The organism is Campylobacter sp. RM6914, from assembly GCF_004803835.1.
GTDB classification, from domain to species: Bacteria; Campylobacterota; Campylobacteria; order Campylobacterales; family Campylobacteraceae; genus Campylobacter_A; species Campylobacter_A californiensis.
In genome coordinates, this window is sequence record NZ_CP012545.1 from 345658 (window position 1) to 402811 (window position 57154).

The window sequence follows — 57154 nt, forward strand, 5'->3', positions numbered from 1 at the left end:
AGCATTAACAAAAGCAGGAGCGATAAGCGCCTCTTTTAAGTCGATAAAATTTGCATTTTTATATCTTTTTATCAGCTCATTAGCATCGGCTATGGCTAAAATTTTATCATCAAAAGCTATGGCTTTATCTTGCAAAATAGTGAAATTTTCATCGCTTGTTACGATGTATTTTGCTTTTAAAATTTGCATCTTTAACCTTTAAAATTTTTATAATTGTATCAAAAAAGATATAAAAGGCTTTAAATTTTGAAATTTAATCAACGCAAAGGGCATTTTAGGGCTTCTTGTAGCAAAAATTTAGGAACAAAAATGTATAATCAAATGACATTTTAACAAAAGGCAAAAATATGGACAAAAAACTAAAAATCATGGTTATCCAAGGACCAAATATCAATATGCTAGGAGCTAGAGAGCCTGGAATTTACGGTGCTATGAAGATGGAAGACATCCATGGGCAAATGAAAATCGTAGCCGATCAAAATGATATTGATATTGAATTTTTTCAAAGTAACCTAGAGGGCGAGATCGTAGATAAAATTCAAGAGTGCCTAGGTGATGCTGACGGTATCATCATAAATCCAGCCGCATACACTCATACTTCTATAGCGATTAGAGATGCGTTAAGTGCAGTTAGTTTGCCTGTTATCGAAGTGCATATCAGCAATATCCACAGACGTGAAGACTTCCGTCATAAAAGCCTTATCGCTCCGGTAAGTGCGGGTCAGATCGTAGGTTTTGGACCTGTTGGATACCATCTTGCTATGATAGGCATGCTTCAAATTTTCGAACAAGTAAAAGCTATAAGAGCGGCAAATCAGCAACAACAATGAACTACATACTAAAAGACGAAAACGCCGTATTTTTTGAGTGCGGATACAGTTGTGATAATGAAATTTTACTTTGCATTGATGGAGTGAAGTATTTTTTAAGTGACGCGAGGTATTATTTTGAAGCAAAAAAACTCGTAAATCACGGCGTTATCGTTGTTTTAGCACAAAGAAATTTAATACAAGAAGCAAGGATGCTTCTTAGAAAATTAAAACCAAAAAGCTTGGTTTATAATCCCGACGAACTTAGCGTAAGTACTTTTACCGTTTTGTCAAAAGGGCTTGGTATAAATTTCAAGCCAAAGGCAAATTTCTCTCAGATAAAGCGCATGATAAAAAGCGAAGAAGAGATAGAAATTTTATCTCGTGCGGCGAAATTTGGCGCTGAATGTTTTGATGAATTTGCCGAGTTTGTAAGGAAAAATGGCGAGGGAATGAGCGAACGAGAACTTCACTTTAACGCTCAAAGTATTTTTAAACGTAAAAACGAACTTGGGCTAAGTTTTGACCCTATCGTTGCTATAAATGAAAATGCAGCTAAAGCCCATGCCTTACCAGGTGATAAAATTTTGCGTTACGGGGATTTGCTCTTGCTTGACGCGGGAGTAAAATTTAACAGATACTGCTCGGACAGGACAAGAACGGCGTGTTTTGATGAGAATTTTAATTTTAGCAAAGAGCAAAAATTTAAAAATCCAAAACACCAAGAAATTTATGAGATCGTTAAAGAGGCTCAAAAAGTCGCGTTAGATACCGTAAAGGTTGGTATAAAAGCTGGCCAGATAGATAAAGCCGCAAGAGATGTGATAGTAAAAGCCGGATATGAAAAGGCGTTTTTCCACTCAACGGGACACGGGGTTGGAGTTGATATACATGAGCTGCCTGTTATCGGCGCAAGAAGCGAAGCGGTTATAAAAGAAGGCATGGTTTTTAGCATAGAGCCGGGGATATATCTTGAAAACGAATTTGGAGTTCGTATAGAAGATGTTGTTGTGGCAACCAAGGACGGAGCAAGAATTTTATGAAAATACTCGGGGCTAGGGGGCTTGTTCGTAGCCGATTTTGCCCGTGTTATTTTGGTTTTAAAGATGGGTTTAGGCATATCGCTGTTGTTGGTCTTGGCGGCAATATCGGTAGAAGCGATAAAAGGTTTGATAAATTTATAAGAGTTTTGCTTGATGACAGGAGATTTCATGTTGTTGAGGTTTCGCCGATACTTGTAAATGCGGCGTTTGGATATGAAGATCAGGCTGATTTTAGCAATGCTGTTATAAATTTACAAACAAGTGTATCTGTGTATGCTTTACTTAAAATTTTACAAAGATACGAACTGAAATTTAAACGAACTAGAAGCTTTAAAAATGCGCCTAGAACGCTTGATCTGGATATTTTATACTTTGGAGCAAAAGTACTTAAAAGTCCTAAACTAACCATACCACATCCCGGAGTAACAACTAGGATGAGCGTGATAGTGCCGATGGGTTTGATGAGAAGCTAAAGAGGGAAATATATGGCAACTAAATTTTATACATTTACAGGCGAAAGTAGCATAGAAGCGTTAAAAAAAGCGCAAGAAACATGTGGTGAGAGAGCGATACTTGTTACCACAAAACAAATTCAGGCTAAGACCATAAACAAAAAGCCTCTTTATGAAATTTTAGTTAGCGTTGAAGAAGAGGATGTGCCTCAAAAGCCAAAACCAAACCCAAAAGCTGTTAATTACGAGAATGCATACTCTAAATTTAACTCTAGTTATGAGCCAATAAAGCCTAAATTTAATATCACAGAAGAGCCCGCAAAAGAAAAACCTCAGATAAAAACAACTCCGGCACGTCCTTATGATGTCGATGAAAGCGTGCTTTTAAATATATCTGAAGCTGCAAAAGAGATAAGTCAGATCGCAAATGTCGATATGAGCAAGATAAAAGCGGTAGATGAGCAAGCTCACGGTGTTAATAAAAAAATCGACGACGTAGCAAAACAAGTAAGCGTCTTAAACGAAAAACTTGGTCTGATAACTGACATGATATGGGACGAGCGTGCCCCAAGTCGTAATAATCTAGCCATACCACCGGAGTTTGCAAGTATCTACAAAGCCGCAAAACAAAGCGGGATGAAACAAGAGCACTTAGAAGCGATAATAAACGCTACGATAGAAAACATGCCGACATCAATGAAGGCAAATCCAACCGCAGTTAAGCGGTATTTTTACTCTCTTTTGCGCAATATGCTTCCTTGCAGAAAAGAGATAAACGACAGAAAACAGCGCATAATGATGCTTGTAGGCCCAACTGGAGTTGGTAAAACTACGACTCTAGCCAAGCTTGCGGCAAGGTTTGCTTACGGAAGTGAAAAGCGCTATAAAACAGGCATTATCACGCTTGATACTTATCGTATAGGCGCGGTCGAGCAGCTCTTTCAGTATGCTAAGATGATGAAGCTTCCTATCCTTGATGTGATAGAGGTTGAGGACTTTAAAAATGCGTTAAAAACGCTAAATTACTGCGATATCATACTGATAGATACTACCGGAAATTCGCAGTATGATAAAGAAAAACTTGACAAGCTTGATAAATTTTTAAAATACAGCGATGTGCAAATAGACGTAAATTTGGTCTTGTCTGCCGGCTCTAAAGTAGAAGACTTGATAGAAATTTATAACGGTTTTAGCTTTTTAGATATCGACACCTTGATCATAACAAAATTTGACGAAACCAAAATTTTCGGCAATGTTTTTTCGCTCATTTATGAGACAAATACCCCTGTTAGTTATTTTTGCGTCGGGCAAGAGGTGCCTGATGATTTACTTGAGGCAAAAAGCGAATTTTTAGTTGAATGCGTGCTTGAAGGCTACTCTAAAAATTCAGAAGATAAGGACGAAAAATGATAAATCAAGCTCAAAAGCTTCAAACTCTCGTCTCTTCTAAAACAAACAAAAAAAACACACACTTTATCGCTATAACAAGCGGCAAGGGTGGTGTTGGCAAAAGCACGATAAGTGCAAATTTGGCAAATGTGCTATCTAAAAACGGATACAAAGTAGGGCTACTAGACGCTGACATCGGACTTGCAAATTTAGATGTCATCCTAAATGTAAAGATGGGTAAAAATTTGCTTCATGTCCTAAAAGGCGAGTGCTCTTTAAAAGAAATTTTAATACCTATTAATAAAAATTTAACTCTCATCCCAGGTGAAAGCGGAGATGAGATCTTAAAATTTAATAACCAATTTTTATACGAGCGATTTTTAAACGAGGCTAGCGAGCTTGACGAGCTTGATTTTATGATCATAGACACGGGAGCCGGCATAGGCGGTAATACTCAGCAATTTTTAGAGGCCGCAGATGAGATAATCGTCGTTACCGTGCCTGATCCTGCAGCTATAACCGATGCGTATGCTGTTATAAAGATAGTTTCAAGGTTTAAAAACAACCAGCTTTTACTTATGAATATGGTGAAAAACGAAAATGAAGCTGTTAGAATTTTTGAAAATATCAAGCGAGTTGCCGCGGCAAACATAGGACCTGAGCTGAAACTTGATCTTATCGGTCATCTTGAGGCTGACAAAGAAGTTTCAAGAAGTATAAAGCAACGCACGCTATTTACGGACGATACTTCTTATGGTTCGTCAAGTATGCAGATAAAACAGATAGTTTCAAATTTGCTTTATAGGTTGGAACGAAAAGTGCTTACAGACGACACAAACAGAAGTTTTGGTGCTTTTTTAAAACGCCTGATAGAACAATTTTGACGGGGAGTGAGCGTGAAGGCTGAAAATTTTATAGCATTTTTTACGGTGTGTGGGTTTTTTATCGGCATGGTTTTTACGTTGATAAAGCTAAACGATCCTATTGAAATGCTAGTTTATACTATGCTTATTACATTTTTCTTCTATCTTGTGATCCATATTATTATCATGAACTACATTGATGTAGGGCGAACGGTTAAGAGATTTTTTGATAGAGATAGACATGAAGAGGTGGCTGATTATCTCATTTCCGAGCTTGCCATTAGGGAAAAGCGTATGGATAATGTGATGTCAAAGCTTACAAATTCGGATAAAATTTCAGGCAAGCAGAATGCAAGAATTAAAGCAAAAGCAGCTTAACGCATATCAAAATACAATCAAAAAAGAGCAAGATGAGATAGTTTTACAGTATATGCCGGCTCTTCGTGCGATGGCTTACAAACTAAAAGAGAGGCTTCCGCCAAGTATAGATGTGAACGACCTTATAGGTATCGGCGTCGAAGAGATGATAAAACTTAGCAGAAGATACGACAAGGATCAGAATGATTCATTCTGGGGATATGGAAGAAAACGAATTTATGGTGCTATGCTTGACTTTTTGCGTGAGCTTGACGTGATAAGTAGGGCTGATAGAAAACTGGTAAAGAGTATAAATTTAGAGATTGATATATATTTTAACGAGCATGAAGAAGAGCCAAGCGATGAGTATCTAGCTCAAAAACTTGGCGAAGATGTAGAAAAGATACGTGAAGCAAGAGGTGTTAGTTCTATCATTACGATACTTCCTATCGACGAGCAAATAGAACTTTACGGCGAGAGCGATGTTGAGTATAATGTCGAAAAAGAGGACTTGATAGAAAAGATCGAAGAGGTGCTTAAAGGTTTTGATAAGCGCGATCAGCTGATAGTTCAGCTTTATTATTACGAAGAGTTAAATTTAAAAGAGATAAGCGAGATAATGCAAATAAGCGAGAGTAGAATTTCACAAATTCATAAACGCCTTTTAGGCAAAATTCGCAGTAGTTTGGGGGCTTAATGGCTGATATTTTAAGTCAAGAAGAGATAGACGCACTACTTGAAGTCGTTGACGAGGGTGGCGATACTAGCAGTATAGGCGAGCAAGAAGTCAGCCAAACCGAACAAAAACAGATAATTATATACGATTTTAAGCGCCCTAACCGTGTCAGTAAAGAGCAACTTCGTGCGATAAAAGGCATACATGATAAACTAGCACGTAACTTGGCTAGTCAAATTTCAAGCGTGATGAGAAGTATAGTAGAAATTCGCTTGCACAGTGTAGATCAGATGACTTACGGTGAATTTTTAATGAGTCTTCCAAGTCCAACAAGCTTTAACGTCTTTTCGATAAAGCCGCTTGATGGCAACTGCGTTTTGGAGATAAATCCAAGCATAGCTTTTCCTATGATAGACCGTTTATTGGGCGGTAACGGTGAGAATTTCGAAACCAGTAGAGAGCTAACTGATATAGAGATAAATTTACTTGATGCTGTGCTTAGGATGATAATGCAACGCCTAAAAGAGAGCTGGGCGATGATAACTGATATGTATCCAAACGTCGAGGCAAAAGAGAGTAGCCCAAACGTCGTTCAGATAGTAAGCCAAAATGAGATCGTTATCATGGTTGTTATGGAGATAATAGTCGGCAACTCAAGTGGCATGATAAATTTATGCTATCCGGTTATCTACCTTGAGCCGATCCTTGGACGTCTAGCAAACCGTGATATAATGCTTGGAGAAACGAGCGCTAAAAAAAGTAGAAATAAAGAGCTAAAAACATTGATCGGGCGTGCCGAGGTGCTTTATGAAGCGATCCTTGGTCAAACCGTAGTTAGTGTAAATGAATTTTTAAATTTAAAAGAGGGTGACATCTTGCGTCTCGATAGAGGTGCGGACGATAAGGCTATCGTTTGCATAGATAAAAAAGAGGTATTTTTAGCTGAAGTAGGACTTCATAGGTTTAGAAAATCTATCAAGATCGAAAAACTTATACGCTCCGATAAGGATGAGATCAAGTCTATCCTCGAACACTACGAAGAGGAGCGTAAGGCTAAGCTTATGGAGTATGACCACGCAGAAAATTTAGAAGAAGAAGAGAACTACGAAGATGATGAATAATTTTTTTAATTTATTTACAAATGAGCTAAAAGCGACCATCGAGGGGCTTACAGGACGCATGCTTGAAGTTGGTGAGAGAAACGATTTTGACGCATCTAGTCAAAACGGCATAAAACCTCCGGTCGCCATTGCAAACATCATGACAAAAGGCGATATAAGTGCCAAGATCGCCATAGTTTGCACTCCTGTTTTAATAAGTGCCGTTGGCGAATGGATGATGGGTGAGGAGGAAATTTCTCGTAATGAAAATTTAGGCGTAGATGAGCTTGATGCGGCAAAGGAAATTTTTTCAAATTTACTAGGAGCGTTTAGCACCTCACTAGGCGCTCAAAAAGAGTTGCCAAAGCTTGGTTTTGATATATCAAGCGTTAGTTTTCTGGATGAAAATTCAAATTTGGACCTAAGCGGCTATGAGAAGCTGTTTTTATTTAATGTAAACATAGACGAGATAAGCGAAGGCATAGGGATCGCTTGTGATCAATCTTTAATGAATATACTTGATCCAAGATCTCAAGAGCAAGGCTTGGCGCAAGCAGAAGCACCGTCAAAAGCTTCCTTAAAGAGCGAATTTAGTGCTGAAGAGATGAGAAATATCGGGCTTATCATGGATGTGCGTTTGCCTATTCGCGTTCGTATCGGCTCAAAAAGAATGTTATTAAAAGATGTTTTAACCATGGATATCGGCTCTGTTATAGAGCTTAATCAACTTGCAAACGACCCGCTTGAAATTTTAATCGGAGATAAGGTTATAGCCGTGGGTGAAGTTGTGATAATAGACGGAAATTTCGGCATACAAATAACTCAAATAGGCTCAAAACGCGAGCGCTTACAACAGCTAAAATAGGAGTGGTATTTGAGTAGTGATTTGATCGAGGATTTTGTTAAATTTCAAGGTGTTTTGGCTCATAATAATAAAAATGTAACATTTTTTGGCTCTGCTAGATTTGACGAAGAAAATTTGTATTATAAGAGCGCAAGAGAGCTTGCTTATAAGCTTGGCGAGCTTGGTTTTGCCGTGCTTACTGGCGGAGGAGATGGCATAATGTGTGCGGCAAATAAGGGTGCTTACGAAAGTGGCAAAAGCCCAAGTGTGGCGTTAAATGTGCGCTTGCCGTTTGAGCAACGAACCAATCCTTACACGACCGCTGATTATCTTTTTTCAAGCCTTAGCCCACGTAAATTTGCGCTTACTGATAGCTCTGTCGCCTTTGTTGTGTTTCCTGGTGGATATGGCACACTTGATGAGCTTTTTGAGATATTGGTTTTAGCTCAAGTAGGAACTAAAAAGGTTAAAATTTTCCTTTTTGGGTCTGAGTTTTGGAGCGGTCTAGATAATTTCATAAAAACCACTCTTGTAAATGAAAAAACTATCAATCCTCAAGATGTAAATTTATATCATATAAGTGATGATATCGACTATATCGTAAGTGAAATTTTAAATATTTAAAATTCAGATATATAATGTCTGATTTACAATATTTTTACAAAGGTTTTTATGAAGATAATGGTTGCGATGAGCGGAGGCGTGGACAGCACGATGACCGCCAAGATTTTACAAGAGCAGGGACATGAAGTGCAAGGCTGCTATATGAAGTTGCACACAAAGCCAGGCTATCATGAAGAAAATATAAGAAAAGTAAAAAAGGTTGGAGAGTATCTTGGTATACAAGTTCACATCTTAGACTTGCAAGATAAATTTAACGAATTTGTCTACGATCCGTTTGTAAAACTTTATAAAGAGGGTAAAACGCCAAATCCGTGTGCCTTATGCAATCGCTTTATCAAGCTTGGAGCGCTTTTGGATTTTGCTAAAGAGCAGGGCTGTGAAAAGCTTGCCACAGGACACTATGTGCAAGTTGTGGACGGTCTTATTACGCAAGCCAAGGATTCGAGCAAGGATCAAAGCTACTTTTTGGCTCAAGTTCCAAAAGAGGTTTTAAAGGATGTTGTTTTCCCTTTGGGTGATAAATTTAAGTCTGATATAAAAGAGCTTGCCAAAAGCATAGATGTGCTAAGCGAGTTTGGCACACAGGCTGAAAGTAGTGAAATTTGCTTTGTGGAAGATACATATATCCAGGTTCTTGAGAAACATTACAATACAAATTTACCAGGCAATGTTGTGGATAAAAACGGCAATATCGTGGGTCGTCATCAAGGCTACATGCACTACACTATCGGAAAGCGTCGCGGGTTTGAAATTTACGGTGCGCATGAGCCACACTTTGTCTTAAAGATCAACGCCGATAAGAACGAGATCGTAGTTGGCTCAAAAGATGATTTGGCTCAAAAGATGGTCGAGCTTGAAAATGTAAATTTGTTTATTGATAAGGATGAATTTGATAGTGAAGTAAAAATTCGCTACCGAAGTCCGAAACTCGAAGCTTCGGTCAAGATAAACAAAGAGGATAAAACGGCAGTTTTAATGCTTAACCAAAACGCTCTTGGTGTCGCCCAAGGCCAGCTTTGTGTGATGTATGACAGAGATAAAGTCATCGCTAGCGGCTTTATAAAATAAACTTCTACCAACCAAGCGGAAATAACATAATCCGCTTGGGGTTACAACTTGTTAAATTTGTATATCTTTTTGCGTGTATAAAATATATTTTATCCTATCTTTGCTGGCATATGTAGATATTTTTTGTGTTAATTATTAAATAATTGCTGTATAAAGTATTTTTAAAAGCAAGGCGGCAAATTTAGATAATAAAGTTTTTGAATTTTAAAGGGATATTAAAAGAAATGGCTCCGGATGCTGGGTTCGAACCAGCGACCAAGTGATTAACAGTCACCTACTCTACCGCTGAGCTAATCCGGAACAATTTAAAAGAAACTGTATTATAGACAAATTGAAAGCGTTTGTCAATAAAATTTAGCTTAAATTTTAAAAAATATTCAAATTTTGTATTCTTTAGAGTAAAATAGGCTTAACAAGTGATATAAAAATAGTGTTATATGGCGTTTATTGCTCATTTGTCCTATAAAATTTAACCCCACTAACGCTGATTTCATAGATTTTATTATCGGCTAGGAGTTCTTGTAAATTTTGCTTTGATATACTTGAAAAGCTATTTTTTACATCTATCTCGCTTTGTGGGCGACGAGAAAGTAGCGCTATTAGTTCGTCTTTACTAAAGTCTAAATTTTCACCGCTGTATTTTGCGCTAGCGATAACGCAAGGTATATTTTTGATATGAGCCGATAGTTCGCGCAACATGTCTGTGTTTACGCCTTTGACAGGATAGGCAGGTGGTCGGTCTATCGTGCTTATGTCTACGCGATTTGGCGAAATTTGATTTATGGCTTTGTTTAGTGCGTTAAATTCTTGTGCAGTATCGTTTAATCCCTTTACGACTAAAATTTCAAGGACGAGCTCGCCTTTGAAATCCCTTTTAAACTCAGTCATTTTTTCTATGATATCCGCTACATTTAGCTCTTTATGTCCTCGGTCTATCTTGCGAAAAGTCTTTTCTATCGTACTATCAAGGCTAAATTTTACTATATCAAGTCCTAAGAGAGCGTCGTAAATTTCAGGTTTTACGACGCCTGTCGCGTTTGATAGGATTAGTAATTTTGCACTATTTTTTATTAAATTTAGTTTGGCGATAAGCTCTTTTAAGTATGGATAAAGAGTGGGTTCGCCATTTGCCGTAAGTGTTATAACGTCGATGTTTGGATGCACTTTAAGCGCGGACGAGACATCGTTTATGATCTCGTCTACGCTTGGTGGATTTGAAATTTTATCCACCTTTTTGGCTATCTTTAGTTCACAATAAACACAATCAAAGTTGCACGACTTAGCATGTGGCGAAAGGTCGATCCCCAAACTCATGCCGAATCTACGCGAACTAACCGGTCCAAACACCACAGACATTAAAACTTCCTCTTCCTTACATCCTCAACTATCTTCTTAGCCATCTCATCTACTTCAGAAGTTACTTGATTGGTTTTATTAGCTACTTGAACATTTTGCTGTGTTAAAGTATCTATTTGAGCAACAGATTGGTTTATCATATTTATACCTTCACTTTGCTCTCTTATGCTTTCACTCATCTCATTGATTGATTGGGCTAATACATTTGTATTTGCTTCTATCTCACCTAGAGATTTTTGAGTTCTCTCTGCTAGCTTTCTTACTTCATCAGCAACAACAGCAAATCCACGTCCATGCTCTCCTGCACGTGCAGCTTCTATAGCGGCATTAAGTGCAAGTAAATTTGTTTGATCTGCTATATCACGGATTATAACTATGATATTTTTGATCTCTTCGCTTTGTCTTATAACATCTTGTGTCTTTTGAGATATTGCACTCATAGAGCTACTCATCTGTTCAACTGCTGCTGCACTCTCTTGTAAAGAGTTTGCTTGTAGGTGTGCTCCATTTGTTAGCTCTTTCATAGAGCTTGCTAGGATCTGAGCTTTTTGCTGTAAGCCTTCTGCTTGAGTTAGGTTAGTCTTTAGCATATTTGCTATCTCTTCTCCAAGAGCACTTACTCCGCTAGCTATCATGCCGCTGTCGTCAAGGCGAGATGTGAAGTCATGCTTTTTGTAAGATGTTAGTAAATTTAAGACATCATTACTGTTTGAAGATATGGCTATTTTTAGAGATTTTTGTAAATTTGCTAGATCTTCTTTAAGCTCTTCTAATGTTGGGTTATTTGTGGTTATATCATCCAAGGTAGTTGCAAATTTGCCGTTTTCTATCTGTTTTATAAAGGTATTTACACTCTTTAAAAACTGTGTTTCACTGATCTTTTGAGTAGATATTTCTTGCATACCTTCATTGATCATCTTTGCCATTTTGCCAAGTTCATCATTTGAGGCAACCTTGATGTCGGTTACTTTGTTTGTTTTGTTGTGCAGGAAGTTGAAAAAGCCCACGAGTCCAAGCTCTATATCTTTTATAGGTTTTAGTTTGTAACTCATTATTAGCATTAGCATTAGCGAGATTAAAACTATAAATGCCACAGATAGTCCGACTTGTGTTTGTAAAAGTGCATTTGAACTTTTGTCATTTATGCTAAGAGGAACAATCGAACATACAAGTAAATTTGAAGACGGTTCTGTTAGACATGCAGCGACCATTGTTTCGTCATTTTCTGTAAATTTATGCGTTCTTAACTCGCCTAAAATTTTTTTATTGTCATCTTTGAAGATATTGATAAGATCTTTTGTTAAAGGAAGCTCTTTTAATATCAACTCTTTGTCTTGGTTTATGAGCATCCTGCCTTTTTGATCGATAGCGATGATCTTCTCTTCTTCGTAGTGTTTCATGCCAAGTATACTGTCGCTAAGACCTTCAAGTAAAATATCAGAGGCAACGACTGAGGACAGTTTACCGTTTTTATAAATAGGCGCGGTTAGCGAAATGGCTAGGTGGTTGCCTGTTGAAGTTATGTAGGCATCGGTTATGGTATTTTTCCCGTTTTGTGCGGTTTGTTTATACCAGCCACGAGCTCTTGGATCGTAGCCATCGCTTGGCCATTGGTTTTTGTTATTTGAGCGAAGCATTCTGCCGTTTTCTTCAAAACCCATATAAAATAGTGCAAAGTCGGCAGATTCTTGGCCTGTTTTTAAGACGCTTAAAATTTCGTCTTCTGACATATCTTTATCTTTTAGTTTTCCGGCTAAAAAATTTATAGGTCTAAATTTGGAAACAAAATAGCTATTTAGGTAATTTATACTATTTTCTACGACATTGTATTGCGAAGAGAGAACAAGTTTGTTGGTCTCCTTCTTGACGAAGAAAAAGTTGGTAAATGAAAATATGCTAAGCCCTGCAACCAAGCACACACTAATCCACAGCACGACACTTTTTACGAGTTTTGAGCCCATAATTTATCCTTTTTTGTAGTATAAAAGTAATTTATTTTTAACAGCATTTTATAAGATTGGCATTATATAACGTAACAACTTACATATTACTTTTATTAAAATTTATGTGTCATTTGGAAAAAATTTATTTTTAAGATGATGCCGGCTTTAAACCGGCATTTGGTTTATCTTCTGCTGTCTTCTTGTACTTTTTTTATAAAGTATTTTGCATGCTCGACTGGTATATCAGGAAGTATGCCGTGACCTAGGTTGAAGATATGAGGAGCGCCTTTCATGGCTTTAAGCACGTGTGATACGCCTTCGTCAATGGCTGTTTTGCTATAAAGACGTGTTGGTTCCATATTGCCCTGAAGGACGTATTTTGGGCTTAGCTTTTCACGTGCGGTTTTTATCGGAGTGCTCCAATCAACACCAAAAACATCAAAATTTCCAGAAATTTTATCCAAATAACCGCTTATGCCTTTTGGAAATACGATAACCGGAATTTGAGGAAATTCACGTTTGATTTCATCCACGATTTTAATGATATATTTCCAACTAAATTCAAAAAATGCACTCTCTTCAAGAGCGGCAGCCCAGCTGTCAAAAATTTGTATAGCATTTACTCCCGAACGAATTTGCTCTTTTGCGTAACCGATACAAGCGGCAGTAACTTTATCTAAAATTTGATGCAAAAGTTCAGGGTTTGAATAGAGCATTTTTTTGCAGATCGCGTAAGTTTTTGTGCCTTGGCCCTCTATCATATATGTAGCAAGCGTCCAAGGAGCACCCAAAAATCCTATCAAAGCCTTATCGGCAGCTAAATTTTGGCGTGTTAGCTTGATAGTATCGTAAACATAGGTTAAATTTTTAACAGCTTTTGCGCTATCAAGCTTTTCTAAGTCCTCTAGGTTTTTAACGGACTCGTCAAATACAGGACCTTCGCCTTTTATAAATTTAAGCTCCATGCCCATCTCAAGTGGAACTACCAAAATATCGCTAAAAAGTATCGCGGCATCAACGCCTAAAATATCAACAGGCTGTATCGTAACTTCGCTGGCTTTTTTATAATCCTTGCAAAGCGATAGAAAATCCCCGGCTTGCGCTCTAACTTGCATGTATTCTGGTAGGTAGCGACCGGCTTGACGCATCATCCAAACGGGAGTATAAGGAGTTGGTTTTTTTAAGCAGGCATCAATAAAAATCATGCTTTTCCTTTATTTTTAAGATTGTTAGATTATATAGAAAAATAGCATATATTAAGATTAATCCGCATTTGCAGGGCTGGCGTTTGTTTAACGCCAATGAGGCAGGGCATAAAAGGCAAAATTTGAAGATGGGTCCAAATCAATGTGAACCGCCTTTGTGCAAAAAGTAAAGTCCAACACAAAGCGCAAGTATAGAAGCTGCAAGATATGCCATCTCAAGTGGAGTTGTGAAATTTGCATGCAAGACGCGTTGGAAGAAATTTACGATCAAAACCATTACGATAACTTTTGCTAGTTTGTCTTTTAGCTCATCAAGAGAGTGCACCTCAAGGACGTTTGAGCTTTTGTCGGTTTTTAGCTCGTCTATCTCGCTTATAAACAGCTCATAAATGCCAAAGCTAAATATAAAAAGCACAAGTGCCATGAGGTATAAGTCGATTGCTCCGACTATTACGCCGACGATATCGGAGTGAAAATCATCAGGATGAAATCCTTTAAAAAAGTAAGCATATACGTCGCCAAAAACAACTAAAACATCATAACTTGCGATGATAAAAAGCACTATGGCTCCAAGTAGACAAAAGATAACCGGAAGTATCGTAAATGCGTTACTTGCGATCATTAATCTCTCAAAAATTCTTTTAAGCATTGTTTTCCTTTGAAATTTATAAAGGCGGTATTCTATAAAAATTTGGCTTAATTTACTAAATTTTATCAATAAATAAATTTATAAAACCAAAGAAGTGAGGCTTTGTAAATTTATATACGTGGTTAAATTACTAGCTATGAAATTTCATAGCTAGTTTATTGCATTAAAGAGCGTTTTCTGGAAGTTCTATCCATTTTTGAGCGATCCTAACAGCATTTGTAGCAGCTCCTACTCGGATCTGATCGGCGCTACACCATAGGTGAAGAACATTTGGTCTATAGTTATCTACGCGAATTCTTCCTACGTAAGTGTCGTTTGTATCGGTAGAGTGAAGAGGCATCGGATACTCTTTTTTGCTCGGGTTATCAAGCACTATAAGGCTTGGAGCTTTGCTTAAAATTTCTTTTGCATGAAGAGCGTCTACATCTTTTGCAAAGTGGATAGTTATGGCTTCTGAATGGCTTCTAAGAACAGGCACGCGAACACAAGTTGCGCTTACTTCCATGTTTTTGTGTAGTATTTTTTGTGTTTCGTTGACCATTTTCATCTCTTCTTTTGTGTAGTCGTTGTCTAAAAACACATCGATATGAGGTATAACGTTAAATGCTAGGCGATGCGCAAATACTTTTGGCTCGCACTCGTCAAGTTTAAATTCAAAGAATTTTTGCATTTGAAGCACTAGCTCCTCCATGCCCTCTTTGCCTGCTCCAGAGGCTGCTTGGTAGGTGCTTACATCAACTCTTTGGATATCGTAAACATCATCAAGAGGTTTTAAAATTTGCACCATTTGAATAGTTGAGCAGTTTGGATTTGCAATAATACCGCGTGTTTTCCATAAAGCTATGTCTTGCGGGTTACACTCTGGAACAACCAAAGGCACATCCGCATCCATTCTAAAATGGCTAGTATTATCTATAACTACAGCACCGCTAGCAGCCGCTAGTGGAGCAAATTTAGCAGAAACCGAGCCTCCCGCGCTAAAGAATGCGATATCTACCTCATGCTCTTCAAACACACTCTCGGTTAGCTCTACCACCTTATACTCTTTGCCGCCAAATTCCACCGACGAGCCAGCGCTTTTAGCGCTTGCAAGAGGTAAGATATTTGCAACCGGAAAATCAACTTCTGCTAAAACATTTAAAAGCTCTTCACCGACCGCACCTGTTGCGCCGACTATAGCAACATTGAATTTTCTCATTCAAACTCCTTTAAATTATATATTTTTATCTTCTCTTTTAGTTTATTTTCACTTAAATTTAATATCTCGCAAGCTTCCTTTAAATCACCCTCAACACTACGCAAAACATCTGCAAAAAGCTCTCGCTTTTTATCTGAAATTTCTTGTTTTTTCCTGCTTTTTATAAAAAGGTCTTTGGCTGTTATCTCGTCATTTTCACTAAGTATCGCCGCTCGCTGGATGATAGAGATGAGCTCTCTAATGTTTCCCGGAAAGTCGTATCCTAAGAGTTCATCTTTTGCTTCTTGGCTAAAAAATTTATTCGCAAAACCATACTGAGCGCAAACATCTTCGAGCGTTTTTTCTGCGATAGGTATGATCTCTTCTTGACGCTCTCTTAAAGGAGGGATTAAGACAGGGATGGTATTTAGTCGATAAAACAGATCTTCTCTAAATTTACCGCGAGATATCAAGCTTTCTAAATTTGCATTTGTCGCACAAACTATGCGCACATCGATACTCGTGCTTTTTGTCGCGCCAAGCCTTGTTATCTCGCGCTCTTGAAGTGCGCGTAAAAGTTTTGGCTGTAAATTTATAGGCATTTCACCTATCTCGTCTAAAAATAGTGTTCCGCCATTAGCTAGCTCAAATTGTCCCTTTTTGGCTGCTGCAGCGTCGGTAAAAGCACCCTTTTCAAATCCAAAAAGTTCGCTTTCTATTAAATTTTCAGGTATCGCCGCCATATTTAGAGCGATAAATGGTTTGTTTGCCCTGGGTGAGTTTTTGTGGATAAAATTTGCAAATACCTCTTTGCCAACTCCACTTTCTCCAAAAAGCATGATGCTAACATCGGTTAAGGCTGCTTTTTTAGCGATATTTAGTGCGGACTTTAAAGATGGTGAAACATGAGTAAACTCGTCACTATTTTGTGTTTTAGCTTCTTTTGCTTGTGTAAAATTTGGCGCTTTTTGTTTTAAAATTTCAACTCTTTTTATGGCATCATAAAGAGTTTGAGCATCAAAAGGCTTGGTTAAAAAGTCCTTTACTCCAAGTCTTACACTTTCTATGGCTTTGTTTAAAGTGGCGTTTCCTGTGATAATGATGACATCAAATTTGCCGTCAAGAGTTTTGATAAATTCTATCCCATCCATACCGGGCATATTTATGTCGGTTACGATAACATCGGTGTCTTCTCCCATCTTTTTGAGAGCCTCAGCCGCGCTTTTGTAGCTTTTGATATTTAGTTCTTCATACTCTGCAAGTGCGAGTTCGAGAGATTTTCTCATGTTTATATCATCTTCAACGATAACTACATTCATCTATCTTCCTCGCTTTTAAATACCCCAATAATAGCCGATTTTGGCTTAAATTCTATTATAAATCTTATCGGCGGTATTTTAAAATTTGAAGTTTGTGTGATGTCGTTATTTCTCTTGCGAAATTCGCTTTTTACGTCCACTCTTTGCAGTGAAAAGCAGTTGAAAATTTTGTCTTTATGAAGGTTTAAAAATTCTATAACAGTTGAGTTGTTATCGAGCGTTTCGTCTATCTCGCAAAGAAATTTTAAATCGCCTTTGTATTTTAAAACCATAGCTCTTGAAAATGAAATTTCTTCAGATGTTACGACATGATTTGTTGTGTTTATATTAGCCCAGAAGATAAATTCTTCCGAGCTAAACATTAAATTTATAAGAGATATTAGTAAGAAAAGACTTCGCGCCACTTATCTTGGTCTATCCTAAGCTCCATATTGACCTTGTAAAGTCCGTCTTTAAAGCTCTCGTTAACGATTCTCGCGTTTTTAACAAGACCTTGCACTTTAGAAGTGATAGAAGAGTCTGAAAGCATAGCGTCTCTAACCGTATCTTCGGCATTGATCTTAACTCCGTAAAGTTTGCCTGCAAGCTGACTGTAGGCATCAGCCATTGCTGCGCGTTTTGCTAAAGTGACTGACTGTGCGTGAGATACCGAGTTAAGAGGAGCTATGCCCTCGCCAACTGCCCTAAATGTAGTCTCGGCAGGGGCTGCGTCATAGATCATCTTCTCTTTTTTCATGACCTCTCTAAGATCGTCTTTGTCGACTTTTTGAACTATGATCTCGCGTTTTGGCTCATCGGCAAAAAAACCGTTAAATGAACAACCGCTAAAAAGCGCAACAAAAGCACATATAAGCAGAGCTTTGATTTTAATCATACTTTAACCTTTAAAATTTTTTCTTTAAAGCAAATTTTATTCCAAAAGACCTTCGTCTTCAGACTCTTCTATGTCGTCTTCACTTTCGGTTTTTGGACATTTTGCTATACTTACAACATCGTCTCCATCGACATTTACGACGATGACACCACTTGTGTTGCGTCCCGCTTTACGTATACTTTGCATATCTACGCGTATCATCTTGCCACTTGATGTAAGCGCCATCAAGTCAGCTTCGTCATCAACCATTACAACGCCGATGAGATCTCCTGTGCGGTTTGTGAGCTTCATGCAGATAACGCCTTTGCCGCCACGGTTTGTTAGGCGGTACTCTTCTGCAGTGGTTCGCTTGCCTATACCTTTTTGAGATATGCTTAAGATTTCTTGTTCGTTGTTTTCTATAACTGCTGCACCTACGACCTCGTCGTTTAGCTCTTTAAATTTAATTCCTGTTACACCTCTTGCGGTTCTTCCCATTTGGCGAACTTTGCTTACATTAAATTTAAGGCACATACCTTTTTTGGTGACGATAAATAGCATTTTTTCACCGCTTAAATCATCACTCTCTAGGTTTTCATCAGTGTTTTCGTCATTTAAAATTTCGGGTTCTATAACTTGCTCTGCGTCATTTGTTATCTCTTGTTCTGGCACGAAATCATCATCGTTTTCTACTATAAGTGCCGTTACTAACTCATCGTTGTCATCAAGACTTATAGCTCTTACGCCGATAGAGCGGATGTTTTTAAACTCGCTTAAATTTGTGCGTTTTACTATACCGTTTTTGGTAAAGAATGCAAGAGATTTATTCTCCGCAAAGTCGGTTGTGGGGATGATCGCTTTTATCTTTTCTTCGGCTTGAAGCTGTATTAAATTTACAACCGCTTTGCCTTTTGCCGTGCGACTTCCTTCAGGGATCTTGTAAACTTTTAGCCAGTAAAGCTGTCCGCGGTCTGTTATAAACATAAGCGTATCATGCGTGTTGCTCGTAAAGAAGCTTTCTATGAAGTCGTCATCATATGTTGTGACTGCTACTTTGCCTTTACCGCCGCGTTTTTGCTTTTCGTATTGTTTACTTGGCACGCGTTTGATATATCCACGGTGAGTGATGGTTACGACCATATTTTCGTTTGGTATCAAATCCTCTATATCGATATCGTCATAGTCATCAACGATCTCTGTTATACGAGGGACTTTAAATTTGGAGCGAATTTCGATTAGCTCTTCGCGTATTAAATTCTCAAGTAAAACCTCGCTTTTTAGAATTTCATCAAGTCTTGCGATCTCAGCCATTAGCTCTTTTAACTCATTATCTAGCTTCTCACGCTCAAGTCCGGTTAGCTTGCTTAAACGCATGTCAAGTATGGCATTTGATTGAAGTTCACTAAGTCCGAATTTTGACATAAGTCCTTCGCGAGCCACGCTTGTGTCGGCGCTGTTTCTGATTAAAGATATGACCTCGTCTATATTGTCAAGGGCGATTTTTAGACCTTCTAAGATATGCGCTCTTGCTTTTGCCTTTTCTAGGTCAAAAATTGTTTTTCTAATTATTACTGTTTTTCGGTGATTTAAGAATAAATTTAAAAGCTCTCTTAGAGAGAAAATTTTTGGCTCTTTGTTATCGATAGCAAGCATTATCACGCCAAAGGTGCTTTCCATCGTGGTCGATTTAAAGAGGTTATTTAATACAATATCGCTCATCGCATCACGTTTTAGCTCGATAACTACGCGGATACCCTCTCTGTCTGATTCATCACGAACTTCGCTAATGCCTTCGATCTGCTTTTCTTTTACTAAGTCGGCGATCTGCTCGATAAGACGCGCTTTATTGGTTTGATAAGGTAGCTCGTCTATAATGATAATGTCTTTGTTTTGCTTCTTTTCTATATGAGTTTTTGCGCGAAGTTTAACACGACCGCGTCCTGTGCGGTAGGCTTCAATAATGCCTTTTTTGCCAAAGATGATACCACCTGTCGGGAAATCAGGGCCTTTTATGTGTTGCATTATCTCTTCAAGTGAGGCATTTTTGTTATCAAGAAGCAACAAAAGACCATCCACGAGCTCATCAAGACTGTGTGGCGGTATATTTGTAGCCATACCGACGGCAATACCGCTTGAGCCGTTTAGAAGTAGGTTTGGCACACGGCTAGGAAGAACGTCAGGTTCGCTTGTGCTATCGTCGTAGTTTGGGATAAAGTCAACTGTATCCTTGTCTATATCGCGCAAAAGCTCTTCTGCCAAGATAGTCATCCTAGCTTCGGTATAACGCATCGCAGCTGCGCTATCGCCGTCAACTGAGCCAAAGTTACCTTGCCCGTCAACGGTAGGATATCTCATAGAAAAGCTTTGTGCCATCCTTACAAGTGCGTCGTAAACTGCGGTATCACCGTGCGGGTGATATTTACCGATGACGTCACCCACGATACGAGCAGACTTTTTATACGGACTTCTTGAGCCTACGCCAAGGTCGTTCATTGCGTATAAAATTCTTCTATGAACCGGCTTTAGTCCGTCTCTTGCGTCAGGCAAAGCACGACCGATGATAACACTCATGGAGTAATCAAGATAACTCGCCTTTATCGAATCCTCGATATCTACAGCCTCAATCTCTTGGTTTATGTTTAAAATATTATCTTCCATTTTTATCCTTAAAATTAACTCCTAGATTTTATCTAAAATTTAATAAAACCTTGCTAAATAATTAATACCTTGCATCTGCTAAAACTAGACCGAAAAGCACTTCAAAACCGGCTTTTTCAAGTGCGCTTTTGGCTTCTATCATCGTTGTTGCGGTAGTTATGATGTCATCAACCAGGATTACAGGGTATTTTGGTGACTTTAAAATTTTAAAATTTCTTGGATTATCTTGCCTAAATTTTGTGCTTTTCCCGGAGTAGGTTACTTTTGACGTAGCGTGCAAAACATGATATATCGGGCGTAGATTTTTGCTTGACATAGCTTTTGCAAGTATGGCTGTGTGAGAGTAGCCGTGCAAGATATGATCGTCTATAGCAACGACATTTGCTTTTAAATTTAGAGTAAAATTTTTTGCAAATTTCTTAAAACTTAAATTTGCAAGAGCTTTGTAGACGAAGCTTCCGTGAAATTTATGTTTTGAGTGGATTAAATTTTTGATTGCAGAGTATTCGTAAAAGCTGTAAATTTTAAAACCTTCAACTTCGCGAAGTGCTAATGTAGGCTCTTTTAAGCTAAACTCGCAAATTTTGCAAAATGTAAATATACTAAAAGAGCCGCAGTTAAGACAAAACATCAGCTGTTTAAAATTTGTATCGCAACTCTTTTTACGGCGTCATTTATCATATCTCGTAGTAGTGTTTTAAAGGCGTTTCCTGACGGTATAAGCTCAAATTTTGTCTGTTCGTTTGAGATATTTTTTGTTATGGTTGTTTCGCCTTTTTGGATTTTAAGTAGAATTTTTATATTGCCACGAGTGTTATCTGAGGCAAATCCACTCATATTTGCGCTAAATTCGTTTATATAAATTTCTGCGACCACTCCGCTTAAATTTCCTACATTTGCGCCGTTTGCCTTAAGTTCTGTCGTTAGAGCCTCATTAAACCAGCTTGCTAGGTCGTTTTGCAACATGACATACTCTTTGACGCTGCCTTTACTGTCTGTTATCGTAGCGACTACGCTTTTGTTTTTGCGGTTATCATGGATGTTTGCGATATAGACATCTTTATAGCTTGTTTTGGAGGCGGCTTTGGTGTTGTAAGGCTCTAAATTTACCACACTTTGAGTTGGTGAACATCCGCTAAAAGCCAGCAAGGCAAGTAAGGCCGCAAATAATATCTTTAAATTCTTCATCTTAGCTCCTTAAATTTTTGAAATTTCACCGGCTACTTTGATCGCAGCTTGTTTTACTAAAAGTGCAACAAAGAAGTCAAAGTCTTTGGCTTGATTTGCATTTAGGCGTTTGACTTGTTGCTTTGTTGAAATTCCTAAATTTCTTTTAAAATTTATATTAGAAATGACTAAATTTCCGCTTAATCTGCCGCTTAAAATTTTACTGTCGTAGTCATAAGTCGCCCAGAAATTCCTAAAGTCAAAATCAAGTCTGTATGTATATGGCGATGTTTGTGTACCAACTACTAAAATTCCTCTGGAATTTAGCTCATCTTCTAAAAAGGTATAAAACAATGCTTCAAGGCTTGGTCTTGTGTCATAAAGCCATTTTTGGTCATATTTGTTAGTATACTCTATCCCTTTTGCACTCTCTCTGCCGTCTGTTATGCGGTGGATATATACTTTTTTAAGTCCGATGTCTGTATCTATTAAATTTTTAGACAAGCAACACTTTATCGCGACATCGCTTGTGTATTCGCGTCCGTTTATGGTTATGGTTTTAGCAAGAAAATTTTGACTACATTCGCTACAATCCACCTTAAGTCGCATGACTTCGTTAAATGCTGTTTTAGTCTCATCATCCATCTTGTATCCGTGCTCGGTGCCAAAAAATTTATATCCGCAACCGCTTAAAAACAGCGTTACAAATAAAGCTAAAAATAAATTTTTAAACCAAAACATCACATCTCCTTAAGGTTGTATATCTTGTTTAGTCTATCTTTAAAACGCTCAAAAACGCCTCTTGCGGTAAATTTACCTTTCCTATGGCTTTCATGCGTTTCTTGCCCTCTTTTTGCTTCTCAAGCAGCTTTCTTTTACGTGTTATATCGCCACCGTAACATTTTGCCGTTACGTTTTTACCCATTGATTTTACCGTCTCGCGTGCGATAACTTTGTTGCCGATACTTGCTTGGATAGCTACTTCAAAAAGTTGTCTAGGCACTATCTCTTTCATGGCTTTTACAAAGTCTCTGCCCTTGGTTTGCGCCTTGCTTTCAGGTACGATGATAGATAGAGCATCCACTGTCTCTCCGGCTACTTTTATGTCAAGTTTTACTAGATCTCCGATACGATAATCGCTAGGCTCATAGTCAAAGCTAGCATATCCTTTTGTGCTCGATTTTAACTTGTCATAAAAGTCCATAACAATCTCGTTCATCGGTATATCATACTCAAGTAAAACACGTTCTGGCGTTATGTAGTCCATCTTGGTTTGCATACCACGGCGGTTATTTAGAAGCGTGATGATATTACCCAAAAATTCGGTCGGTGTGATAATGGTTGATTTGACATACGGCTCTTTTATGTGTTCGATTTTATTGACGGCAGGAAGTTGGCTTGGGTTTTGAATTTGTGTTATGACGCCGTCTGTTTGCACTACTTCGTATGTAACGGTTGGCGCGGTTGCGATTAAGTCTAGGTTAAACTCTCTCTCCAAGCGCTCTTTTACGACTTCCATGTGAAGCAAGCCTAAAAAGCCCACCCTAAAGCCAAATCCTAGTGCGATAGAAGTTTCAGGCTCGTAGCTTATCGAGCTGTCATTTAGCTTTAGCTTATCAAGCGCGTCGCGCAGATCTTCAAATTTATCGGTTTCTATCGGATAAAGTCCTGCAAACACAAAAGGTTTTGCCCTCTCAAAGCCGCCTATGGGCTCTTTTGTAGGGGTTTTTGCCGAGGTTATGGTATCTCCGACTTGCACATCACTAACATTTTTAAGACCTAAAACCACTACGCCTACTTCGCCTGAATTTATGGCAGAAGTTTTTATAGGAGCTATCGGGTTTGGATACATTAGGTCTAATACGATGTGTTTTTTACCTGTTCCCATGACTAAAATTTCATCGTTTTTTGAAATTTTACCGTCATATACGCGAACAAGTGCAAGTGCGCCAAGGTAGTTATCAAACCAACTATCATAAATCAGCGCCTTTGTCGGGGAATTTTCATTTGAAACAGGAGCAGGGATCCTTGTAGATATAGCTTCAAGTAGCTTGTCTATGCCGATACCGCTTTTTGCACTAACTTCGATAGCGCCTGAGCAGTCAAGTCCGATGATGTGTTCGATCTCGTTTTTTACGCGCTCCGGGTCTGCTGCAGGGAGGTCGATCTTGTTGATTACGGGGATGATTTCTAGGTTGTTTTCAAGTGCGATGTAAACGTTTGCTATCGTTTGAGCTTCAACGCCTTGGCTAGCATCAACAACAAGCAATGCACCCTCACAAGAGGCAAGGGAGCGACTAACTTCATAGCTAAAGTCCACGTGTCCGGGAGTGTCGATAAGGTTAAATACGTAGTTTTCTCCATTAAGCTTATAGTCTAGTCTTACGCTTTGGGCTTTTATCGTGATACCGCGCTCTTTTTCTATATCCATAGTATCCATGATCTGCGATGTCATCTCGCGGTCGCTTACTGCTCCACACTCTTGGATAAGGCGGTCTGCAAGCGTGCTTTTACCGTGGTCGATATGGGCTATGATGCTAAAATTTCTGATGTTTTTCATACAAATTTTTACTTTATGTTAAATTTTTTGGCTTTTATATTGCCTAAATTTCAATTAAAAAGCGATAAATTAAGAGTTAATCATAAAATAGATAGATAGCAAAAATAGAAATTTATTTTGATTTTGTCTGTGCGTTTTGCTATATTGGCAAGTGGAGCAATTTTAAATGCAAAATAGTATAGAAGCAGTTTGTGGGGATTAGTGCGCAAAGAGCGTATCTGGAAAATACCGCAAAAACAAGGCTGAGGCAATGGAGATGATATGCGGTATAGAGTATACGGCTAAGAGAGTGGACATCGATACAAACTATGAAAAGGTGCAAAATCACTAATTTTTGACGTTCGCAGGTTGTAAAAATTCGCCCAAGAAAAAAGGATGTAGTGATGTGGCTAGTGAAGCTATTTTTAAGGTGTATTTTATCGAAAATTCTTTGCTTTCAGAGCAAGTAAATTTGGTTGAAATTGCTAAGCAAATCGGGTTAAACGAGAGTCAAACACCAGAAATTCTAAACTCAGACAGATGCAAGCAAGAGATAAGCGACGATGAAGAAAAAGCCTATAAAATGGGTATTTCGGCGGTGTCATTTTTTATCATTGATGATAAATTTAGCATATCAGAAGCGCAAGGAACACCAGATATGCCAGAAGTGATAAAAGGGCAAAAGCTATTCTTTTATATCGCCATCAAGCTCTATACTTACACGTTTGCCGATGTCTTTTAGCTTGCTAAATTCTTCTATGAGCTTTGGTGCGTCATCAAGGCTAATCGCAAATGTCCAAAGATAGGTAAGCACGGAGTAGATATGTCCTGCGTTTGCGTTGTTGCTTGATAATAAAAATATAGCTAGGCTAAATAGTATCGCCGCACTTACGCCGATGATAAAAAAGCTCATCGCTTCGCGGTTTGAGATGCGAATACGAAGGCGTGAAAGTATGCCGTAGTGACGCGTAAGTATGTACTCATCGCCTGCATTTATGCGTTTTGCTTCGCGTTCAAGTTGGTTGTTTAGCTTTAGATAAAGCCTTTCGTTTTTGGCGATATACTTTGGCAGTAAAATAGCAAATATAACAAGCAAAACGCAAACTGCCAAACCCACGTAAAACTCAATAAATAAAAGCATTATCGCTGAGCCAAATATCGAAACAGCCGAGGTAAAAAGCATAGGGAAGTGTTGCTCGAAAAAGTCTACAAACTCACGTGATAAATTTGCTCTAGCAATGATAGTGCTTTCATCTTTTTTGGCTCGTTTTTCACTCATGATGACGCTTACGGCTAGTTCTGCGTAAATTTTGGTAAAGACCTGCGTATCCACTCTGCGTCTAACAGCGCCCAAGCCCCAGCCGATAAATACCATCGCCGAGTAGCTGAGTGCTAGTAGGGTGTTGCCATCCACTATCGCGTTTATAGCGATACCGGCAAGTATAGGATAGACTAGAAATAGTCCATTTTCAGCTAGAACTAAGCTAAAAGTGAAAAACAGCCTTTTAAAATTTTGTTTTGCTATAAAAAGCAGGGTTTTAAAAGCGCTTGGCTTCATAAAATCCCAGCCCTATCTTCGCTTAGTCCGTTTTCGTTTAGATAGTAGATTTTATCCGCGACATTTCGCACAAATTCTTTATCGTGAGATACGATGATTTGGCTTATGTCAAGGCTTTTTAGTATCTGCGTCAGTCTTGTTTGCATCTTAAAGTCAAGCGCGGTTGTCGGCTCATCAAGTAGTAAAATTTTAGGCTTTGAGATGAGTACTCCAGCAAGTGCTACAAGCTTTTTCTCGCCACCTGAGAGGTGAAAGACTATCTTGTCTTTTAGGTGCCAGATACCAAAATGTTCCAAAATTTCCCTTGATTTCTCCACCGCTTCATCTTTATCCACACCTCTTGAAAGTAGGCTAAATGCCACGTCCTCAAGCACTTTTGGGTAGATGAACTGATTGTCGCTATCTTGAAACAGATAGCCTATCTCGCCCCTATATTTTTTAAAGCTATCAAGATTTAACATAGGTTCGTGAAACAGCTCGATGACACCGCCACTAGCGTTTCTAAGCCCTGCGATAGTCTCAAGAAGCGTGGTTTTGCCTGAGCCATTTGCGCCGATTATGGCTATCTTTTCTTTATGTGAGACGTTTAAATTTACTCCGCTAAATAGTAAATTTTCATCCGCACAAACTGATAAATTTCTGATAGTCACCGAACAGCTCAAACCAAAACTCCAACTCTAAAAATCACTGCCACCAAAACAGAAGCAAACAGTATAATATCATAAAAACCTATCTTTTTTGCCCCGTCAAGCTCATAAAATTTACACTCGAAGCCACGCGTTATCATCGCTTTTTCAAGCATATTTGCACTGTGAAACGCCTTTAAAAATAGCATAGCAACGACGTTCGCGTATGTTTCATAGGTAAAAAGCGAGGTTTTACGCACAAAGGCACGTGCTTTTAGCGTCATTTTTATCCTTGAAAGCTCGCTCGTTAGCATCTCGATAAATCTAATGCTAAAGTAAACCAAGTAGCTTACCTTTCCACCAAGTCTTAGCCCTGATACGCCTCTTGCAATGTCGTAGTAGTTCGCGCCATAAAAGAGCAGTCCGCCAAAAAGCAAGATGAGGTTTGACCTTATAAAGATAAGTAGGGCTAAGTCGTAGTTTTGTGATAGCATGACGCTAAGTGCGACAAAAACGATAAATAAATTTAGAAAGACAACCCTCTTTATAACGGCAAAAATGATGCTGAAATTTAGGGCAAAAAGAAGCAGTAATGGCAAAAGAAAACTTGCATAAATAGTGCTTGAAAGTGCGACAAATATACTAAATATACTAAAAGATACTATCTTTATAGATGAATTCATCTGCGCCTTTTTATGATATAAAGTGCGCCAAAAACTGCGAAAATGATAGCAAGTGAGCTTATAAATTTAAGTATAAAATCGCTCTCTTGTGGCTCATCTGCTGCTACGTTTGACATATCAGCTACGAAATTTATGCGCTTTTCGTGCGCTAGTGAGCCATCGACAAAAATTTCAAATTTATCCGCTTTTATTTCTAGTCTAGCCATGCCTTTATCATCTGTTTTTGTACTTTGTATGACCTTGCCATCCGCTATGATACTAACCTCACATCCCTTGCAAGGCGAACTCGCGTTAAAGTAGCTCTTTATCTCTACAAAATTTCCATCTTGTCTAGCAAAAACCTTTAGCACATGAGCGTCTGCGAAATTTAAAAAAAGGACAAAAACTAGCCAAAATTTCATCTAAGCAGATCCTTATTTACCTTATATATAAAGCCGATGCCAAAGAGACTTATCACGCCCTCGATAGCCATGAGGGCAAAGTTTGAAGCTAGTGCTAGACCTGCGACGGCTACAAATTCCTTGCCATTTAGCACCAAAACACCGCTAAGCGTGAGGGCTGAGACGAGTATAGGCACAAATCCCGCCAAAAACCAGCAAAATTTTTGATACTTCATAAATGAAAGATGCAAAAAATACCTACCTAAAATCGCAGGAAGCGCGAGAACCAGCAGGTTTACCCCAAGTACGCTTATGCCACCATATCCAAAAAATAGAGCTTGTAAAAATAGCGCGATAAGCACTGCAAGAACAGCGTTCATGCCCAAAAATGCGCCGACTAAGCCGCTTAAGATAAGGTGTATGGAGGTTGGCCCAAGCGGTACGTGGATAAATGAGGCGATAAAAAATATCGCGCTCATACAGGCTATTTTAGGTATATCTTTAACCTCTAGTTTGTAGACTAGGTATGCGCTAAGCGCACCCGCTACGACGTTTGCAGGTATGATGATCTGGGGCAGTAGTACCCCTTCGCCTATGTGCATTACTTATACTCTTTGGTCTCTACCCAGATGACTCCGCCGATCTCCACCGGATACTCTTTGCCATCCTTTTTGATAGTCTCATCATCCTCTATAAGCGCGGCAAATCCCCACCATCCAGCAAGTGGCATAACAAAGCTAAACTCGCCTCTCTCGTTTGTCTTAACTTCTTGTGTTATAAAGTCCTCGCCTGGTGCTTTGACCTTGCCCTTGTCGTTGTAGTACTCGACCTCGACTATCACGCCTTTTGCCGGTTCGCCCTTGTACATAACTACGCCGGTAAAGATATTGCCCTTATATAGTCCGTAAGGCCTAGTGAGTGGCACTATCTCAGCCTTTAACCCTATAGGCTCGTCCCAGCCCTCGCCAAAGCCGTATGCGTTTACTACGGTTTTGCTTATGTGTCTTATAAATGTATCCTCGGCAGGCTCAAAATACGGTGCAGGATCTACGAAAAACTGATAAACTCCAGGCTCTTTTATCTCATAAGTAGCTTCGTGATACCTCAACTCGCCCTCTTTTTTCTCTACCAAATTTGTAAAATTTTGCTTTTTACCAGCGGTAAATACCCCAGCCACCTTTGGCTTTTGCATATCCATCATCTCATTTTCAAAAGGATGGTTAAATTTATAAACTATCTTTTGAGTCGCATTTGACTGATCATCTATCGTAGAATTTGATGGTAAAGCCACGCCAAAGTGTGCAAACGCTGAAGTAGCGCAAAGAAGCATCGCTGATATAAGTGTTTTATTCATTTATTACCCTTTCAAAAAAAATATTACGAAATTATGCATGTTAAATACTTAAAAATAGCTGATATAAAATTATTTTTATTGTAACTCTTGACATTACAACAAAAAGTGGTTATACTTCGCTCATCAGTTGTAACTAATATCATTACAACAAAAAATTTCAAGGAGAAAAAGATGAAAAAAGTAGCTGTTATAGGGGCAAATGGACAAGCGGGAGCTAGGATAGTAGATGAGGCGCTTCGCCAAGGATACGCAGTAACTGCAGTGGTGAGAAATAAAGAGTATAAAAACGACAAAGCAGGCGTGATATATAAGGATATAATGAGCCTTGAAAAGGCTGATTTAGCTGGATTTGACGCGGTGATAACTGCGTTTGGTACGTGGAGCGATGAGACTAGACACCTGCATACTGACGGTCTTTTGCACGTGGCTGACCTGCTAAGTGGTACTGATACACGCCTTTTGGTGGTTGGCGGTGCTGGTAGCTTGTATGTGGATGATGCTTTGAGTGTGAGACTTATCGATACGCCTGAGTTTCCAGCTGAGTATAAGCCAACGGCAAATGCGATGGCGCAGGGGCTTGACGAGCTTAGAAAGAGAGATGATGTAAAGTGGACTTATCTATCTCCAGCGGCTGAGTTTGAGGTGGATATGCCAAGAACTGGTGAGTATATCGTGGCTGGTGAGAAATTTACGCTAAATGAGAAGGGCGAGAGCGTGATAAGCTACGCTGACTACGCGATAGCGATGGTGGATGAGATAAAAAATGAAAAATTTATACAAAAGCGCTTTAGTATACTTGGGAAGTAAGGAGTTAAAATGTCAAACTACAAAATTGTATCAACCAAGAATGAGCCAAGAGTTGAGCTAAAAGAGGCTCTAAATTTAAGCGGCTGTGAGCTATCTATAAATGAATTTGGCGCAAACGTGAGTGTGCCATTTGTTCACTCGCATAAGCAAAATGAGGAGGTTTATCTAGTGCTTGAAGGTGGCGGAGTGCTGTTTATAGACGGCGAAGAGGTAGAGGTAAAAAAGGGCGATGCTATCCGTATCGACCCAGCTGGAAAAAGATGCTTTAAGACAGGAAGTAATGGTATGAAATATATCTGTATCCAAGCCAAAAAAGATAGCTTAGAGCAGTTTACTATGAGTGATGGCGTGATAAATGAGGACGTAAAGCCTAGTTGGTTGTAAAATTTAAAAGCTTTGACGGCTAAATTTGATATATTTACTCACTCAAAGCGGACGCGACGCCCTAACGGCACTAAAAATAGGCTTCATTTCGTTTAGTACTATTTTTAGGCGCGTAGCTTTTTGCTCATAAAATATCAAATTTATCTAAAAAGTAACCTTGAAATAAATATTCAAGACAGAGTGGGTATAATTTAGTTAAAATCACACCGTTTGCAAGTGTGCATACGTGTTGTATGTAACCTCAGCAAATGGTAAGATTTTGATTAAAAGATATTCGGTATGGGGAATTTAAATGCAAATAGGACAAAAATTTTCTATCGCTATTCACATCTTACTTAGCTGTGAGTATTTTAAAGATGAAAAAAATACAAGCGAGTTTTTGGCTGATACGGTGGGGGCAAATCCAGTCATCATAAGAAATATCATAGCGCTTTTAAAACGCTCAAATTTAGTCATAACCAGAGCCGGGGTAGGTGGCATAAACCTAGCAAAAAGCCCAAGTGAAATTTCACTGTTTGATATATTTATGGCGGTAAACGATGGCGAAAGGGATATATTTAAAATTCATAAAAACTCACCACCACCTTGTCCGCTTGGAGGTAAGATCCAAAGTCTTTTAACACCAAAATTTAAAAGTGCCCAGCAAGCTATGTTTGATAGTCTTGCTAGCGCGAGTTTACAAAAATTACTTGATGAGTTAAATTTTGTGGAGTAAAACGAGGCTGTTTTTTAGCCTCGTTCATAAAATTTAAAATAGTGAGTTTACGCTCTCGTTGTGATAAATTCTTCTTATGGTTTCACCAAAAAGTGGTGCTACGCTTAGCACTTTTATACAAGGAAGCTCCTCTTTAAGAGGTATTGTATCAGTCACCACTAGCTCATCAAGATAGCCTTTGCCAAGGTTTTCATATGCGGCACCACTTAGCACCGGATGAGTACAAAACGCCATAACACTAGTTGCACCTTTTTCTTTAAAAACTTTTGCTGCTTTTACGATCGTTCCTGCTGTATCTATCATGTCATCTACTAGTATTACGTCTTTGCTGTTTACATCACCGATAACATTCATAACTTCGCTTTCGTTTGCTTTTTCGCGACGTTTGTCTACGATAACCATGTCAAGACCTAAATTTTTTGCCAGCGCTCTTGCGCGTGCAACACCGCCTACGTCAGGGCTTGCTACGATTGGATTTGGTAAATTTTTTGATTTTACATAGTCGGTAAACACAATGCTTCCATAAAGGTTATCTACCGGTATATCAAAAAAGCCTTGAATTTGACCGGCGTGTAAGTCCATGGTAACTACTCGGTTTATGCCTGCTGCTTGCATCATGTTTGCAACAAGTTTTGCGGTGATAGGCACTCTTGGAGCTGCTTTTCTATCTTGTCTAGCATAGCCAAAGTATGGGATAACTGCAGTGATCGAGCTAGCAGAACTTCTTTTTAAAGCGTCTGTTAATATTAAAAGTTCCATTAAATTTATATTTGCAGGGGCGCAGGTCGGTTGGACGACAAACACATCTTTTCCTCTTACGCTTTCGCCGATTTGCACACTTATTTCGCCATCGCTAAAACGCTTAATGCTTGCTTCGCTAAGTGGCAGGGAAAGATATTGCGCTATTTTTTTAGAAAACTCAGGATTGGCCGTTCCTGAAAAAATTTTATAACCTCTCATTTTTATAACCTTTTTTGGCATGAATTAATTCATATAATTTTAGCCTATCCCACCTTAAAAATCATCATGAAACAATCATGCAAGAGCTTGCTGGGATTAAAATTTAATTAGTATTGTTTATGATATTGCTGCTAGTATTAGTGGCATTATCGGTGTCATTAGTGTCATTAGTATATTGTGTTGTAGTTGTTAGATTAATTGATTATGTGACTAAGCATATATATAGGCTAGAATAATTAAATATAAATACATATGATAGCTTGCAGTGATTAAATATATAAGTTTTCTTCGTTTTTAAAAACCAACGACTTAAATTTAAACGCGTATAAAACCACTGATGAAAATTTAAGAAAAGTATAGTTTTAAAAACCAATGGCTTAAATTTAAACAGTAAATCTTTGAAACTATATTACAAGATAGTTTGGTAAATTAATTTTTAGGAGCAATTAGGGAATTTCTTCCCTAATTAATTATTTAATAGATAGGTAATCAATACTGATTGCTTAAGTATTGATTGTTTGATCTTTTTACTTAGCCTACTAATCTAGTAGCATCTTGTATATTTAGATCAAGTCCTAACTCTTTATTAGATAGACCAAGGGCAAGACCTACTAGTTGAGATAGGTGAATGATAGGTTTTCTAATGTTTGAGTTGTTTTCATCTTGATACCTCTCTTGGTAGATATCAAGTTGCATTTGGCATAGCGGGCAAGGAGTAACTACAACATCCGCTCCGTTACTATCTGCATTACCTACTATTTGACTTGACATCTTTCTTACTGATTTACCTGCTGGATAGCTAGCATGAAAGCCACAGCAATCAAGTCTTTTTTCAAATGGAACTATAGTAGCACCAAGTGCTTCAACTACCGCTTCAAAGCTCTTTGGATTAGTTGAGCTCTCTTTAGTTAGCTCACGTTCTGGTCTTAAAGAGTGACAGCCGTAAAATAGAGCTACTTTTAAATTTGAAAGAGGATTAACAACTTTTGCTTTTAAAGTATCTAGGTTTTGATAAAGCACCCATAAAAGGCTAGTTATCTCTGTATTGCCTTCGTATTTCATATTTCCTTCAGCCAGGAAGGTGTTTATACGATCTTTAGCGCCCTTATCAAGTGTGTTTTTAGCTTTTGTAAGGGTAAGCATACAAGTTGAGCATGTTGTTAGTATTGGCATACCCATCTTCTCACCAAGTGCTATGTTTCTAGCATTAGCTACTAAGCTAGCTATAGGATCAACACATTGAGCCTGGCTAGCACCACAGCAGCTCCAGCCTGGAATTTCATGTAGTGTTATACCAAGTATTGGAGCTATAGCCTCAAGTGACATCTTTGACTCTTTTGCGGCTTGGCTTAATACGCAACCCGGGAAAAATGCAAATTCTTTATTATTACTCATTTTATAGTTCCTTCTTTCTCTGCTTTTCTAGCTGCTTCTACCATCTTAACAAGCTCTGCGTGTCCTTCTATCTTCTCTCCGCCAAATATATGAAGAGGATTCATCTTGCCGGCTTTCATTAGGTTATAAGCGATATCTAGTTTAGTAGTATTTGCTAATACTCCCTCACTTCTAAGGGCTAGCTTGATCTCATTTAGTCTACCGTCACCCTCTACCATATCAAGTAAGAATGCCTCTGCGTGAGCAGGTCCCATTCCCTCATTTAGTCCTTTTTTCATAGCCATAACACGAAGTGACTCTATATCTCCGAATGAGCTTATACCTTTTGGACATCTATCAACACACTCTTGGCAGTGAACACAGTTCCATAGTCCATTAGCTATAGCAGGTTTTAGATGTATCATAGGATCTTTACTTCTTGAATCATCAGCAGCCCTATAAGCATGTGTAAATACAAATGGCTGCATATAATCACTCGCATCTGCTTCAAGTTTGTTACACTCAGATGCGCAACATCCGCATAGGATGCAGTCCCATTGCTTTTTGATAGCATCCACGTCTGCTTGCGTCTGAACACAACCTGTTTTTTCACTAAATTCTGATTTTGGTGTGATAGTTGGTTTTACTTTACGTAAATTTTCGATACTTGGCTCCCAGTCAACTACTAGGTCAGTTATGACTCTAAAGTTATTTAGAGGTGAAATTCTCATGCTTTCTGGGTTTTCATACTCTTCAAGTAGCTCTTCCATCTTTGTATCACAGGCAAGGTATGAGTGTCCGTTTACACGCACCGCACACGCACCGCATATCGCCATACGGCAAGCTGCAGTGAAGTTTAGAGTGATATCTTGTGTGCGTTTGATGTATTGAAGTAGGCTAAGTAGAGTTTGACCTTTGACTTCATCTATCCTAAGCTCATAAGTTGATTCGTATTTTTTCTTTCCGTCAAAACGTTCGATGATTATTTTCATTAGTATTTCCTCTCTTCGACTGGATATTTAGTGATAACGACGTCTTTATACGCAAGTGTCGGTTTGCCATCTTTTAGTGTAACGATGCTGTGTTTTAAGAAGTTTACGTCATCTCTTTTTGGATAGTCCTCTCTAAAGTGAGCGCCACGACACTCTTTGCGCTCAAGCGCGCCAAGACATGCACAACGAGCTAGCATGATAAGGTTACCAAACTCAAGGTAGTCAATGAGCGCTGTGTTGTAAGTCATGTTTGGATTTGGAATTTTTAGTGCGTCGTATTTTGCTTGGAACTCTTCTAGGCTTTTTGCGTGTGCTTCTAGCTTGTCGCCGGTTCTATAAATTCCCATGTTATCCCAGTTTTGTTTGCCAAATTCTTCTCTTAGGTCATACATCTCATTTGATGTGCCACCACTTGTTATCTCTTTAAATTTAGCTTGCCATTTTTGAGCTAGTTCGTGAGCGTGTTTACCTGAACCAAAGCCAGTTTGTTTTGAAGCATACTCACCAGCTCCCTCGCCTGCTAGTTTACCTGTTACTGTTGTATCAGTTAGGCTGTTACCACCTAGGCGGTTTGCACCATGTATAGAGGCACATGATGTCTCACCAGCGGCAAATAGACCAGGAAGATGAGTGCTCATATCATCAAATTTAGCTATTTCTATACCACCCATAGAGTAGTGGGCTGTCGGGCGGATAGGGATAGGCTCTTTTACTAAGTCCATACCGTCAAATAGTAGTCCAACGTGGCGGATTTGTGGTAGTTCGTTCATGATCTGCTCTTCGCTTAGGTGAGTAAGGTCAAGTAGTACATATGAGCTCATACCCTCGCCAAATGCGTTACCAAGTCTGATTTCTGTCTCGATAGAACGAGCAACGATATCACGAGGTGCAAGCTCCATACGTTTTGAGTATTTACTCATGAAACGCTCGCCTTTGTTGTTTATAAGCTTTCCACCTAGACCGCGTGCCGCTTCAGTAATAAGTGCACCACCAGTTCTTATACCTGTTGGGTGAAATTGAAGCATCTCTGGATCTTTAAACGCTAAACCAGCACGCAAAGCTGCTGCGATACCATCACCTGATGCGTTAAATGGAGTGCTTGTGCGGTTAAAGAAAACCCTTGTATATCCGCCAGTTGCTAAAACTACGGCTTTTGCAAGCACAGGAGTAACATCACCTGTTTGCATATCTAAAAGCACAGCACCTTCGCACTTATCGCCATCCATAGCAACATCAAGCAGGTAGTGATCTAGTAGAAATTTAACACCTCTTGTGATAGCCTCATCAAGACAGGTGTGCATAAGGATTGAGCCTGTTTTATCGGCTGCGTAGTTACAGCGCTCATATTTTGCACCACCAGCAAAACGGCGTGCTACTGTGTTGTTCTTTTGTCTGTTAAATGGCATGCCAGCGTAGTCTAGCTCATGGATAGCCTCTGTTGCTTTTTCAACAAATTTGATGATAGCGTCTTGATCGCCCAAAAAGTCGCTACCCTTTACTGTGTCATACGCGTGAAGCTCGTGGCTATCACCGTGTTCAAAGTCGATAACGCCGTTTATACCGCCCTCAGCCATACATGTCGCGTTTCTGGAAGGCATACCTTTGTTTACAACCACTACGCTTAAGTTTGGATACTTTTTTCTAACCGCAACAGCAGCTCTAAGTCCTGCTCCACCTGAGCCGATAACCAAAACGTCAACGCTTGGCAGGCCATCTTTGTTGCCGCTGTCTTTTTTATTGTCGGCAGCTAGCGCACTTACACCGCTACCGCTAGCAGCTAAAGCTCCGACGCTAATACAGGCGGATTGAAGAAAATCTCTTCTGGTAAATTTTTGTTCACTCATTGATAATCCTTTGAACTTTGAAATTTTTAATAATGGTAAAACCACACGCTTGTTCTGACATTTTTAAGCCCATTTTGATAAAGACTTTTATTTTTCTTAATTGATTAATTTAGTTTAAGAAATTAATTTCAGAATGGTAACTGAAAAATTAATATAAGTCAAATATTATTTTATATATAATTTCATAAGATTAAAATTATCAAAATAGGAGCCAGATATGAATTTGAGGCAGATGGAATTGGTTTTAAAAACAGCAGAACTAAAAAGTTTCACAAAAGCGGCAAATGAACTAAAAGTGCCACAGCCCTCGCTCTCGCAAAGTATATTAAATTTAGAAAAAGAGATAGGAATGCCTCTTTTTAACCGCACGACTAACCCCGTCTCTTTAACTCACGCGGGAGAGATTTACTGTCAAAAGGCAAGACTTGTTTTTGATATTTTAAATGATTTAAATTTGGAATTATCAGAGATGGGTGGAGCTAAAAGCGGTAAAATTCGTATAGGATTTTCTCAAAACGGATATATTATGACGCCGGATGTTTTGCCTAAATTTTGTAAGAAATTTAATAAAGCTAGCATTAAAATTTTACAAGTTTTTTCGACTTTAAAAATTCGAAAAATGTTGATAGATGACGAGATAGACCTTGGTATGCTTATACTTCCTATCGATACAGAGGGGTTAAAATATGAGATTATCAAAACGCAAGAGATGTTTTTAGCTCTACCGATCCTACATCCGTTGTCTCAAAAACACAAAGGTCAAAAAAATCCAAAAATTTCATTAAAAGACGTTAAGGATGAGAAATTTATACTTCCTAAACAAAATCAACGAAGTAGAATTTTGTTTGATGAAATTTTTAAAAGAGCAAACATTAAGCCTGAAATTCTTTGTGAAACAGAAACATTTGACATAGCAAATTCTATCGTCGCTTCAGGTGTTGGAGTATGCTTTACGATACCTGAGTTTATCAAAGAAGATAAAAAAGACAAGATAACCTTGTTTGACATTAACGAGCCAAGTCTTAACAAGACCCTTATATTAGCCTATAAAGAGGATAAAAAGCCTTCAAATTTAATGCTTGAGTTTATCAAAATGGCACAAGAGTGCTAAAAATTTAGCCTCTTTTTATAGATTTAACTAAAGAAAATTTCAGGCTTTAGTCTTAGCAAGCAAGCATACGCTCCAAGCGCGCTTTGCTCTCTTATGTAGCTTCTATTTCCGTTTAGAAGTAGCCTTTCTACGACGATATTTTTATCGCTAGACATTGCGCCTACAAAGACTGTTCCAACCGGCTTTTGCTCGCTTCCGCCATCAGGTCCCGCGATACCGCTTATAGCAAGTGCAAAGTCTGAATTTGCCGAATTTAAAGCACCGCTTAACATGGCTCTTACACACTGTTCGCTAACGGCTCCGTAGGTATTTAAAATTTCGTTATTTACACCAAGCCAGCTGTGTTTTATCTCGTTTGCGTAAGTTACTAACGAGCCGTCAAGTATTGCTGAAATTCCCCCAAATTTTGCTAGTCTAGCGACGGTTAAACCTGCCGTGCATGACTCGGCAAAGGTGATCTTTTTACCTGTTTTTATAAGTTTTTGTGCGATAAATTTAACAGGATCTCTTTCTTCGATTATCTTTTGTGAAAATAGAGTTCTTGTTCCTTGCATAAAGCCCTCTAATTGACCGAATTTATTTGCCTCGGCTCTGATTAAAACCATACTTTGCGTGCTTTGTGTGAGGTTGATCTTGATCTCGTAAGTCTTAGCAAGTGGCTCTAGTAAAATTTTTGCACTTTCGGCATCTATGTCAAAGAGGTTGAAGTAGCTAAAACTTCGATCATTTTTTAGTAAAAATTCGCCTATTTTTTCAGTTGGATTTGCTTTTATGAGGTTGATTTTTGCGTTGTTTAAATTTATGACAAAACTATTGTTCTTAAAATTTAAAACATTTTTTGGAACAAGGGTATTGGCGTCTTTTAGTTCAAGTGTATCTTCGCTTAAAGTAGCTAAAATTTTAGCAACCGTAGCAAATGAGTCATCTGAGCCAAATATGCTTAAAAGCTCATATCGCTTTGATAAATTTTCTATTAAAAACGGTAATTCTTTATTGTTTTTGGGGCTAAAATTTAGCTCGACAAGTTCGCCAAAGTGCTCCTCATAGCTTGAAAAAATATAACTTAAAAATTCGTTGTTTATGCGTAAATCATCGCCAATTATTAAAATAGCATCCTTCATATTAACTCCTTTTTGGTTTAATTATAGCATTTTTTATCTCTTTGGCCATGTAAAAACTAGCTGTTTTCAGTGCGATTTAACCCATTTTTAGCTAAAATTAGCAAATTTTAATTATCACTAAGGTAAATCAATGGACTACAAAGACACCCTATTACTCCCTTTTACGCAATTTCCTATGCGCGGCAATTTGCCGGAAAACGAGCCAAAAAGATTAGCCTCATGGCATAATGAGCGCAAAATCTACGAAAAAATGAAAAAAAATAGACAAAACGCAACTCAAAGTTTTGCCATACACGATGGACCTCCGTATGCGAACGGACACCTACATATCGGACACGCGTTAAATAAAATTTTAAAAGATATTATTACTAAAACTCATTATTTCTTCGGCGAAGATATACGTTATGTTCCAGGCTGGGACTGCCATGGTCTGCCTATAGAACAACAAGTTGAAGTTAAGCTTGGCGAGAAGAAAAAAAGCATGAGTAAAAGCCAGATAAGAGAGCATTGCCGTGCTCATGCGCGTGAATTTATAGACATTCAGCGCGAAGAATTTAAGTCACTTGGTGTTATCGGTGACTTTGAAAATCCTTACCTAACGATGAAATTTGAATTTGAAGCCGACATATACCGAGCGCTTTGCGATATAGCAAAACGAGGGCTTTTATGTGAAAGAAGCAAGCCTGTTTACTGGAGCTGGGCGGCTAAGTCGGCTCTTGCGGAGGCAGAAGTCGAATATGAGGACAAGGAAGACTACTCGATATATGTGGCATTTGCTCTTGATAAGGACGCATTAGAAAAGCTTGGTGTAAAAGAGGCAAAAGCTGTAATTTGGACGACAACCCCTTGGACGCTTCCTGCAAATCAAGCTATAAGCTTAAAGCCTGATGAAATTTATGTCCTTACAAGTGAAAATTTAATCTTTGCAAAACCTTTGCTTGAGAGCGTAGTAAAACTAGGTATAACAAAAGGTGAAATTCTAAAAGAATTTGTTTCAAATGATATCGAGGGCTTATATGCTATAAACCCTTTAAATGACCGTAAGTCGCAGTTTTTACTTGGAGAGCATGTTTTGATGGACGGCGGAACCGGTCTTGTTCATACGGCTCCAGGACACGGCGAGGATGACTATTACGTAAGTCTTAAAAACGGCATAACAGAGGTTATTATGCCTGTTGATGACGGCGGACTTTATGACGAGACATTGCGTGCTAAAGGGCTTTTTAGAGCTGACGTGGTAGATGAGTTTGTAGGGGTTCATATCTTTAAAGCAAACGAAAAGATCATAACCATCTTAGGAAATAGCTTGCTTCACTGTTCTAAATTTATACACTCTTATCCACATTGCTGGAGGACACACAAGCCGGTTATCTACCGTGCAACAAAGCAGTGGTTTGTAACCATGGATGAGCCTAAGCTTGACGGCAAAACACTTCGTGAAGTGGCACGTGCTCAGCTTGAAAATGTGAAATTTTATCCTGCCGTTGGCGTAAAAAGAATAGGCTCAATGGTGGAAAATCGCCCGGATTGGTGTATCTCTCGTCAGCGCGACTGGGGTGTGCCGATAGCGTTTTTTAGGCATAAAGATACAAAAGAGCCGATATTTGACGCGGATATTTTGGAAAATATAGCAAATATATTTGAGCAAAAGGGAGCTGATGCTTGGTGGGATCTTGAAATTTCAGAACTTTTACCAAAAACAAGCAAATACGAAGCTGATAAATTAGAAAAAGTAATGGACATACTTGATGTTTGGTTTGATAGTGGTTCTACGTGGAGAGCGGTATTAAACAGTCGTCATTACGATGCGGGAGCATATCCTGCAAGTATGTATTTGGAAGGTTCTGACCAACATAGAGGTTGGTTTCAAAGCTCTCTTTTGGTAAGTACTGCGGTAAATTCTCATGCACCTTATAAGAGTGTTTTAACTCACGGCTTTACCGTTGATGAAAACGGTCAAAAGATGAGTAAAAGTAAAGGCAACGTCGTAGCTCCGCAAGATGTAGCCAAAACTTACGGTGTTGAAATTTTACGTCTTTGGGTTGGTTTAAGTGACTACTCAAGCGACCTTAAGATCAGTGATAACATCCTAAAACAAGTAAGCGAACAATACAGAAAGATAAGAAATACTATAAGATTTTTACTTGCAAACGTTAGTGATCTAGATGAGATTAGCACAGAATTTGGACTACTTGATAAATGGATATTAGGACGTGCAAAACGTGCATTTGATGATGCTAGTAGATGTTTTGCGGCGTATGATTTCTCAAAAGGATTTAATATACTTTTAAATTTCTTATCTGCGGATCTAAGCGGAATTTATCTTGATGTTTGCAAAGACCGCCTTTACTGTGACGCTAAAGACGGCGCAAGACGCAAGAGTGCACAAAGTGCGATGGCTCTTATAACTCGCTCTCTTTTGCCACTTATAGCCCCAACACTTACATACACGGTTGATGAGGTTATGGAGTATGCGCCCGATATCGTTAAAAACGGTGCGATCGATGCGTTTGATCTAATATACTCGCCTCTTGAGATAGAATTTAGCTTTGAAGACGAACTTCTTTTTGCAAGTAGAGAGAAATTATTTGAGATGATCGACGTGCTTAAAAAAGATAAAAAGATAAAATCAACACTAGAACTTATCATGCAAACAACTTCAGATAAGATCTTAGGCTATGATGCGAACGAGATAGCTGATATTTACATGGTAAGCGCGGTTGAAAAATTTGATGATGCCGACTCTTTGGGTGAATTTGAAGTTGGCGATGAGAAATTTAAAATAACCCTAAGCAAAGCTCACAAATGTCCAAGATGTTGGAAATTTAGCGCTCAAAAAGATGGTGATACATGCCCAAGATGTGCGGAGGTATTAAACGGTGTTTGCTGAGCCTGTTGCCTTTTCAACCGTTGTGATAACGGTCGCGATCGTTTGTGTTTTTACTGCGGCCGGTATAGTTTTAGTAAATAAATTTAAGGAAAATAGATGATAACTTTAAAAGAAGCTTTAAAGCTTTCAAGCGAGGAGATAAAAAATTTACGTGCCGAGCTTGAGGCTGAAATTTTAGCCAAAAAAGAGCTTGGCGCCTATGTCGAGCAGCTTATAAATTCGCCTATTTCAAAGCTTGGCGAAGGAATTCCGATAGCGATAAAAGATAACATTCAAGTTAATGGCTGGGCAGTAACGAGTGGTTCTAAAATTTTACAAGGTTACGTCGCACCTTATAATGCTACCGTCATAGAAAAGATGTTGGCGGCAAATCTTTCCCCGTTTGGTAGAGCAAATATGGACGAATTTGCTATGGGTAATACGACCGAAAGTAGCTTTTACGGACATACGTTAAACCCGTTAAACCATGCTCACGTTCCTGGCGGAAGTAGCGGTGGTTCGGCAGCTGCGGTTGCAGGCGGTATCGCTATCGCTGCACTTGGAAGTGATACAGGAGGCAGTATACGTCAACCCGCTGCATTTTGTGGATGCGTGGGTTTTAAGCCAACTTACGGAAGAGTTAGCAGATACGGACTTGGCGCTTACTCAAGCTCACTTGATCAGATCGGACCTATAACCCAAAATGTAGAAGATGCGGCTATCTTATACGATATCATAGCCGGTCATGATGAGCGCGATAGCACGAGCGCAAATGTTGAGTTTAAAAGTGTTGCCGATAAGATAAACGGCGATAGAAAGCTTACGATATGTGTTATAGAAAACTATGTAAATAACGCAAGCGAGGAGACCAAAAATGCGCTTTTAAGTGCGGTTGATAAGCTAAAAGCCAATGGGCACAATATCATCTATAGAAATTTAGAAGACTCAAAATATGACGTTGCGACCTACTATATCATCGCAACCGCCGAAGCTAGTGCAAATTTAAGCAGATATGACGGAGTTAGATACGGCAGACGTGCTGAAGCTAAAAATTTAAAAGAGCTATATCTGAACTCAAGAAGCGAAGGTTTTGGCGATGAGGTAAAAAGAAGAATTTTACTAGGAACATTTGTTTTAAGTAGCGGATACTATGACGCTTACTATATTAAAGCACAAAAAGCAAGAGCGCATATCAAAGCACAATACGAGAAAATTTTAAGCGAAGCCGATCTTGTTTTCATGCCGGTTTCTCCAACCACAGCGCCAAAATTTGGTGCTATGAAAGACCCGTTAACGGCGTATCTAAGTGATATTTATACTATAAGTGTAAATTTATCAGGACTTCCTGCGATCTCCGTGCCTGTAGGAAGCGATAAAGACGGTTTAAATATCTCGGCTCAATTAATCGGCAGAGCATGGGATGAGCAAAGTGTGATAGACGGTGCAAAAAGTTTAGAAAATTTAATAAAAGGATAAATATGAAGATAGTTAAGAGAGCTTTGACCTTTGAAGACGTGCTACTTATGCCACAGTATTCTGAAGTTTTACCAAAGCAAGTTGATATAAAGGCTCGTTTTAGTAAAAACGTCTCGCTAAATATCCCTATCGTATCAGCAGCCATGGATACCGTAACAGAGCACCGCGCTGCTATCATGATGGCAAGGCTTGGCGGTATCGGAGTTATTCATAAAAATATGGACATCGAAGCACAAGCAAGAGAGGTAAGACGTGTTAAAAAGAGCGAAAGCGGTGTTATAATCGATCCTATATTTATAAAACCAGACGCAACTGTAGGAGAGGCGCTAAATTTAATGGCGGAACTTCATATTTCAGGTGTTCCAGTGATAGATGACGACCATAAACTTATAGGAATTTTAACCAACCGTGACCTACGCTTTGAGACTGATAAAACAACTCTTGTTAAAGATCGTATGACAAAAGCACCGCTTATCACCGCCCCAAAAGGCTGCACTCTTGATGATGCTGAGAAAATTTTCTCTCAAAATCGTGTGGAAAAACTTCCTATCGTTGATGAAAACGGCAGACTTGACGGACTTATAACCATAAAAGACCTTAAAAAGCGCAAAGAGTATCCAAATGCAAACAAAGACAGTTACGGAAGACTTAGGGTTGCAGCTGCGGTTGGAGTAAACCAACTTGATCGTGTGGAGGCTCTTGTAAACGCTGGTGTTGATGTTATAGTTATGGACTCCGCTCACGGACACTCAAAAGGAATTATCGATACGCTTAAAGAGATAAAAACTAGGTTTGACGTTGATGTTGTGGTTGGAAATATCGCAAATCCGGCAGCCGTTAAAGACCTTGCAGAGGCAGGAGCCGACGGTATAAAAATAGGCATAGGACCAGGCTCTATTTGTACGACTCGTATCGTTGCAGGTGTTGGTGTGCCTCAAATTTCAGCTATCGATGACTGTTCGGCAGAAGCTAAAAAATATGGTATACCAACTATCGCCGACGGTGGTTTAAAATACTCCGGCGACGTAGCAAAAGCACTTGCTGCGGGAGCTAGTTGTGTTATGGCTGGAAGCTTACTTGCTGGATGTGAGGAGAGTCCTGGTGAGGTTATAACCTTCCAAGGTCGTCAGTATAAAGTTTATCGCGGTATGGGAAGTATCGGTGCGATGACAAGAGGAAGCTCTGATAGGTATTTTCAAGAAGGAACAGCGCAAGACAAGCTAGTTCCTGAGGGTATCGAGGGTCGTGTTCCTTTTGTAGGAAGCATGAAAGATGTCATACATCAACTTATCGGCGGTCTTAGAAGCGCTATGGGTTATGTTGGCGCAAAAGACATACAGTCTTTACAAGAAAGAGCTGAATTTGTAGAGATAACAAGTGCAGGCCTTAAAGAGAGCCACGTTCACGATGTTGTCATAACACATGAAGCACCAAACTATAAAGTGAATTAATGCTAAATTTAAAGACTGGTAAATACGAATTTAAAGAGCCGCTATATCTTGAAAGCGGACGGATATTAAGTTCGTATGAGCTGGTCTATGAAACATACGGTGAGTTAAATGAAGACAAAAGCAATGTCATAGTTGTTTGTCATGCGCTCACCGGCTCTCATCACGCTGCCGGTCGTTACGACGGAGATAGTAAAAACGGCTGGTGGGATGGGCTTATCGGTCATGGAAAGGGTGTTGATACTAATAAGTACTTTGTTATTTGCGTTAGCATACTTGGCTCTTGCTATGGCTCTACATCGCCGCTTAGCATGGATGAAAGTATAGGTAAAGAGTATCGTTTAAATTTCCCTGTTCTTACTATAAGTGATGTCGTAAAAGCGCAAATCAACCTTTTTAAAAAGCTAGGCATACAAAAGGCTCATGCTGTTATTGGGGGAAGTTTGGGTGGTATGCAAGCACTTTGCTTTGCTATAGAATTTCCTGAATTTGCAAAAAAGACCATAATTTTAGCAAGCACTTATCAAAGCAAGCCTTGGGCGATAGCTTTTAATAAGATCGCGATTGAAGCCATTAGGCGCGATCCTGAGTTTAAAAACGGTCAATACGATGAAAGTTTTATCAAACAAAATGGCTTAAATGGACTTGCTTACGGTCGTATGGCAGGGCACATAAGCTTTTTAAGTCCAAACTCGATGGATGATAAATTTGGTAGAAATTACGTAGAGACAGATGGACTTTATGAGCTTTTTGGGCGTTTTCAAGTTGATAGATATATGGAGTATAACGGTTTTAACTTTCCAAAAAGATTTGATCCGCTAAGTTATTTATATATAGCCAAGATGATGAATATCTTTGATTGCACCAGGCATTATGACACACTTGAGAGTGCACTCAAACATGTTAAGTCACAAATAACTCTTATCTCATTTAGTGGTGATATGCTCTTTCCTCCTGAGTGCATGAGTGAAATTCACGATGCCTTTTGTAAGATGGGGCGAGGCGCACAAAGCGAATACATCGAGATAAAGAGTGATTACGGGCACGATGCGTTTTTAGTTGAGATAGATAAATTTGATATTTACGTAAAAAGAGCCTTGGAAAGATAAATTTAAAGGAAAGATATGGGCGAGCAAACTGGCGAACAAAATTTTGAAGATAAGATAAAAATGGCGGAAGAAATTTTAGCCAAACTAGACAAAGATGAGCTAAATATCAACGAAAGCTTGAAGCTTCATAAACAAGGCAAAGTTTTGCTTGATGAAGCGCGTAAAATTTTAGAAAACGCAAAACTTAGCATAGAGCAGGTCGATGAGTAAGATAGCGATTTTACAGCTTCCTACACTTCCTTTGAGTGAAGCTAGGTTGGATTATTATCTTAAAATTTGCAAGGACAGAGAAGCACATCTGGTTTTGCTTGGCGAATACGTTTTAAACAGCTTTTTTAAAGAGCTTGAAAGCATGCCAAAGCACATCATAAAACAACAAAGTGAAGAGAAAAAAAGGACACTTTGCGAGCTTAGCAAAAGATATGAGCTAAACATTATCGCACCCATTGTTATGAGCGAAAATGAAGGCTTTGTCAAGGGTGTGGCTAAATTTTCAAACGGACAGTTTAAATTTATAAAACAGCAAATTTTAATGCCATACACTCACTGGAACGAGGCTAAATTTTATGCAAATAAAATAAATGACGAGCTTAGTTTTTTGACGTTTAAATATGAAAATTTAAAGATAGGCGTTGCCTTTGGCTATGAGGCGCATTTTGATGCTGTTTTTACGAATTTGATGCGAAAAAAGATCGACGTGCTATTAATGCCTACGGCAAGCACGTTTGATAGTAATTCGCGTTGGCAAGAGCTTTTAAAGCTTCGTGCTCTTATGAACGGAATTTTTATCATTAGGGCAAATCGTATTGGCTTGTATAAAACTAAAGGTGTAAAAAACGATGAAGCATGGAAATTTTATGGAGATAGCCTTGTGGTTTCTCCTTTTGGCGAGATAGCAGATAGACTTGGTGTGGATGAGGGTGTGTTGATAGCAAATATCGATAAAAAAGAGATCGCAACCGCAAGAAGCACCTGGTGTTTTAACGCTATAGCGAGTAAATTTCTTTGAGGCACGGGACAAATTGAATATCGCAGAAGATAAAAAGCGCTGTGAATGGTGTGAAAAAGACGACCTTTACCGTGCATATCATGATAACGAATGGGGCGAGATAGTGCGCGATGAGAGGCTTTTGTTTGAGCTTATCGTGCTTGAAATGATGCAAGCAGGGCTTAGCTGGCACACGATACTTAAAAAACGAGAGGCGATGAGGGTTGCGTTTGATGATTTTAAACCTGAAATTTTAGCAAAATACGACGAAGGTAAAATTTCAGAGCTTTTGCAAACAGAGGGAATTATAAAAAATCGCCTAAAACTAAATGCTCTAAGTGCAAATGCTAAAGCATTTTTATCTATTCAGAGTGAATTTGGTAGTTTTTTTGATTATATTTGGAGTTTTACAAACGGTGTTGGGATAAAAAATAATCTAAATGAAATTTCGCAAATCCCGGCTAGATCCGAGCTTAGTGATCAAATTTCAAAAGATATGAAAAAGCGCGGTTTTAAATTTTTAGGAAGTGTTACGGTGTATTCGTTTTTGCAGGCCATCGGCGTCATCAACGATCATCTAAGCTATTGCTTTAAGGCAAAAGATAATTTATAAGAAATAAAGGCTAAATTTTGAAAAAAGTTCATTTTATAGGCATAGGCGGTATCGGCATTAGCGCGATCGCTAGATTTTTAAACGAAAAGGGCTACACGATAAGCGGTAGCGATATAAAAGAGAGTTCAACCACTAAACAATTAAGACAAGAGGGCATACAAGTCATTACCCCACACTGCAAAGAGGCGATAAAAGATCAAGACTTTGTGGTGTATTCAGCTGCGATAAAAGATGATAATATAGAACTAAAAGAGGCAAGAGAGCGCGGGATAGAGTGCTTTTCGCGAAAGGAAATTTTACCTTTCGTGCTTGAGGGTAAAAAGGTGTTTTCGGTTGCCGGAGCACACGGTAAAAGCACAACGAGCGCCATGCTTTCAAGCCTTATCGAAGGCTCTGCGATAATCGGAGCCGTTTCAAAACAGTTTGGCTCAAACATGAGATACGAGCCAAGTGTTAATGTTGTATTTGAAGCCGACGAGAGCGACTCTAGCTTCCTAAACTCAAACCCTTATCTTGCCGTAGTTACTAATGCCGAGCCCGAACATATGGAGCATTACGACTACGATATCGAGAAATTTCATGCTGCTTATAGGGGATTTTTAGAGCGTGCTAAGGTTCGCGTGATAAATGCCGAGGATGAGTTTTTAAGCACATTAAAGCTTGATGCGTTGCGACTTTATCCAAGTATTGATATAACGGATATGACGATGGTTGTTAGGGATTTTCAGCCATATACTAGCTTTAACCTCAAAAATTTAGGTAGATTTGAGGCTTACGGCATGGGCAAGCATATAGCCATCGATGCTTCTTTAGCGATTTTAGCGGCACTTGATGAAATTTCACTAAAGCAGATCAAGCAAAATTTTGCAAACTATAAAGGTATAAAAAAGCGCTTTGATATACTTTGTGCAGATAAAAATTTCGTCTTGATAGATGATTATGCACATCATCCAACCGAGATAAAAGCTACCTTAAATTCAGCCTTTGAGTATGCAAAACTACTTGGACTTTCGCGTGTCGTGGCAGTCTTTCAACCACATAGATACACAAGACTAAGTGCAAATTTAGAGGGCTTTAAAGAGTGTTTTAAGGACGTTGACGAGCTTATAATGCTTCCGGTTTATGCTGCAGGAGAAAAGCCTGTTGATATTGATATGAAGGCTGAATTTAAGGACTATAACCCGATATTTACCGACTGCATAACTCGCGTTGATAATGCGATCGAATTTACTGATGAATTTGGTGTTAAAAACCGCTTGGCTGACGGGCTTGTTATAGGATTTGGCGCGGGAGATATCAGTGTGCAGCTTAGAGGCGGGTATTAATGAGTGAAAATTTGTTAAATTTGGCGCAAAATTTTAACCACGAAAACGAAAATAAAATTTTAAACCTCATAGCAAAAGGTGAATTTACAGATGAAGAGATAAAAGCTCTTTTGGATCTAAATAAAAAAGATATAAATATCGCTCTTTCAAAGCACACAAATTTAAAAGATGAATTTATAGAAATTTTAATCGAAAATAGCGTTTACATGGTGGTTTCTAACATAATAAAATTTCAAAATTTAAATGAAAAAAATAGAGAAAAATTAATAGACAAAGTAACGAAAATGCCTGAATTTTACAAGGATGTCATTCGTGATTTAAAGGAGGGCAAATGGTAAGAGAGGTTATATTTTTCTTAGGTATCGCGATATTTCTTGGCGCGATATGGATGATAAAAGACGAAAACATAAGCAAAAAAATCAAAATCATAATTACCGTTGTGATAATTTCTAGTGGAATTTTCGCTTATATTTACGAGACAAAAAAGCTAGATACCGCAGATAAAAACTTACAGCTTTTAGCGGAATTTAGACAAGGCAAGAGCTTGGTTTGCGGCGATATAAATGTTACAAATGAAAAATTTAACTACGAATTTGGCACATCATGTTTCATGCCAAAACGAGAATTTAAAGAGCTTAGCGGACTTGTGATAAAAATTTCAGACTGCGAGAGTGCAAAGTGATAAACGAGAATTTAAAAGCCATCATCTCAAAAATGGACTTAAGTGAGTATATGTCCCGCTTTGAAGAGCTTTTGTCTCGTCCAAAACCGCTTTTTATGCAAGGTGACAGCAAGATACATTTTGAAAATATCAAAGAGCTCTCACGACACGACTATGAGCCTCCCCAAAAAAGCGTTAGTCTTGATGATGCGCTTATGCGTCTTGGTAAGCAGGCTGTTTTACATATCAGTGAGATAAATGAATTTGCTAAAATTTTGAGGTATTTTTTGTATTTAAAGACACTAAATTTCGAGTCAAGACTAGGCGAATGGCTCTTAAAGATCGAGCTTGAACAAAACATGCATGATCTAGCCCAAAGCTTTGACAAAGAGGGTGAGTTTAAAGACAGTGTGGATGTGAGATTTGCCGAATTAAAGCAAGCCTTTGCTATGAAAAAACAGCAAATAGACGCTGAATTAAAACGCATAATATACTCAAAAAGCATAACTCCTTATCTTGTCGATACGCAGGTGCATTATGTAAATTCGCAAGAAGCTTTGCTGGTTAGAGGCGGCTTTAACCATGTGCTAAAAGGCGTTGTGGTATCACGAAGTGCAAGCGGATATTTTTATGTTACACCAACTGCGATAGATAAGCTTAAAAAGGAGCAAAGTGAGCTTATAGATAGGCGTGAAGAGATAGTTTACGAACACTGTAAGCGCTTAAGTGGCGTGATGAGTAAGGTGCTGCCATTTTTGAAATTTATAAACTCTGCTTTTGATCAGTTTGACGCATATCAGGCGCGTGTTGCAATGGCTAAGAGATATGACTTTAATTTTTTGTTAAACGATAATTCACACGATATCATTTTAAAAGAATTCGCTCACCCAGCACTTAAAAACCCAAAACGCGTGAGTATTGATTTTAGTAAAAAAGTCTTGTTGATAACGGGTGTAAATGCCGGCGGAAAATCCATGCTTTTAAAATCCATAATAAGCGCGACATTTCTTTCAAAATACCTTTTGCCTTTTGGGGTTAATCCAAACGGCTCCAAGATCGGCACTTTTAAAGAATTTGACGCTATTATAGAAGATCCGCAAAATGTCAAAAACGACATATCTACATTTGCCGGAAGAATGCTTCAGTTTTCAAAAATTTTTACAAAAAAATCCTTACTAATAGGCGTTGACGAAATAGAGCTTGGAACTGACTTTGAAGAGGCTGCAAGCCTTTATAGCGTGATAATAGAAAAATTAATCGCACAAGACGTGAAGATGATAATAACCACGCACCACAAACGACTGGCTATGCTTTTATCTAAAAACAACGAGGTCGAGCTTGTGGCGGCGCTTTACGACGAGGTTGCACAGCGTCCTAAATTCGAGTTTTTAAAGGGGACTATCGGTAAGTCTTATGCCTTTGAAACAGCTCAAAGATACGGTATACCTATGACTTTAGTCGCTAAGGCAAAAGAGCTTTACGGCGAAGACAAAGAGAATTTAAATGAGATCATCACAAAGACTTTAAATTTAGAGAGCGAGCTTAAAGACAAGCTAGAAAGTGCAAGTAAAAAAGAGCTAAAGCTTGAGAATTTACTAAGTGAGGTAAAAGAACAAAAAGAGCGTGAGCAAAAGCGCATCGAGCAAACGATAAGCAGGCTGGAGCTTGAGTACTTCAAGGCGATAAACGAAGCGAAAAAAGCCGTAAATTTAAAAGATACAAAAGATAAACAGCGTGCCATAAACAAGGCTCACGAGCAAAAAAGTTCTATCAAAAAGCCTCAAAGTGTAAAATTTGAAGAGTTAAAAGTAGGCGATAACGTAAAATACGGCAATGTAAAGGGCATCGTACAGGCTATAGCAAAAGATGAAGCGACTGTTATAAGTGAGGGTATAAAACTTAGACTCCCGCTTTCTGGACTTCGTAAAAACGGCAATCCCGTGCAAGCACCGAAGCCGGCCGTAAAATTAGCCATAGACAGACCAAGGTCGGCTAGCTTAAACCTTGACTTGCACGGTCTTAGGGCTGATGAAGCCATTGATAAGCTTGATAAATTTATAAGTGATAGTTTGGTTATGGGTTTTGATGAGGTGATCGTATATCACGGTATAGGCACAGGTCGACTTGCATGGGCTGTGAAAAATTTCTTAAAAGCTCACCCAAGTGTTAAAGAATTTTTTGACGCACCTCCGAGTCAGGGTGGATTTGGTGCAAAGATCGTTAGATTTTAAGTGTATTTATAGATAAAGTGATGGTAAATATCAAGAAAAAGGGCGGCAATAAAATGTTTAATTACGAAAGACAATTGCAAACAGGGGCTATAAAAACAGCTGTCATTGCGCTTAGTATTATTGGTTTGCTCTTTTTGCTTGTAAGTTCGGCGGTTTTTTACTACAAATACTCAAATGCAACTATAAACATTGGTTACAATGCCGACAAAAAGCTAGATTTTATAACTGAAGTGTATGTTCACTACTTTGTAAACGAGGGCGAACAAGACATTAAGAAATTTCAAAATTTTATCAACGGTAGCGCAGTCGGCGACATCGTGCTTCTTAAAAATAACCCAAGACGAGATGGATATAGGGTGCTTGCCTCAAGTAGTAGCGAATTTGAAGTAGGCTCGGTATTTAAAGAGCGCGACTGTGTTGGGGTAAATAACCATGATTTTCATCAAGACTACTACTATCGTCGCTCCCTTCCTGATAATGTCGTTTTGACATGTAAATTTGTAACCGTGGGTGATTACATCGTTGGATTTAAGGGAATTTTTAACCAAAATATAACAGGCTTTAGAGATAAATACTTTACCGAATGGGCTGTCCAAAATTTAACGTTGGTGTTTTCGCTTATTATATTTGGAACACTTTTGCTTGTTTTTGCAACGCTTTGGTTTATATTTATCTATCTTGACGCAAAATATCGATATCAAAAAATGCATGAAAATGATACAGAGCGCATAAAAAATTTAACCTTTGAACTATATACAGACCCTGCAACGGGACTTTTAAACAAACAATCTCTAATCAGAGATATCGCAAAAGCGCAAAATCCAAAGGTTGTTTTGATAGATATTGATGACTTTGGTAAGATGAATGATCTTTACGGCAAATTTGTCTGTGATAAAATTTTAAGCTACATGGCAAATTTGATAGATGACTTTGCTAAAAAAGAGGAGATGGTTGCTTACTGTATAGGTGCTGACACCTTTGCTTTACTTGAAGACGGGTCGTTTTTTATAGATAGATATGAAGAGCTTGCTGAGGATCTTTTGGGTCAGTTCAAGGGCCGTGTTATAAGTGTGGAAGACGAAAATGGCGATATGATAGAAGGTATCGAGGTAAATACAAGCATAGGCTTTTCGATAGATAATGACCAAACGCTAAGAAAAGCTTCGATCGCACTAAAGATGGCTAGGGCTTTAAACAAAGACTACATGTGCTACTTTAAGGTACTAAGTCAAAAAGACGACTACGAAAACCAGATCGAACGCTCTAGGCTTATACAAAGAGCGATCATGAACGGCAATATCGTTCCGTTTTACCAGCCGATATTTGATGCGGATAAAAATATCTTAAAATACGAATGCCTGATCAGAATAGTAGATAGTAATGAAACTGTCTCCCCGTATCTTTTCCTAGATATATCAAAGCGTGTCAAGCGTTACGCAGAGCTTGAAAAGCTACTTATTAAAAAAAGTATAGAAAAGCTAAAGTCAAATCCAGACATTATAATCTCCATAAATTTAAGCAGTAGAGATATGACTGATGGCGATGTGAGTGCTTATCTTTTAAATTTATTAAACCGCGAAAATGTAGCTGATCGTATAGTCTTTGAGATCGTTGAAGATGAGAGTATAGAGCATCTTGATAGGGCGACAATGTTTATAGACAAGGTTAAAAATTTGGGCGCTAAGATCGCTATTGACGACTTTGGATCGGGGTATTCAAATTTCTCTTATATCTTAAAGCTAAGACCTGACTATCTAAAAATAGACGGCTCCTTAATAAGAGAACTTGATATAAATAAAGACGCATATGTAGTTACACGCGCTATAGTTGCGTTTGCTAAAGATATCGGCATAAAAACTATCGCAGAATACGTCCATTCAAGGGATATTTTTGAGATATGTAAAGACCTTGGTGTTGATGAATTTCAAGGCTTTTATCTTGGAGCTCCTATGGAGGGCGAAAATATTTGAACGCTGCCGAACTTTTAATAAATTTACTTAAATTTAAGTCAATAACCCCACACGATGATGGTTCGCTAAAGTATATAGCGGAGTTTATGAGCGAATTTGAGTGTAAATTTATAGAAAAAAACGGTGTTAAAAATTTAATTTTAACCAAGAAATTTGGTGATGGTAGGCATATTTGCTTTGCGGGTCATATCGATGTAGTTCCTAGCGGCGATGGCTGGAGTAGTGATCCTTTTTGCCCTGTTATAAAAGATGGCTATATTTACGGTCGTGGCTCGCAAGATATGAAAAGCGGCGTTGCGGCATTTTTGCTTGCTTGTAAAAATGCAAAAAATTTTAATGGACAAATTACTATCATAATAACCAGCGACGAGGAAGCAGAGGCGATATATGGCACGCAAGAGGCGCTAAAATTTCTAAAAGAAAATGACGCATTGCCAGAATTTGCTATAGTTGCCGAGCCTACGTGTGATAGCGTGTTTGGCGATACGATAAAGGTTGGAAGACGAGGTTCTATAAATGGTAAAATAGTGATTAGGGGCAAGCAAGGTCATGCCGCTTATCCTGAAAAATGCATAAATCCCGCCCATCAGCTTGCTAAAATTTTTGACAAGATCGCAGGTTATAACTTGGATAGCGGAAGTGAATTTTTTAGTCCTAGCAAGATAGTCATCACAGATATTAGAGGCGGTATGCAAGTATGCAATGTAACTCCAAATGAAATTTCTATCATGTTTAATGTGAGAAATTCAGATCTTACAAGCAAAAATGAGATTAAAGAGTATCTAAAAAATGTTTTAGACGGGCTTAGTTACGAGCTTAGCTTAAAACAAAGCTCACAACCGTTTTTAACCGATAAACATAGTGTTGTTGTGACAAAGATGAGTGATAGCGTCTTTAAGGTGTCCAAAACCAAACCCTCGCTTAACACAAAAGGTGGCACCAGTGACGCAAGATATCTAGCTAAATATGGTATAAACGTGGTTGAATTTGGAGTAAGAAACGATAGAATTCACGCCGTTGATGAGAGGGTTTTAGTAGAAGAAGTAGATAAGTTATATCAAATTTTTCTTGACTTTATAGAAAATTTTAACGATTAGCTTACTAAAATTTGTGCCTTGTTGATAGATAAATTTCTAAAAACAAGGCAGTCCTAACATTAAACTATCTGCTCTTTTATCTTGTGGTATAGCTTTAGAATTTCATCTTTTTTGATGATAAAACTATTTTTATTTGCGATTAGATGAGCAGAGCTTTGCATTATTGTTTCTGCTACTTTAAGACCGTTTTGTTTCATTGTAGTTCCGGTTTCAACCACGTCTACTATACAGTCGCTAAGCCCTACGATAGGGGCTAATTCGATCGAGCCGTATAGTTTTATGATCTTTACGGCGATGGCTTTTTGTGCAAAGTAGTTTCTTGTGATATTTGGCATTTTTGTTGCTACTTTTAACTCCGGTTGAGTGTAGTCAAGCTCTTCATTTTCTTTTGTTCCGATACAAACACGACATTTGCCGATGTGCAGGTCAAGCAGTCTTACAACATCTGGTCTATGCTCTTCAAGTACATCAAGCCCAACCACTCCGATATCAGCCGCGCCCTCTGTTACGTAAGTCGGGATGTCTTGGTTTCTAACCATTAAAAATCTAAAATTTTCCTCTTCAAGAATAAGCTTTCGATCTTCAAATAAAAATTTAGAACCAAAAATTTTCCTAAAAATTTCAAGAGTATCTTCTGCGATTCTACCCTTTGGTAGTGCAATCGTTATCATTTTAAAATTTCCTTTTTATTATTTATTAGTTTTTGCATAGAGCGAAAGACTAGCATTTTGTCGCATACGGCATTTTTGAAAAATTTAGACAAGAACTCGCCGTCACCGCCCGTAAAATAAACCTTTTTGTTTCCGGCTAGTTTTTCAAGTAGTATGACTATGGGTTTTAGTATGCCATAACTTACCGCATCAACTGTTTTTTGAGGCAAGGCGTCAATGTCTATTTGTGAATTTATGGGAAGTTTGAGGCGTGGAGATATGCCCTCATAAGCCTTTAGCATACTTGAAATTCCTGGTAAGATATACCCGCCAAGATGGATAGAATTTGACATTATGTCCACAGTTATAGCACTTCCGGCATCCACGATAACACCGTCTGTTATGCCGTAGCACCCGGCTATGCGGTCTATACCTAACCCTTGATATATGGTATCTATCTCAAAATAAGGCTCAAGGTCGATGAAATTTGGATTTGACTTTAGTTTTGCAAAGAGGTCATCATTTACGCAGATAAAATAAACCCTCTCTTTTGGCTCGTATCGTCTAAATTCGTCTACGCTCATACGTGAAATTTTGCCGTCTTTTAAAAACGTAGCGTTGGTGTTGCCTATATCACACAAAATCATAAGTTCTCCAACCGTCTTGTTTGAAAATTTCAAGCGATTTTGAACATATTTGCGAGCTAAAGAAGAGGGTTCGTTTTCTTATAGAGGTGTCAAATTTTGTCTCTATTCTTTTACACAACTCACAAATTTCTAAAGCCTCTTTTTTTAAAAGCCTACTTTTTGCATAACGGATAAAAACTATCTCATAGTAGCCCTTTGTATCTACTCCAAAATATGCTTCAAATAGGCGTTTTTTGCAAAATTCACTAAGATCTACGCGCCTTAGATCTCTAAGCAGAATTTTTTTATCTTCAAAAAGCTCGCAAATTTTTTGGTTCATTATTTAAAATTCACAAACTCGTCATCATAATAAAACGCATCTTTGCCCATAAAACTTTTATCTTCTATTTCGCTGTCAAATTCATAAATTTCAGGGTTGTTAAGGTCTAAATCCGTTCTAAAAATATATCCTGTTTTTTCTACTATATAAAGATAATTATCTGTTGCAAGTGCGTCTGAAAAGATGGCAAATTTAAAATTTCTTTCATTTTTTACCCTTAAGCCAAGGTCGGTAAGAACGACATTTCCATCTTTTTTAAAGATATATATGTTTTCGTCGTTTGCAAGGATATTTTTTATTTCTGCGTCATAGTAAAGAGTTCTTTGAGGGTTTATAACGATAAGTTTTTTAGCGGTTGCAGCGATCATGTTTTCACCGATAACATCAAGAAAGATGATGTTGTTAAAAAATGGCTCTGAGCTAACAACAACGTCCCTTAGTATGCGTCCGCTATCTTTTTGCACTATGTAAATTCTACCGTCAAGTGATGGGTAGATGATAAGTGAACTCATAAAATAAGGTGAAACTACGCGTGAATCAACTGAATAAATTTCAGATGATTTATACTGCATTAATGTTTTTGCCTCAAATATATCTATCAGATAAATTTGGTTTGCAGCGCTCACTGCAGCCAGTAAATTTCCCTCTAGTGAGGCTGAAACTATGGCTGATTTAAAGCTAGCAAAGTATAGCGTGTTACCTGAAGTATCACTTACGTTAAGATCGCCGTTAATGTTTGAAGATATGACGGCATCTTCGCTTTTATTTAAAAGTTCAAAACCTTTTGCGAGCTTGATGGAGGTATCAAGACCGTCTTTTGTGATTATATTACCATTTTTTAGGGTAGCGCCGTTTGGATTAACTGATTTTATATAAGAAGGCAGGTCGTGCGATAAAGAGATTTCTTTGTTTACACTCTCTGGCTCAAAGTATTGTCTTTTTGTTCCACAACCGACAAAGGTCAAACTAATGGCTAAAGTTAGGAAAAGTACTGCTTTTTTCATTATTTATTTCCCTGATAATGTTCTAAATTTTTTACTAAATTCATAAGTGGCGAGTCAAGAGGAATTTTTGCAAATTCTGCTCTGGCTTCATTTATCTTATCCTCTTTTAAAAGTTCATAACCTTTTATAAGTGTTTCGTAGTTTGCAAGTATAGATCCATCTTGTGTGCCTATTTGGCTTGATAAGATTTGTTTTACTATCGGATCTATGGGCAAGGATAAAAGCTCTTTAGCTTGTGCTATATCCTCTTTTCTCATAGCTTCTTTAAACTGATGTATGGCATAAAGCGTAGGCTCTTTTTCTTTTAAAATTTTAAGAGCGTCGGCATCGGTTGGGTTTAAGATAAGTTTTGAGTATGCCTCGTTTGCCGCAGATATTCTATTTGCATTTATTGCTTTTGAGCCGTAAAATCCGGCAATGCCAAGCACTGCGATAATGGCTGAAAAGATAATGGCTTTTTTGTATTTTTTAAAAAATCTCTCGCTTTTTATGACGCTTTCTAAAAATTGCTCTTGCGCGCCTATTTCTTTTTTGATTTCGGTTAAATTTTCTTGTATAGCCAAAGTATTATCCTTTGAAATTTTTTGGTTGTAATTGTAGCATAATAAATTTAAAACAGCCCAAAATAAAGCTTAGTTATGTTATAATAAGCTGAAAATTTAATAAAAAGGTTTTTTATGCAGATTGATGACACACTTCTTAGTAAGCTTGAAAAATTATCATCACTAAAGGTGAGTGACGATAAAC

59 protein-coding genes, 1 tRNA gene and 2 pseudogenes (2 of these 62 running past the window's edge) are annotated in these 57154 nt (G+C 38.4%); 30 read left to right on the top strand and 32 right to left on the bottom strand.

Going from position 1 to position 57154, the window contains the following annotated elements:
• Positions 1-189, bottom strand: partial view of an aminofutalosine deaminase family hydrolase gene (gene mqnF, locus CCAL_RS01810; protein WP_169937218.1) — the beginning only. 1029 nt of this gene lie to the left of the window's left edge; only the first 189 of its 1218 coding nucleotides appear in the window; its start codon is at positions 187-189; the stop codon falls past the left edge of the window.
• A gap of 158 nt (positions 190-347) precedes the next feature.
• Between mqnF and aroQ the strand changes: the two genes are divergently transcribed.
• From aroQ to mnmA, 11 genes are read left to right on the top strand one after another with little or no spacing between them, the layout of a single operon-like run.
• A complete protein-coding gene (gene aroQ, locus CCAL_RS01815) occupies positions 348-830 on the top strand; it encodes a type II 3-dehydroquinate dehydratase (RefSeq protein WP_169937220.1) in 483 nt (160 codons plus the stop codon).
• Positions 827-1852: a M24 family metallopeptidase gene (locus CCAL_RS01820; RefSeq protein ID WP_170015030.1), complete on the top strand. Its 1026-nt coding sequence runs from the start codon at positions 827-829 to the stop codon at positions 1850-1852. Before aroQ ends, CCAL_RS01820 begins: the two co-directional genes overlap by 4 nt.
• On the top strand, positions 1849-2325 hold the full coding sequence (gene folK / locus CCAL_RS01825; RefSeq protein ID WP_170015028.1) for a 2-amino-4-hydroxy-6-hydroxymethyldihydropteridine diphosphokinase: 477 nt from the start codon (positions 1849-1851) through the stop codon (positions 2323-2325). The genes CCAL_RS01820 and folK overlap by 4 nt, the downstream gene beginning before the upstream one ends.
• A 12-nt stretch (positions 2326-2337) precedes the next feature.
• A complete protein-coding gene (flhF, locus tag CCAL_RS01830; RefSeq protein WP_170015026.1) occupies positions 2338-3714 on the top strand; it encodes a flagellar biosynthesis protein FlhF in 1377 nt (458 codons plus the stop codon).
• On the top strand, positions 3711-4577 hold the full coding sequence (locus CCAL_RS01835) for a P-loop NTPase (RefSeq protein WP_170015024.1): 867 nt from the start codon (positions 3711-3713) through the stop codon (positions 4575-4577). Before flhF ends, CCAL_RS01835 begins: the two co-directional genes overlap by 4 nt.
• A gap of 12 nt (positions 4578-4589) precedes the next feature.
• On the top strand, positions 4590-4934 hold the full coding sequence (locus tag CCAL_RS01840) for a hypothetical protein (RefSeq protein WP_170015022.1): 345 nt from the start codon (positions 4590-4592) through the stop codon (positions 4932-4934).
• Entirely contained in the window at positions 4906-5610 is a 705-nt protein-coding gene (locus tag CCAL_RS01845; RefSeq protein WP_169937232.1) for an RNA polymerase sigma factor FliA, read from the top strand. The genes CCAL_RS01840 and CCAL_RS01845 overlap by 29 nt, the downstream gene beginning before the upstream one ends.
• On the top strand, positions 5610-6710 hold the full coding sequence (fliM, locus tag CCAL_RS01850) for a flagellar motor switch protein FliM (protein ID WP_169937234.1): 1101 nt from the start codon (positions 5610-5612) through the stop codon (positions 6708-6710). Before CCAL_RS01845 ends, fliM begins: the two co-directional genes overlap by 1 nt.
• Positions 6700-7554 (top strand): flagellar motor switch protein FliY, encoded by an 855-nt coding sequence (gene fliY, locus CCAL_RS01855; RefSeq protein WP_170015020.1) that lies wholly within the window; start codon positions 6700-6702, stop codon positions 7552-7554. Before fliM ends, fliY begins: the two co-directional genes overlap by 11 nt.
• Positions 7555-7563: 9 nt before the next feature.
• Positions 7564-8157 carry an LOG family protein gene (locus CCAL_RS01860; RefSeq protein ID WP_169937237.1) on the top strand — a complete coding sequence of 198 codons (594 nt, stop codon included), beginning with the start codon at positions 7564-7566 and terminating at the stop codon, positions 8155-8157.
• 48 nt (positions 8158-8205) lie between these two features.
• Positions 8206-9225, top strand: coding sequence for a tRNA 2-thiouridine(34) synthase MnmA (gene mnmA, locus CCAL_RS01865; RefSeq protein ID WP_170015018.1), 1020 nt, complete (start codon positions 8206-8208; stop codon positions 9223-9225).
• 225 nt (positions 9226-9450) lie between these two features.
• Here the strand turns inward: mnmA and CCAL_RS01870 are convergent.
• From CCAL_RS01870 to lepA, 15 genes and pseudogenes are all read right to left on the bottom strand, one after another.
• Positions 9451-9525 (bottom strand) — tRNA-Asn (locus tag CCAL_RS01870).
• Positions 9526-9669: 144 nt separating this feature from the next.
• Complete coding sequence (locus CCAL_RS01875; RefSeq protein ID WP_170015016.1) at positions 9670-10581, bottom strand: radical SAM protein; 912 nt, start codon at positions 10579-10581, stop codon at positions 9670-9672.
• The gene (locus tag CCAL_RS01880) at positions 10581-11981 is read right to left on the bottom strand and encodes a methyl-accepting chemotaxis protein (protein WP_394346908.1); all 1401 of its coding nucleotides are present in this window, start codon (positions 11979-11981) and stop codon (positions 10581-10583) included. Before CCAL_RS01880 ends, CCAL_RS01875 begins: the two co-directional genes overlap by 1 nt.
• A gap of 27 nt (positions 11982-12008) precedes the next feature.
• Positions 12009-12542, bottom strand: a pseudogene (locus CCAL_RS09520) (cache domain-containing protein); the annotation flags it as partial.
• 164 nt (positions 12543-12706) lie between these two features.
• Positions 12707-13729 carry a uroporphyrinogen decarboxylase gene (gene hemE / locus CCAL_RS01885; protein WP_170017244.1) on the bottom strand — a complete coding sequence of 341 codons (1023 nt, stop codon included), beginning with the start codon at positions 13727-13729 and terminating at the stop codon, positions 12707-12709.
• Positions 13730-13868: 139 nt separating this feature from the next.
• Positions 13869-14378: a YqhA family protein gene (locus CCAL_RS01890; protein WP_169938787.1), complete on the bottom strand. Its 510-nt coding sequence runs from the start codon at positions 14376-14378 to the stop codon at positions 13869-13871.
• A gap of 163 nt (positions 14379-14541) precedes the next feature.
• Complete coding sequence (locus tag CCAL_RS01895; RefSeq protein WP_169938785.1) at positions 14542-15576, bottom strand: aspartate-semialdehyde dehydrogenase; 1035 nt, start codon at positions 15574-15576, stop codon at positions 14542-14544.
• Between the two features lie 71 nt (positions 15577-15647).
• A pseudogene (locus tag CCAL_RS01900) lies at positions 15648-16874 on the bottom strand (sigma-54-dependent transcriptional regulator); the annotation flags it as partial.
• Positions 16871-17278 (bottom strand): hypothetical protein, encoded by a 408-nt coding sequence (locus CCAL_RS01905; RefSeq protein WP_169938781.1) that lies wholly within the window; start codon positions 17276-17278, stop codon positions 16871-16873. The gene CCAL_RS01905 and the pseudogene CCAL_RS01900, both read right to left, overlap by 4 nt.
• Positions 17254-17748: an LPP20 family lipoprotein gene (locus tag CCAL_RS01910; protein WP_169938779.1), complete on the bottom strand. Its 495-nt coding sequence runs from the start codon at positions 17746-17748 to the stop codon at positions 17254-17256. Before CCAL_RS01910 ends, CCAL_RS01905 begins: the two co-directional genes overlap by 25 nt.
• Positions 17749-17784: 36 nt before the next feature.
• The gene (gyrA, locus tag CCAL_RS01915) at positions 17785-20385 is read right to left on the bottom strand and encodes a DNA gyrase subunit A (RefSeq protein ID WP_170000552.1); all 2601 of its coding nucleotides are present in this window, start codon (positions 20383-20385) and stop codon (positions 17785-17787) included.
• A gap of 61 nt (positions 20386-20446) precedes the next feature.
• Positions 20447-21016 carry a ComF family protein gene (locus CCAL_RS01920; RefSeq protein ID WP_170017240.1) on the bottom strand — a complete coding sequence of 190 codons (570 nt, stop codon included), beginning with the start codon at positions 21014-21016 and terminating at the stop codon, positions 20447-20449.
• Complete coding sequence (locus CCAL_RS01925; protein WP_170017238.1) at positions 21016-21573, bottom strand: YajG family lipoprotein; 558 nt, start codon at positions 21571-21573, stop codon at positions 21016-21018. Before CCAL_RS01925 ends, CCAL_RS01920 begins: the two co-directional genes overlap by 1 nt.
• 9 nt (positions 21574-21582) lie before the next feature.
• On the bottom strand, positions 21583-22293 hold the full coding sequence (locus CCAL_RS01930; protein ID WP_170017236.1) for a hypothetical protein: 711 nt from the start codon (positions 22291-22293) through the stop codon (positions 21583-21585).
• Between the two features lie 28 nt (positions 22294-22321).
• Positions 22322-24118, bottom strand: a complete 1797-nt coding sequence (gene lepA, locus CCAL_RS01935; protein WP_169938794.1) for a translation elongation factor 4 — start codon at positions 24116-24118, stop codon at positions 22322-22324.
• Between the two features lie 379 nt (positions 24119-24497).
• On the opposite strand from lepA, the gene CCAL_RS01940 reads away from it, so the two are divergent.
• Positions 24498-24833 carry a DsbA family oxidoreductase gene (locus CCAL_RS01940; RefSeq protein ID WP_170017234.1) on the top strand — a complete coding sequence of 112 codons (336 nt, stop codon included), beginning with the start codon at positions 24498-24500 and terminating at the stop codon, positions 24831-24833.
• Here CCAL_RS01940 and CCAL_RS01945 read toward each other — a convergent pair.
• From CCAL_RS01945 to CCAL_RS01970, 6 genes are read right to left on the bottom strand one after another with little or no spacing between them, the layout of a single operon-like run.
• Positions 24777-25649, bottom strand: coding sequence for an ABC transporter six-transmembrane domain-containing protein (locus tag CCAL_RS01945; protein WP_170017232.1), 873 nt, complete (start codon positions 25647-25649; stop codon positions 24777-24779). The two genes, CCAL_RS01940 and CCAL_RS01945, sit on opposite strands and share 57 nt — an antisense overlap.
• Positions 25646-26311: an energy-coupling factor ABC transporter ATP-binding protein gene (locus CCAL_RS01950; RefSeq protein ID WP_170017230.1), complete on the bottom strand. Its 666-nt coding sequence runs from the start codon at positions 26309-26311 to the stop codon at positions 25646-25648. The genes CCAL_RS01945 and CCAL_RS01950 overlap by 4 nt, the downstream gene beginning before the upstream one ends.
• Positions 26308-26958 (bottom strand): energy-coupling factor transporter transmembrane component T, encoded by a 651-nt coding sequence (locus CCAL_RS01955; RefSeq protein ID WP_170017228.1) that lies wholly within the window; start codon positions 26956-26958, stop codon positions 26308-26310. The genes CCAL_RS01950 and CCAL_RS01955 overlap by 4 nt, the downstream gene beginning before the upstream one ends.
• A complete protein-coding gene (locus CCAL_RS01960; RefSeq protein ID WP_170017226.1) occupies positions 26955-27359 on the bottom strand; it encodes a hypothetical protein in 405 nt (134 codons plus the stop codon). The genes CCAL_RS01955 and CCAL_RS01960 overlap by 4 nt, the downstream gene beginning before the upstream one ends.
• Positions 27356-27940, bottom strand: a complete 585-nt coding sequence (gene cbiM, locus CCAL_RS01965; RefSeq protein ID WP_170017224.1) for a cobalt transporter CbiM — start codon at positions 27938-27940, stop codon at positions 27356-27358. Before cbiM ends, CCAL_RS01960 begins: the two co-directional genes overlap by 4 nt.
• Complete coding sequence (locus tag CCAL_RS01970; RefSeq protein ID WP_172285034.1) at positions 27940-28692, bottom strand: DUF4198 domain-containing protein; 753 nt, start codon at positions 28690-28692, stop codon at positions 27940-27942. Before CCAL_RS01970 ends, cbiM begins: the two co-directional genes overlap by 1 nt.
• 171 nt (positions 28693-28863) lie before the next feature.
• Here CCAL_RS01970 and CCAL_RS01975 point away from each other — a divergent pair, with 171 nt between their 5' ends.
• From CCAL_RS01975 to CCAL_RS01985, 3 genes are all read left to right on the top strand, one after another.
• Complete coding sequence (locus CCAL_RS01975; protein ID WP_170017220.1) at positions 28864-29499, top strand: NAD(P)-dependent oxidoreductase; 636 nt, start codon at positions 28864-28866, stop codon at positions 29497-29499.
• A 9-nt stretch (positions 29500-29508) separates the two neighbouring features.
• A complete protein-coding gene (locus CCAL_RS01980) occupies positions 29509-29883 on the top strand; it encodes a cupin domain-containing protein (RefSeq protein ID WP_169938753.1) in 375 nt (124 codons plus the stop codon).
• Between the two features lie 292 nt (positions 29884-30175).
• The gene (locus CCAL_RS01985; RefSeq protein WP_170017218.1) at positions 30176-30598 is read left to right on the top strand and encodes an Rrf2 family transcriptional regulator; all 423 of its coding nucleotides are present in this window, start codon (positions 30176-30178) and stop codon (positions 30596-30598) included.
• A gap of 33 nt (positions 30599-30631) precedes the next feature.
• Here the strand turns inward: CCAL_RS01985 and CCAL_RS01990 are convergent, their stop codons facing one another.
• From CCAL_RS01990 to sdhA, 4 genes are all read right to left on the bottom strand, one after another.
• Positions 30632-31558, bottom strand: a complete 927-nt coding sequence (locus CCAL_RS01990) for a ribose-phosphate pyrophosphokinase (protein ID WP_170017216.1) — start codon at positions 31556-31558, stop codon at positions 30632-30634.
• Between the two features lie 531 nt (positions 31559-32089).
• Positions 32090-32953, bottom strand: coding sequence for an 8-methylmenaquinol:fumarate reductase membrane anchor subunit (sdhE, locus tag CCAL_RS01995; protein WP_169938891.1), 864 nt, complete (start codon positions 32951-32953; stop codon positions 32090-32092).
• Positions 32950-33924, bottom strand: coding sequence for an 8-methylmenaquinol:fumarate reductase iron-sulfur subunit (sdhB, locus tag CCAL_RS02000; protein ID WP_172285035.1), 975 nt, complete (start codon positions 33922-33924; stop codon positions 32950-32952). Before sdhB ends, sdhE begins: the two co-directional genes overlap by 4 nt.
• Positions 33924-35768, bottom strand: a complete 1845-nt coding sequence (gene sdhA / locus CCAL_RS02005; protein ID WP_170016166.1) for an 8-methylmenaquinol:fumarate reductase flavoprotein subunit — start codon at positions 35766-35768, stop codon at positions 33924-33926. The genes sdhB and sdhA overlap by 1 nt, the downstream gene beginning before the upstream one ends.
• A 217-nt stretch (positions 35769-35985) precedes the next feature.
• Here sdhA and CCAL_RS02010 point away from each other — a divergent pair, with 217 nt between their 5' ends.
• Positions 35986-36879 (top strand): LysR family transcriptional regulator, encoded by an 894-nt coding sequence (locus CCAL_RS02010; RefSeq protein WP_170016168.1) that lies wholly within the window; start codon positions 35986-35988, stop codon positions 36877-36879.
• 23 nt (positions 36880-36902) lie between these two features.
• Here CCAL_RS02010 and CCAL_RS02015 read toward each other — a convergent pair whose 3' ends face one another.
• Positions 36903-38000 (bottom strand): CinA family protein, encoded by a 1098-nt coding sequence (locus CCAL_RS02015; protein ID WP_169999846.1) that lies wholly within the window; start codon positions 37998-38000, stop codon positions 36903-36905.
• 130 nt (positions 38001-38130) lie between these two features.
• Between CCAL_RS02015 and ileS the strand changes: the two genes are divergently transcribed.
• The 13 genes from ileS to dapE all read left to right on the top strand — a co-directional run bounded on the left by ileS (position 38131) and on the right by dapE (position 53787).
• Positions 38131-40890 (top strand): isoleucine--tRNA ligase, encoded by a 2760-nt coding sequence (gene ileS / locus CCAL_RS02020; RefSeq protein ID WP_170016170.1) that lies wholly within the window; start codon positions 38131-38133, stop codon positions 40888-40890.
• Positions 40891-40986: 96 nt separating this feature from the next.
• Positions 40987-42345, top strand: a complete 1359-nt coding sequence (gene gatA / locus CCAL_RS02025; RefSeq protein WP_170016172.1) for an Asp-tRNA(Asn)/Glu-tRNA(Gln) amidotransferase subunit GatA — start codon at positions 40987-40989, stop codon at positions 42343-42345.
• Between the two features lie 2 nt (positions 42346-42347).
• Positions 42348-43796, top strand: a complete 1449-nt coding sequence (guaB, locus tag CCAL_RS02030; protein WP_169972107.1) for an IMP dehydrogenase — start codon at positions 42348-42350, stop codon at positions 43794-43796.
• On the top strand, positions 43796-44902 hold the full coding sequence (gene metX / locus CCAL_RS02035) for a homoserine O-acetyltransferase MetX (protein WP_170016174.1): 1107 nt from the start codon (positions 43796-43798) through the stop codon (positions 44900-44902). The genes guaB and metX overlap by 1 nt, the downstream gene beginning before the upstream one ends.
• Positions 44903-44917: 15 nt before the next feature.
• Positions 44918-45112: an exodeoxyribonuclease VII small subunit gene (gene xseB, locus CCAL_RS02040; protein WP_169936070.1), complete on the top strand. Its 195-nt coding sequence runs from the start codon at positions 44918-44920 to the stop codon at positions 45110-45112.
• Positions 45105-45911: a carbon-nitrogen hydrolase family protein gene (locus CCAL_RS02045; protein WP_170016176.1), complete on the top strand. Its 807-nt coding sequence runs from the start codon at positions 45105-45107 to the stop codon at positions 45909-45911. The genes xseB and CCAL_RS02045 overlap by 8 nt, the downstream gene beginning before the upstream one ends.
• 13 nt (positions 45912-45924) lie before the next feature.
• On the top strand, positions 45925-46503 hold the full coding sequence (locus tag CCAL_RS02050; protein ID WP_194239109.1) for a DNA-3-methyladenine glycosylase I: 579 nt from the start codon (positions 45925-45927) through the stop codon (positions 46501-46503).
• Positions 46504-46520: 17 nt separating this feature from the next.
• Complete coding sequence (gene murC / locus CCAL_RS02055) at positions 46521-47828, top strand: UDP-N-acetylmuramate--L-alanine ligase (protein WP_170016178.1); 1308 nt, start codon at positions 46521-46523, stop codon at positions 47826-47828.
• Positions 47828-48166 (top strand): hypothetical protein, encoded by a 339-nt coding sequence (locus CCAL_RS02060; protein ID WP_169936076.1) that lies wholly within the window; start codon positions 47828-47830, stop codon positions 48164-48166. Before murC ends, CCAL_RS02060 begins: the two co-directional genes overlap by 1 nt.
• Positions 48160-48510 (top strand): hypothetical protein, encoded by a 351-nt coding sequence (locus CCAL_RS02065; RefSeq protein WP_169972103.1) that lies wholly within the window; start codon positions 48160-48162, stop codon positions 48508-48510. The genes CCAL_RS02060 and CCAL_RS02065 overlap by 7 nt, the downstream gene beginning before the upstream one ends.
• 32 nt (positions 48511-48542) lie before the next feature.
• The gene (locus CCAL_RS02070) at positions 48543-50720 is read left to right on the top strand and encodes an endonuclease MutS2 (protein ID WP_194239114.1); all 2178 of its coding nucleotides are present in this window, start codon (positions 48543-48545) and stop codon (positions 50718-50720) included.
• 53 nt (positions 50721-50773) lie between these two features.
• Positions 50774-52690 carry an EAL domain-containing protein gene (locus CCAL_RS02075; protein WP_170016182.1) on the top strand — a complete coding sequence of 639 codons (1917 nt, stop codon included), beginning with the start codon at positions 50774-50776 and terminating at the stop codon, positions 52688-52690.
• Positions 52687-53787, top strand: a complete 1101-nt coding sequence (dapE, locus tag CCAL_RS02080) for a succinyl-diaminopimelate desuccinylase (RefSeq protein WP_170016184.1) — start codon at positions 52687-52689, stop codon at positions 53785-53787. The genes CCAL_RS02075 and dapE overlap by 4 nt, the downstream gene beginning before the upstream one ends.
• 59 nt (positions 53788-53846) lie before the next feature.
• Here the strand turns inward: dapE and hisG are convergent, their stop codons facing one another.
• Genes hisG through CCAL_RS02105 form a run of 5 tightly spaced genes read right to left on the bottom strand, consistent with a single transcriptional unit; the run spans position 53847 to position 56970 of the window.
• On the bottom strand, positions 53847-54458 hold the full coding sequence (hisG, locus tag CCAL_RS02085) for an ATP phosphoribosyltransferase (protein WP_170016186.1): 612 nt from the start codon (positions 54456-54458) through the stop codon (positions 53847-53849).
• A complete protein-coding gene (locus CCAL_RS02090) occupies positions 54455-55084 on the bottom strand; it encodes a type III pantothenate kinase (RefSeq protein WP_169936088.1) in 630 nt (209 codons plus the stop codon). Before CCAL_RS02090 ends, hisG begins: the two co-directional genes overlap by 4 nt.
• Positions 55071-55403, bottom strand: coding sequence for a hypothetical protein (locus CCAL_RS02095; protein WP_169936090.1), 333 nt, complete (start codon positions 55401-55403; stop codon positions 55071-55073). The genes CCAL_RS02090 and CCAL_RS02095 overlap by 14 nt, the downstream gene beginning before the upstream one ends.
• Complete coding sequence (locus tag CCAL_RS02100; RefSeq protein ID WP_169936092.1) at positions 55403-56407, bottom strand: L-seryl-tRNA selenium transferase; 1005 nt, start codon at positions 56405-56407, stop codon at positions 55403-55405. The genes CCAL_RS02095 and CCAL_RS02100 overlap by 1 nt, the downstream gene beginning before the upstream one ends.
• Positions 56407-56970: a YfgM family protein gene (locus CCAL_RS02105; protein ID WP_170016189.1), complete on the bottom strand. Its 564-nt coding sequence runs from the start codon at positions 56968-56970 to the stop codon at positions 56407-56409. Before CCAL_RS02105 ends, CCAL_RS02100 begins: the two co-directional genes overlap by 1 nt.
• 114 nt (positions 56971-57084) lie before the next feature.
• Here CCAL_RS02105 and gatC point away from each other — a divergent pair, with 114 nt between their 5' ends.
• Positions 57085-57154 carry the 5' end (the start) of an Asp-tRNA(Asn)/Glu-tRNA(Gln) amidotransferase subunit GatC gene (gene gatC, locus CCAL_RS02110; RefSeq protein ID WP_170016191.1) on the top strand. 218 nt of this gene lie beyond the right edge of the window, so 70 of the gene's 288 nt are visible here — the first part of the coding sequence; its start codon is at positions 57085-57087; its stop codon lies off the right edge, out of view.

Bases quoted from the DNA above. Each gene is read 5' to 3' on its own strand.
- sdhA (WP_170016166.1), bottom strand. From the start codon at position 35,768: ATGAGTGAACAAAAATTTACCAGAAGAGATTTTCTTCAATCCGCCTGT.
- cbiM (WP_170017224.1), bottom strand. From the start codon at position 27,940: ATGCACATAGGCGAAGGGGTACTACTGCCCCAGATCATCATACCTGCA.
- CCAL_RS02045 (WP_170016176.1), top strand. From the start codon at position 45,105: ATGAGTAAGATAGCGATTTTACAGCTTCCTACACTTCCTTTGAGTGAA.
- CCAL_RS01970 (WP_172285034.1), bottom strand. From the start codon at position 28,692: ATGAATAAAACACTTATATCAGCGATGCTTCTTTGCGCTACTTCAGCG.
- CCAL_RS01880 (WP_394346908.1), bottom strand. From the start codon at position 11,981: ATGAAACACTACGAAGAAGAGAAGATCATCGCTATCGATCAAAAAGGC.
- CCAL_RS01975 (WP_170017220.1), top strand. From the start codon at position 28,864: ATGAAAAAAGTAGCTGTTATAGGGGCAAATGGACAAGCGGGAGCTAGG.
- CCAL_RS01835 (WP_170015024.1), top strand. From the start codon at position 3,711: ATGATAAATCAAGCTCAAAAGCTTCAAACTCTCGTCTCTTCTAAAACA.
- xseB (WP_169936070.1), top strand. From the start codon at position 44,918: ATGGGCGAGCAAACTGGCGAACAAAATTTTGAAGATAAGATAAAAATG.
- gyrA (WP_170000552.1), bottom strand. From the start codon at position 20,385: ATGGAAGATAATATTTTAAACATAAACCAAGAGATTGAGGCTGTAGAT.
- CCAL_RS01980 (WP_169938753.1), top strand. From the start codon at position 29,509: ATGTCAAACTACAAAATTGTATCAACCAAGAATGAGCCAAGAGTTGAG.
- hemE (WP_170017244.1), bottom strand. From the start codon at position 13,729: ATGATTTTTATTGATGCCTGCTTAAAAAAACCAACTCCTTATACTCCC.
- CCAL_RS02015 (WP_169999846.1), bottom strand. From the start codon at position 38,000: ATGAAGGATGCTATTTTAATAATTGGCGATGATTTACGCATAAACAAC.
- CCAL_RS02010 (WP_170016168.1), top strand. From the start codon at position 35,986: ATGAATTTGAGGCAGATGGAATTGGTTTTAAAAACAGCAGAACTAAAA.
- hisG (WP_170016186.1), bottom strand. From the start codon at position 54,458: ATGATAACGATTGCACTACCAAAGGGTAGAATCGCAGAAGATACTCTT.
- ileS (WP_170016170.1), top strand. From the start codon at position 38,131: ATGGACTACAAAGACACCCTATTACTCCCTTTTACGCAATTTCCTATG.
- CCAL_RS02075 (WP_170016182.1), top strand. From the start codon at position 50,774: ATGTTTAATTACGAAAGACAATTGCAAACAGGGGCTATAAAAACAGCT.
- CCAL_RS01960 (WP_170017226.1), bottom strand. From the start codon at position 27,359: ATGAAATTTTGGCTAGTTTTTGTCCTTTTTTTAAATTTCGCAGACGCT.
- folK (WP_170015028.1), top strand. From the start codon at position 1,849: ATGAAAATACTCGGGGCTAGGGGGCTTGTTCGTAGCCGATTTTGCCCG.
- metX (WP_170016174.1), top strand. From the start codon at position 43,796: ATGCTAAATTTAAAGACTGGTAAATACGAATTTAAAGAGCCGCTATAT.
- CCAL_RS02095 (WP_169936090.1), bottom strand. From the start codon at position 55,403: ATGAACCAAAAAATTTGCGAGCTTTTTGAAGATAAAAAAATTCTGCTT.
- sdhB (WP_172285035.1), bottom strand. From the start codon at position 33,924: ATGAAAATAATCATCGAACGTTTTGACGGAAAGAAAAAATACGAATCA.
- CCAL_RS01930 (WP_170017236.1), bottom strand. From the start codon at position 22,293: ATGTTTTGGTTTAAAAATTTATTTTTAGCTTTATTTGTAACGCTGTTT.
- CCAL_RS01955 (WP_170017228.1), bottom strand. From the start codon at position 26,958: ATGAATTCATCTATAAAGATAGTATCTTTTAGTATATTTAGTATATTT.
- fliM (WP_169937234.1), top strand. From the start codon at position 5,610: ATGGCTGATATTTTAAGTCAAGAAGAGATAGACGCACTACTTGAAGTC.
- mnmA (WP_170015018.1), top strand. From the start codon at position 8,206: ATGAAGATAATGGTTGCGATGAGCGGAGGCGTGGACAGCACGATGACC.
- CCAL_RS01925 (WP_170017238.1), bottom strand. From the start codon at position 21,573: ATGAAGAATTTAAAGATATTATTTGCGGCCTTACTTGCCTTGCTGGCT.
- CCAL_RS01890 (WP_169938787.1), bottom strand. From the start codon at position 14,378: ATGCTTAAAAGAATTTTTGAGAGATTAATGATCGCAAGTAACGCATTT.
- fliY (WP_170015020.1), top strand. From the start codon at position 6,700: ATGATGAATAATTTTTTTAATTTATTTACAAATGAGCTAAAAGCGACC.
- CCAL_RS02090 (WP_169936088.1), bottom strand. From the start codon at position 55,084: ATGATTTTGTGTGATATAGGCAACACCAACGCTACGTTTTTAAAAGAC.
- CCAL_RS02065 (WP_169972103.1), top strand. From the start codon at position 48,160: ATGGTAAGAGAGGTTATATTTTTCTTAGGTATCGCGATATTTCTTGGC.
- CCAL_RS01820 (WP_170015030.1), top strand. From the start codon at position 827: ATGAACTACATACTAAAAGACGAAAACGCCGTATTTTTTGAGTGCGGA.
- gatA (WP_170016172.1), top strand. From the start codon at position 40,987: ATGATAACTTTAAAAGAAGCTTTAAAGCTTTCAAGCGAGGAGATAAAA.
- CCAL_RS02070 (WP_194239114.1), top strand. From the start codon at position 48,543: ATGGACTTAAGTGAGTATATGTCCCGCTTTGAAGAGCTTTTGTCTCGT.
- flhF (WP_170015026.1), top strand. From the start codon at position 2,338: ATGGCAACTAAATTTTATACATTTACAGGCGAAAGTAGCATAGAAGCG.
- CCAL_RS01875 (WP_170015016.1), bottom strand. From the start codon at position 10,581: ATGTCTGTGGTGTTTGGACCGGTTAGTTCGCGTAGATTCGGCATGAGT.
- CCAL_RS01985 (WP_170017218.1), top strand. From the start codon at position 30,176: ATGCAAATAGGACAAAAATTTTCTATCGCTATTCACATCTTACTTAGC.
- guaB (WP_169972107.1), top strand. From the start codon at position 42,348: ATGAAGATAGTTAAGAGAGCTTTGACCTTTGAAGACGTGCTACTTATG.
- CCAL_RS01920 (WP_170017240.1), bottom strand. From the start codon at position 21,016: ATGTTTTGTCTTAACTGCGGCTCTTTTAGTATATTTACATTTTGCAAA.
- CCAL_RS01845 (WP_169937232.1), top strand. From the start codon at position 4,906: ATGCAAGAATTAAAGCAAAAGCAGCTTAACGCATATCAAAATACAATC.
- CCAL_RS01910 (WP_169938779.1), bottom strand. From the start codon at position 17,748: ATGATTAAAATCAAAGCTCTGCTTATATGTGCTTTTGTTGCGCTTTTT.
- aroQ (WP_169937220.1), top strand. From the start codon at position 348: ATGGACAAAAAACTAAAAATCATGGTTATCCAAGGACCAAATATCAAT.
- CCAL_RS02060 (WP_169936076.1), top strand. From the start codon at position 47,828: ATGAGTGAAAATTTGTTAAATTTGGCGCAAAATTTTAACCACGAAAAC.
- CCAL_RS01895 (WP_169938785.1), bottom strand. From the start codon at position 15,576: ATGAGAAAATTCAATGTTGCTATAGTCGGCGCAACAGGTGCGGTCGGT.
- CCAL_RS01990 (WP_170017216.1), bottom strand. From the start codon at position 31,558: ATGAGAGGTTATAAAATTTTTTCAGGAACGGCCAATCCTGAGTTTTCT.
- sdhE (WP_169938891.1), bottom strand. From the start codon at position 32,953: ATGAGTAATAATAAAGAATTTGCATTTTTCCCGGGTTGCGTATTAAGC.
- CCAL_RS01945 (WP_170017232.1), bottom strand. From the start codon at position 25,649: ATGAAGCCAAGCGCTTTTAAAACCCTGCTTTTTATAGCAAAACAAAAT.
- CCAL_RS02100 (WP_169936092.1), bottom strand. From the start codon at position 56,407: ATGAAAAAAGCAGTACTTTTCCTAACTTTAGCCATTAGTTTGACCTTT.